Here is a 55,331-nt window from a genome sequence, read left to right on the forward strand (position 1 = left end):
GGCACACGGCGCGCCGGGGTAACTACCGAGACCGAATGCGCCCCTTGGCTCGGTGGAGCGGCCATGATCGCGGATGCTGACGACCACGCCTCCGAACCACCCGCGGCGAACCCGCACGCCCGTACCCTGCTGGTGGACGGGTTCGTGGTGGTCGAGGTCGTGGGCGAAATCGACCTGGCGACCGCGGAGTTCGTCCTGGAACACCTCGACGCGGCGACCGGACGGCCGAGCCCGGACGTGCTGGTGGATCTGCGCAATGTGGAGTTCATCGACTGCTCGGGGCTGCGTGTGCTGTGCCGGGGCGAGACACGGGCCAGGGAACGCGGCGGCCGGCTGCGCCTGGTCTCCGACGCGCCCCACATCCTCCGCCTGCTGCGCGGCGCGGGCCTGATGAAAAGGCTTCCGCCCCTCCCCGCACTCCCCGGGGAGGGGCGGACATGATCCAGGAAGTCGGCGGGCGGCCCCACTCCGCCCTGCCGACCCCTGGTACGAGATCGCCGGGTACCCCGCGACAAGGGACTCGCACTCCCCAGCTGCGGCCCGCTTCAGATGCGCGCCGGCACTCCGCGATCCCGGTCCATCAGAACGTGAAGACGCTGCTGAGATAGGAGTTCTTCACGCACGAGTTGGCGAAGGTCTGCTCGTAGGAGACGCGTTTGCCCTGCCAGACGCCGTCCACCGTCACCACGACCGGGTCGTACTGCTTGGTGCACAGCACGTCGTCTCTCGCCGTCAGGGCGCTGACGTCACCTTCGACGCCGCGTAGTTCGGCACAGGCCTGGACCGGCGCCGGATGGGTGCCGGTGGCCGTCGGGGCGCACGACAGGGTGACGGCGCGCAGCGGCGTCGCGGTGGCGGCACTGTCGCCGTGGCCGACGGTGAGCACCAGGGCCGAGGGGGCGTAGAGCGAGGCGGGGACGGGGGTCGGGTTGGCGAGGGCGGCGCCGGTGAGGGGTCCGCAGACGGCGGTGGCCGTGAGAGCGAGGGTCGCTGCCCAGCGCGCGGTGTTCCGCATTGTGTGCATCCTTCCGCTGGATTCGAGGGTGTGCCGGACGATTCCGGATGGGTGCCGGACCGGCGAGCGCGAGTCTGCCGAGTCCGCCGCGGAAAAACACCTCGACCCCACGCGTTTCAGTAACCTTCTGTATTCAATCAGTGGCGTGAAGTTACGGAATTCGAACGCGTAAACCCCGGAACTGAGCGGCGCTTGATCGCCCGATGCAGCCAACTGGCCGATTCCCGGCGCTTGGTTAATAGGCCTGAAACATTCCGGTTGAGCTCTCGGCTGACTCCTTCCCACCCCCTTGTGTTCATCGTCCGGGCGAGTAATGGTCATTACATGATTACGACAGAGCAGCAAGCGAAACTGCGCGGCTGGTTCGCAGGTCGGGTGCCCGAGGACCTCTTCGAGGAGCTGACCGAGCTCACGGTCGACCGCGAGGAGATCACCGTGATCGGCCGCATCCCCGAACCCCGGCTCACCGAGGGCGCCTCGGACGCCGAGCGGGAGGCCGCGGTACAGGGCCGCATCCAGGAGTTCCGGGAGCGCACCCGGGACGCGCGCGTGGAGGTGGCGCGCGAGGCCGAGCACCGCTTCCGGCGCAAGGTCTCCTGGGGCGTGGAGTGCGGCGGCGAGCGCGCCCTGTTCACCCACGTCGCCGCGCCCGTGATGACCCGGTTGCGCCAGCCCGAGCGCCAGGTCCTCGACACCCTGATGGCCGGTGGTGTCGCCCGCAGCCGCAGCGACGCCCTCGCCTGGTGCGTGCGCCTGGTCCAGCGGCACACCGACGACTGGCTCTCCGAACTGCGGGACTCTCTCGAACACGTCCAGCGGGTGCGGGCCCAGGGCCCGGACACCGAACCGGAGGACGCCGCACCGGAGGCCCCGACGGACGACGCCTGATGGAGCATTCGTACAGTTTCGGCGCACAAGATGGATGAACCGTCCTCTGGTGCGGGTCCCCTGCACCGCCGTACCGTCGGCGGACCCCGAGAGGACGGCCGCCACGTCCGCCGCACACCCCCGCGGCAGCGACCGGCCGCCCACCCCGCCGCGCCACGACGCGCTCCACCGAACCGCCCCCGCTGGAGCCTGACTTGTCCTCGCCGTCCGAGCTTCCCGACTCCCCCGCCATGCCACCCGCCCTCACCGAGGTCGAGTCGCACGGCGTCGAGCGCATCCCCGACGCGGACCGCAGCGCGACGCCGCTCGACCTGTTCCGGCTCGCCTTCGGCGGCGCCAACACCTTCTCCACGTGTGTACTCGGCGCGTTCCCGATCCTTTTCGGCCTCTCCTTCTGGCAGGGCCTCGCGGCCACGCTGCTCGGGGTCGTCGCGGGTGCGCTGATCCTGTGCCCGATGGCGGTGTTCGGCCCCGTCAACGGCACCAACAACGCCGTCTCCTCCTCCGCGCACCTGGGCGTGCACGGCCGGGTGGTCGGCTCGTTCCTGTCGCTGCTGACCGCGATCGCGTTCTTCTCCATCTCGGTGTGGAGCTCCGGCGACGCCCTGGTCGGCGGCGCGCACCGCCTCTTCGGACTGGAGCGCAGCACGCCGTCCTACGTCGTCGCGTACGCCCTGTTCGCCGTTCTGGTCCTCGCGGTGTGCGTGTACGGCTTCCGGTTCATGCTGTTCGTCAACAAGGTCGCGGTGGCCTCGGCGACCGTGCTGTTCCTGCTCGGCGCGATCGCCTTCGACGGTGACTTCGACCCCTCGTACGCGGGCGTCTTCACGGCCTCGGCGAACGCGGCGACGAAGTCCCTGTTCTGGCCGTCCTTCATCGGCGCGGCCCTGATCGTGCTGTCGAACCCGGTGTCGTTCGGGGCGTTCCTCGGCGACTGGTCGCGCTACATCCCGGCGAGCACCCCGCGCCGCCGTGTGGTCGGAGCGGCGTTCCTGTCCCAGATCGCGACGCTGGTGCCGTTCGTCTTCGGCCTGGCGACGGCGAGCATCATCGCGGCGCGGGCCCCGAAGTACGTCGACCCGGCGAGCCCCGACTTCGTGGGCGGGCTGCTGGCGATCTCCCCAGCCTGGTACTTCCTGCCGGTGTGTCTGCTCGCCCTGATCGGCGGCATGTCGACGGGTACGACCGCGCTGTACGGCACCGGCCTCGACTTCTCCTCGGTGTTCCCCCGGCTGTCGCGCGTGCAGGCCACGGTGCTGGTCGGTGTGCTGTCGATCGCGTTCATCTTCGTCGGCCGGTTCGGACTGGACCTCGTGCAGTCCATCTCGACCTTCGCCACGATGATCATCACCTGCACCACGCCGTGGATGGTGGTGATGATGCTGGGCTTCTTCACCCGGCGCGGCTGGTACGACCCGGACGCCCTCCAGGTCTTCAACCGCCGCCAGCGCGGCGGCCGTTACTGGTTCGCCCACGGCTGGAACTGGCGGGGCATGACCGCGTGGTGGGTGTCGGCGCTGCTGGGCGTGCTGTTCACCAACATCCCCGGCCAGTTCGTCGGCCCGCTGGGCGACCTGGCGGGCGGCGTCGACATCAGCCTGCCGCTGTCGCTGGTCGTGGCCGCGGTGCTGTACCTGACGCTGCTGCGGCTGTTCCCCGAGCCGCGGGCGGCGTACGGACCCGAGGGCGCACGGCTCGCCCGTACGGTCGAGGTCCCGGTGCCGCCGATCACCGGTCCGGGAGCCGCGGAAGAGACGATGTCGGACCCGTCCGCTACGTTGCGAGCATGACTGACTTCGTACTGGTGGCAGGTGCGTGGCTGGGCGCGTGGGCGTGGGACGAGGTGGCGGCGGAGCTGCGCGCCGTCGGGGACCAGGCCCGTCCCGTGACGCTTTCGGGGCTCGCCGAGAAGGAGGGGGTGCCCGCGGAGCTGCAGACGCACGTCCAGGACGTCGTCCACGAGGTCGAACGCCTCGATCTGCGGGACGTGGTGCTGGTCGGGCACAGCTATGCGGGCATCCCGGTCGGGCAGGCGGCCGAGCGGATCGGGAACCGGCTCGGGCACGTGGTGTACGTAGACGCCGGCGTGCCCTTCGACGGCGACTCCTTCCTGTCGGGCTGGCCCAGCGACCATGTGCGCCGGTCGATCGCCGAGAACCACGGGTTCTGGCCGCTGGAGGCCGAGGAGTTCGCGGGGCAGGAGCTCACCAACGAGCAGATCGCCCGCATCGCCTCCGGCGGTACCCCGCACCCCGGTGCCACGCTCACCGAACCCGCCGTCCTGAAGGGCTCGCCCGGCGACCTGCCCGCGACGTACATCAAGTGCCTGCTCGACGGTGACGAGCCGGCGCCCTCGGTGGCCGAACTCCTCGAAGGGGAGCGCTGGGAGCTGGTCGAGATGGACACGGGCCACTGGCCGATGTTCTCCCGTCCGCGTGAACTCGCCCGGATTCTGCACGAGTCCGGTTCCGGCCGCGGAGCATGATCCGCAGGTCCACCCCGGTGGACGGACCTGCACTTACTCGCCAGTATCGTCGGGGTGCAGCGCGTTCTCAGCGACGAGAGGCGGGACCACCCCATGGCCAAGCACTGGGCGGACTTCCAGTACGAGATCTATCTCAACGGGATGACGGGCGCCGTGCCGCGGCTGCCCACTGATCTGACCCGGCTGGAGGAGCTGACCGAGCGGCGGCTCGGTCCCGGGCCCGTCGGCTATGTCGCGGGCAGCGCGGGCGACGGCAGTACGGCTCGCGCGAACCGGGCCGCGCTCGAGCGGCGCCGGATCGTGCCGCGGATGCTGCGGGACGTGCACGAGCGGGACCTGTCGGTGGAGGTGCTGGGCCGCGCCCTGCCCGCGCCGCTGGCGCTGGCGCCCGTCGGCGTCCTGTCGATCATGCACCCGGAGGCCGAGCCGGCCGCCGCCCGGGCCGCCGCCGCGCAGGGAGTGCCGTACATCCTGTCCTCGGCGTCCAGCACGCCGATGGAGCAGGTCGCGGAGGCCATGGGGGACGGCGAGCGCTGGTTCCAGCTGTACTGGCCGAAGGACGTGGAGGTGGCCCGCAGTTTCCTCGCCCGCGCGAAGTCGGCCGGGTTCACCGCGCTGGTCGTCACCCTCGACACACCGCTGCTGTCCTGGCGCCCCCGCGACCTCGACCAGGCGTACCTCCCCTTCCTGCACGGGGTGGGCACCGCCAACTACTTCTCCGACCCGGCCTTCCGGGCGGGCCTCGCCAAGCCGGTGCACGAGGACCCGAACGCGGCCGTGATGCACTTCGTCGGCATGTTCGCCGACCCCGGCAAGAGCTGGCCGGACCTGGCGTTCCTGCGGGAGAACTGGGACGGCCCGATCGTCCTGAAGGGCATCCTGCACCCGGACGACGCCCGGCTCGCGGCCGACGCCGGGATGGACGGCGTGGTCGTCTCCAACCACGGCGGCCGCCAGGTGGCCGGTTCCGTCGCCGCAGCGGACGCACTGCCGAGGGTCGTGGAGGCGGTCGGCGACCGGCTCACCGTGCTGTTCGACAGCGGTGTCCGAACCGGCGACGACGTCTTCAAGGCCCTCGCGCTGGGCGCGCAGGCGGTGCTGCTCGGGCGGCCGTACGTGTACGGACTCGGGCTCGACGGGCAGCCGGGTGTCGAGCATGTGATCCGTTGCCTGCTCGCCGAGTTGGACCTCACGCTCGCCCTGTCCGGGCACGCCACCCCCGCCACGATCGGCCCCGCCGACCTCATCGAGGAATCCGCATGACCACCGACCCGAAGAACGTGCTCGCCGTCATCGCCCCGCACGTCGGCGGCCGCGCCGCCGGTGCCGGGCTCGCCACCCTCTTTCCCACCGAGGCGGACGTCACCGTCGTCGAGGCCGCCGAGGAGGACCCGGCGGCCCTGCGCAGGGCGCACGTGATCATCACCGCGCTCGCCCCCGTGAGCGCCGAACACCTCGCCGCCGCACCGGACTTGGCACTGGTGCAGTGCGCGAGTCACGGCTTCGACTACATCGACGTGGACGCCGCCCGCGCCCGCGGGGTGCAGGTGGCCAACATCGGCTCCAGCGGCGCCGAGTCGCAGAACGTGGCCGAGCAGACCTTCGCCCTCATGCTCGCACTGGCCAAGCAGCTGATCCCGGCGCACACCGCGCTCGTCGAGGCCGACTGGGCACTCCCCCGCCTCCAGCGCTCCCTGACCGAACTGTGCGGCAAGACCCTCGGCATCGTCGGGCTCGGCAACATCGGGCAGGAAGTCGCCCGCCGCGCGGTCGCGTTCGACATGAGCGTCGTCTACGCCGGCCGCCGCAGGCTGCCCGAGGAGACGGAGGCGCGGCTGGGCGGGGCCCGTCATGTCCCGCTGGACGAGCTGCTGCGCACGGCCGACTACGTCTCCCTGCACGCGCCGCTCACCGACGGGACCCGGAACCTGCTGGACGCCGGACGGCTCGCGCTGCTCAAGCCGACGGCGTTCGTCGTCAACACGGCGCGGGGCGCCCTCATCGACCAGGACGCCCTCGCGGACGCGCTGGAGAAGGGCGCCCTGGCCGGGGCGGGCATCGACGTCTTCGACCCCGAACCGCCCACCCCGGCCCTGCGGTTGCTCAGGGCCCCGAACGTGGTGCTCTCCCCGCACGTCGGCCGCGTGACCCGGGAGACGCTGATCCGCATCGCCCTGACCGCCGTACAGAACGTGACCGGATACCTCGCGGGCGGGGAGCCGAAGGACGTCGTGAACTGAGCGCGCTCACCGGAGGACTGAGCCCGGTCACGAGATCCGCTCCGCCAGCTCGGCGGGCCGTACCGCCGGAGTACGCGTCCCCGTGATCGACAGCGAGCCCGGGTCGGCCGACGTCGCGGCGTCGGCCAGCCAGCGCTGCGCCGGGGAGTGGTCGCGGACCTTGACGACGATGTCGGCGCCCGGTTCCGCGGCGGTGGAGGCGAGGGCGAGCTGCTCGTCCCAGCGGGGCAGCAACTCCCCCTGCACGGTGAGGTCGTAGCGCACGTCGTTGCCCCGTCCGCCCTTCTCGGCGGCGCACTTGCCGAGGACGACCACACCCGCGTCCACATGCGAGTCCAGGCACAGCGTGGCGTCCGCCGCGCTCCGGAGCAGCCCGTCGCCGTCGTACGACCACAGCTGGGTGGGGATGTCCGAGCACGTCGCCAGTTCGGCCGCGGCCCCGGCCCGCACCGTGCCCCTGATGTCGAGGCAGAGGCCGGCGCCGGCGTTGCGCAGCCTGGACTGCCCCGGAATCGCCGGGAGTTGCGCGGTCCCCGGTGACGACTGGGCGGTCGCACCCGGCGTCGAGCCGCCGCCCGCGCTGTTGGAGGCGGCCGGGTCGACACCGTCGTCGGACGAGAACAGGCCGGTCATGAACACCGTCACGAGCAGCGCCGCCGAGGCGACGCCCACTCCGGTGAGCAGCACCCGGGAGTTCCCCGGCATGCCCGAAGGCCGGCGGACGGCAAGGGGGATACGGGGCAGGACGCGCGATCGCCCGCCGCCGTGCCTCGAGGTGCCGCGCGTGCGCGTCTCCTGCCCGGCACGGCCGGGGCGGGAGTCGAGATAGCGGCGGGCGCCCCAGCCGAGTACGGCCTCGGCGAGGAGCACACCCAACCCGCCCTCGAAATGGCTCAGTTGTTCGGCGGCGAAACGGCAGTAGCGGCACTGCGTCAAGTGCTGCTGGACATCCGGCAGCAGGGCCCCGCCGCGGCGAATGGGAACGTCGAGGAGGCGGTTGTAGAAGCGGCAATCCTTGCTCGGCGCGAGTTCCCGATGGGCCTGCACGCAGCCTTCGCGGAATTTATCACGCGCCTGTTCGAGCGCGGCCGACGCCGTGTCGGTATCCATACCGAGCAGAGCGGCCGGAACGGCAATGGACTCCGCCTCGACCTCGACATGCCAGAGCAAACACCGGGAGAGTCCGGGAAGACCGAGGAATGAACGCTCGGCCAGCTTGCGATTTTCGGGGGTCAGGGACTTCGCCGACCGCATACCGCGGCCACCGGCGGGTTTCTGCAACTCCGGCAGAACACCGGATATTCGCTCCTCCGCGGACCACACACGAACCGTCTCCCGGACGGCCACCAGCAGCCGGGGGCGCACCGCGATCGCGGGTTCGCCCAGCGCCAGCCGGTCGAGGACCTGGTGAAAGGCGGCCGACGTCACCATGGAGGCGACCTCGGTCGTCGAGGCGAGGCAGATGGCCGCGTAGTCGCGGGCGGCCTGCCAGTGCCGCGCCATGAGCAGCGCGACGGTTTGAGCGACCTCGCCGTCGGGACGGCCCCTCAGCCGGGCGGCGAGGTTCTCGTCGGATTCTCCGGGAACCCCGCCGGGCGGCGGGTAAGGGGGGCGAGGTGGGTGGGGGGTGGGCACTGAGGGGATTCCTTCCCACGCGCAGGGGACACACAGGAGGGCGTGAATTCAGGTGAGTCCAATCGACCTGGTTTTCGATAGGGCGATCGGCACCCGGTCATTACACCCCCCGCACGGGTAGTTCACCCTTGCACAGGACACTCATGACCAACAAGGCACTCGGGCAACATCCGCATCTTTGAAAGATAGTCAGATACGGCGGCAACTCACTCCGGCCGCATGAGCTTTCCTCATTCCATGCGCCCCGTGTGAATCAGGCGCACGCGCCGGAGCACTGCGCACGCTCCCGGCGTGCGCCACCCCGTAGTGGACTGTGTACCGGCCCTTCTCGGAGGCCCTGCGCAGGACGGCGGCTCTCCTGCGCATCACGGGCCGCCGGCCTTGTTCCTCCCGCCCTCGGCCGGCGGCCCCGGGGGGCGGGTTGCACCGGCTCGGTCGGCGGCCCTCAGATCTGCCAGGAGCGCAGCCGGTCGGCGGCGCCGTAGACATCGGTCTTGGCGGCCATCAGATCGCGGGCCAGGTCGACCAGGGCGCCGTAGGGCGGGTCGATGCCGACGCCGCTGACGAACATGTAGGCCACGGCGGTCGCGCAGGCGAAGCGGGCGTTGGCCGACGGCAGGGGCCGCAGCAGGGCGAGGGTGTGCAGCAGGGCGGCGGCGCGCCAGGCGGGGTCGGAGTCCACGCCGAGGCGCGGCGGGTCGACCCGGTGGCGGGCGACGGCGGCGACCAGGGCGGAGAAGTCGTTGACGGTCGGCTGGTCCGGCAGCACCTCTTCATGGCGCTGCAGCAGCCAGGGCACGTCGATATGGATGACGGTTGTCATCGGTCAGGCGACCCGCCCCTCGCCGGTGTGCGCCGGTTCGTCGTCCGGGAAGGCGGCCGCGAACTCGTCGGCGTGGGAGGCGAAGAAACGGCGGAAGGCCTCCGCGCCTTCCTGCAGGGCGCGGTGCCGGGCTATGTCCGCGGCGGCGGCCTCGCGTACGAGCGCTTTCATCGACGTACCGCGTTCCTTGGCGATCTGCCGCAGGTCCTCAAGTTCACGATCGCTGAACTCGACATTCAAGGCTGGCATGCCTTCACCGTACCGCCGAGGTACTTACTCGTAAATATCCGCTGGTCAAGAACCTTTCTCACGGTACCCGGCGGCGCCGGTGGCGGCTGAGGACCATGTCCGATATCCGCCGGTTCCGGGACGGGTGGCGCAGCAGACTGAAGCCATGACGGCATACACGACGTACATGACGATCGACAGCCCGGTGGGCGAACTCCTTCTGGCGGGCGACGGCTCGGCACTGTCCTCGCTCTCCATGTCCGGGCAGCGCACCGCACCCGCCGCGCGTTCCGGCGGGCGGCGCGACGACGAGGCGTTCGGCGAGGCGCGCCGACAGCTCACCGCCTACTTCGAGGGCCGGCTCCCCCGCTTCGGCCTGGACCTCGCGCCCGAGGGGACGGAGTTCCAGCAGCGGGTATGGCGGGCGCTCGACGAGATCCCGTACGGCACCACGGCGACCTACGGCGAGCTCGCCGCGCGGCTGGACGTGCCGCGTGCCGAGATCCGGGCCGTGGGTGCCGCGATCGGCGCCAACCCACTGCTGATCGTCCGCCCCTGCCATCGGGTGGTCGGCGCCGACGGCTCCATGCGCGGGTACGCGGGCGGCGTGGAACGCAAGGTGCGGCTGCTGACGCACGAGGGTGCGCTGCAGCAGATGCTCGCGTGACGGGAGGAGACGACATGACGCTCACCCAAGGCCCAGGCGCGCAAGCGTGCCGAAGACACCGACTGGGCGGTCCTGGCCGCCGAGTTGGACGTGCACGGCAGCGCGCCGACGGGGCCGCTGCTGACGCCCGCCGAGTGCCGTGTCCTGGCCGCGCTGTACGAGAAGCCGGAGCTGTTCCGGACCACGGTCGACATGGCGCGGCACCGCTTCGGCTCCGGCGAGTACCGCTACTTCACCCACGATCTGCCGCCCGCGGTGTCCGCGCTGCGCGCCGCCCTCTACCCGCGCCTGCTGCCGGTCGCACGGGACTGGGCGGCCCGCCTCGGCCGCCCGGCGCCCTGGCCGGACTCCCTCACGGACTGGCTGGAGGCGTGCCACGCGGCCGGGCAGGATCGCTCGGCGCAGATCCTGCTGCGTTACGGCGAGGGCGACTGGAACGCCCTGCACCGTGACGTCTTCGGGGACATGCTCTTCCCGCTCCAGCTGGTCGTCGGTCTCGACGAGTACGGCGGCGACTACACCGGCGGCGAGTTCCTGATGGTCGAGCAGCGGCCCCGGGCCCAGTCCCGGGGCACGGCCACCGCGCTCCAGCAGGGCCACGGACTGGTCTTCACCACCCGGGACCGGCCGGTGCGCACCAAGCGCGGCTGGTCGGCCGGAGCGATGCGGCACGGCGTGAGCACCGTCCGCTCCGGCCGCCGGCACTCCCTGGGCATCGTCTTCCACGACGCGTCCTAGTGGTGCCGGACCGGCGCACTAGGCCTGCGCCCACAGCCCCCTGCGCCGGTAACTCGACTGCCAGAACAGGCGGTTGAGCACGCGGACGGGCGGGGGCAGGGCGCCGAGGAAGGCGCTGCGGTCCGCCGCCGGGGCCCCGTCGACGATCCACGGCACGAACAGAGCGGCGCCGCGCAGGCCCTGCGTCTCGCGCATCCGGCCGGTGAATCCGGCCCAGTCGGCGGGCGTCAGAGCTTCCTGCATCAGGGGCAGGGCACTGTCCTCCTCATGCTTGAGGTGGTCGTCGAGGGTGGCGCCCAAAGCCCGTACGAGATCGGGCAGTTCGGGCGCGCCGTCGGCCAGTGCGCTGTCGACCGCCGCGAGCAGCGGGTCGATACGGGAGTGCTCCGCCTCCATCTCGTCGAGCAGGGCGAGGTCACGGGGGCGTCCGGCGATGCGCTTCCGCAGGCGCGGCCACAGTTCGGCGTCCTCGGCGGTGTGATGGATGTGCAGCTGGTGCGTGAAGTTCTCCCAGCCGGCGCGGACCGCGGGCGAAACGGCCCGACCTGCGGCGACGGCGGCCGCCAGCCGCTCCAGGTCGCGCCGGAACGCGTCGTGGGAGGCGTACATCGGCGTGAAGTCGATGGTCTTCTGCTTACTGTCGGTCATCGCATGGCTTCTTCCAGTTCGGGTCTCTCACTCCCGTTCAAGAGGGCGGGACATCGGGCGACTGTGACGCGGGCGGGAATCGCTGAGACGTACGTCACATATCGGTCCTGTGATGTCACAATCCGGCCCCTCTGCGGCCTCCGAGTAGTAAGAGCGTCACTGGGGAGGCACACGTATGTCCGAAAGCTCTGTCGACGATGCGACCGACGTCTTCATGGACCATCGAGAGCTGCTGTTCGGTCTCGTCTACAACATGCTGGGCAGCGTCGCCGACACGGAGGACGTGCTGCAGGAGACCTGGCTGTCGTGGTCGGGCCGGGGCACCGACGGGGTCACCAACCCGCGCGCGTACCTGGTCCGCATCGCCGTCAACCACGCCCTGCAGCGCCGGTCCTCCCTCGCCCGGCGCCGAGAGACCTACGTCGGTCCGTGGCTGCCCGAGCCGCTGGTCGCCGACGACGCGGACGCCGGCGATCCGGCCCTGCGCACCGAGTCCGTGTCCCTGGCGATGCTGGTGGTCCTGGAGTCCCTGACTCCCCTCGAACGTGCGGTGTTCGTCCTGAACGAGGTGTTCGGGTACGCCCACACCGAGATCGCGGACATCATCGACCGCTCCCCCGCGGCCGTACGCCAGCTCGCGCACCGTGCGCGCGACCATGTGCACGCCCGGCGGCCGCGCTACCAGGCGCATCCGCGGGTGCGGCGGGAGGCGACCGAGCGGTTCGTGCAGGCCGCCCTCGGCGGGGACATCGCGGAGCTCATGGAGATCCTGGCGCCCGACGTCACGGTGTGGACGGACGGCGGCGGCAACCGCAAGCCCGCCGGGCTGCGTCCCGTGCACGGCCGCGACAAGGCGGTCCGCCTGATCACCGGGTACTCCAACAGGGACGGGGCCAGGCACCACGAACTCGACCTGCGCTACCGCCGCGTCAACGGCGACGACGCCGCCGTGCTGTTCGACGGCGACTCGCCGTACGCCGTCATGGTCATGGACCTCACGCCCGAGGGCGACCAGGTCTCCGGGATCTACATCGTCACCAACCCCGAAAAGCTCACGCATGTGCACAAGGAGGAGGAGTGACCGCCACCGGGGTGCCCGGCGAGGGCGAGCGGGTCGCCGACTGGCTCGACGGCCGCCTCGGCATCCACTCGCTCTCCAGGAAGTACCTGCGCAAGGTCTTCCCCGACCACTGGTCGTTCCTGCTGGGCGAGATATGCCTCTACAGCTTCGTGGTGCTGATCCTCACCGGCGTCTACCTCACCCTCTTCTTCCACCCGTCGATGAACGAGGTGACGTACCACGGCAGTTACGTCCCGCTCAACGGCGTTCGGATGTCCGAGGCGTACGCCTCCACGATCGACATCAGCTTCGACGTGCGTGGCGGGCTGCTGGTCCGGCAGCTTCACCACTGGGCGGCGCTGGTCTTCGTCGCGGCGATGGTCACGCACATGATGCGGCACTTCTTCACGGGCTCCTTCCGCAAGCCCCGTGAGATCAACTGGCTGTTCGGCTGGACGCTGCTGTTCCTGGGCCTGTTCGAGGGCCTCTTCGGCTACTCGCTCCCCGACGACCTGCTGTCGGGGACGGGCCTGCGCTTCGTCAACGGCGCCCTGCTGTCGGTCCCGATCGCCGGGACGTACCTCTCGATGTTCCTGTTCGGCGGGGAGTTCCCCGGCCATGACATCGTGGCCCGCTTCTACTCGCTGCACATCCTGCTGATCCCGGGCATCATGGCGGCGCTCGTCGTGACGCACATCCTGCTGGTCGTGTTCCACAAGCACACGCAGTTCGCGGGCCCGGGACGGACCGAACGCAACGTGATCGGCGCCCCGTTCATGCCCGTGTACCTGGCGAAGGCGGGCGGCTTCTTCTTCCTGGTCTTCGGCACCCTCTCGATCGTCGCCGCGGTGGCGTCGATCAACCCGGTCTGGGTTTACGGTCCCTTCCGCCCCGACCAGGTCTCCACCGGCGCGCAGCCCGACTGGTACCTGGGCTTCGCGGAAGGGCTGGTGCGCGTGATGCCGGGCTGGGAGGTCTCCGTGTGGGGCCACACCCTGCTGCTCGGCGTGCTGATCCCGGTCGTGGTCTTCCCGCTGCTTCTCGTGTTCATCGGGGCCTACCCGTTCCTGGAGGCGCGGGTGACCCGTGACCAACGCGAGCACCACATCCTGGACCGCCCGCGCAACCGTCCGGTCCGCACCGCGATCGGCACGGCCTGGATCAGTCTCTATCTGATCCTGCTGGCGGGCGGCGGCAACGACGTCGTGGCGACCCGGCTGCACCTGTCGATCAACACGGTCACCTGGCTGGTACGCGTCGCGGTGTTCGCCGTGCCGGCGCTCGTCTTCGTCGCCACCCGCCGGATCTGCCTGGGCCTCCAACTCCGGGATCAGGAGCTGGTGTTGCACGGCCGGGAGACCGGCGTGATCAAGCGGCTGCCGCACGGGGAGTACGTCGAGGTGCACCAGCCGCTCGATCAGGCCGAGCTGCACACCCTGACCGCGCACCGGCGGGAGCAGGGTGAACTCGTGGAGCGTGAGCCTCAGTCCTGATCCGCCACGAAGGACGCCATCCGGGCCAGGGCCGCGTTCCAGTTGATCGCGGTCTCGTTGGTCGACCAGGACTGGATGTCGTCGATGTAGCAGAACTGGCCGACGCAGCCCTGGAGTCTGCTCTGTGCGTAGGGGTCCTGGATGGACGAGTTCGGCCCGCCCGCGAGTGTTCCGCTCGGCGGGTTCGGGAGGTTCGGGTCGAGCTCGTGGGCGTACCAACGGCTGTGCTCGTTGTGCGAGTTGACCTCGCCGTAGCCGGTGACGTACGAGATGTTGAGCGCGTTGCGGCCGAGGATGTAGTCCATGCTCTGGACCGCGCCGTCACGGTACTTCGAGGAACCGGTGATGTCGTACGCCGTCGCCAGGACGACCGCGTTGTTGAGGACCTGGTGGCTGGAGCCCCAGTCGTAGACGTTGCCGTCGGGGGCGTAGGGCATGCCGTAGGGCTGCGACGTGAGAGTGGCGAGGTAGCGGTCCGCGCCCTCGACCACCGACCGGCGCACCTTGTCCCGTCCGGGCAGTCTGCTCGGCACGGTCGCGAGGTCCAGCCGTCCGGCGGCCGCCGTCCTGCCCCAGTCGAAGCCGAGCGGGCCGAAGATGTCGGCGGTGTTCACGGGTGAGGCGGCGAGGTAGTCCGCGAACTGCTTCTCCCCGGTGGTGAGATACAGCTCCGCGGCCGCCCAGTAGAACTCGTCCGTGGCGTTGGTGTCGTCGTAGGTACCGCCTCCGGTGCCGTCACCGGGAGAGGCGTACATCGCGGGATGGGCGAGCGCCGCCGACCAGGCCTTGCGGGCGGCGGTCAGGGCCTTGGACGCGAAGGCGCGGTCGTAGGGCCGGTACAGACGGGCCGCCTGGGCCGCCGTCGCCGCCAGGTTGAGGGTCGCCTGCGTGGAGGGCGGGTGCAGTTCGCGCTTCTGCGGGTCCTCGCTCGGCAGCAGGGGCAGACCGGTCCACTGCTCGTCGTGGATCTTGTGGTGGGCCATGCCGGCCAGCGGCTGCCCGTCGGGCACCTGCATCTTGAGCAGGAACTCCAGCTCCCAGCGGGCCTCGTCGAGGATGTCGGGCACCTTGTTGCCGCTCTCCGGAATGGCGAGGGTGCCGTCCCGCAGCTTCCCCGACTCGCCCGTGCGGGCCAGCCGTTCACGTTCGTACGTGCTCAGCAGCTCCCAGGTGGAGATGCCGCCGTTGACGACGTACTTGCCGTGGTCGCCCGCGTCGTACCAGCCGCCGGTGACGTCGAGCGTGTAGTCGCAGACGCCGGGCTGACAGGGGACGTTGGAATCTCCCTGGTTCGGCGCCACGTCGATGTGCCCGGCCGCCCGGCCGTACCCGGGTCGCAGGTCGTCCCGGATCGCGATGCCGCTGCGCTGTGTGTAGTAGTACTTCACCGAGTCGAGCCGCAGTTGCTCGTACGCGCCTGTGCCGATGTCGAAGGGCCTGCTCGTCTGGCCGTCGGCGACCAGCGTGAAGCCCTTGCCCGCCTTGCGGTAGGCGCCGAAGTCGATCGAGTGGACGTTCTGCCCGGAGGAGACGTCGACGCCGCGCGGCACGGTCCAGCCGTGCGCGACCGTCGCGCCGCCGGCGTTCTTCAGCCGCCAGGGCAGCTTTGCGGAGGCGTCGGTGACGAGCGTGGCGTTCTTCGGTCCCGAGGGCAGGTAGGCGACCTGGTTGACGCGCACCCGCGGCCCGGTGTCCGGCGTGTACACCTCGGGCGGCACGCCGCCCAGCAGCGACACGTCGTCCATGCACATCCGCCAGCCGTCCGCGCTGCCACCGGCCTGGAGGGCGACCTGCCCCTGGGTGGTGTCGACGGGCGAGGTGAAGGTGTACGAGTAGGTGTCGCCGGACACGCTCAGCTGCGGGCTCACCTCGAAGTAGGTGTCGTACGGCGCAACTTGGAGCCCCACGACGGCCCGCACCACATGGCCCTGGGGCGAGCCGGACGCTTTGAAGCTGAACCGGTAGGACTCCCCCTTCACCAGGGTGACGTCGTTCTGGCCGACGGCGGCGTCCCAGCGGTTGGCGGTGCCGCCCGGGACGTCCGCGCAGAGCTGTCCGTCAAAGAGACCTGCGGTGACGTTGGCGGTCGTCCACCAAGGGGCGGTGGTGGTGTCGAAAGTGCCGTTCTTCAGCTGCTCGACCTCGTCCGCCGCGGCCGGTCCGGCCGGCAGCGCGATGAGCGCCGCGCCCACCAGGGCGACGATGGTCAGCAGCGTGGTTCTGCGTCGTTTCACGTCTGGGCTCCTCGGGCGGAGGGGCGGGTGACGCTCGCCGAAAATGATGGGAGCGCTCCCAGAAGCGGACGCAGCACATGTTTGTTGGCGCCATGACAGCCGTCAACGGTCCGGACGGGACTGGTTTCCCGTCCGGACCGCGAGGGCTGGTCAGCCGCCGGGCGCCTCCAGCTTGCTGATGCGCACCGCCCCGGCGACCTCGCCCGGCTGGGCGCTGGTCAGCGTGAGGCGGAGCCGGGAGCCGCGCGCCGCGTCGAAGGTGACGACGGTCGGCGCGTCCGAGGCGGCGGCCCAGCCGACCGCCGCTCCGGTGACGGGCACGTACCGGCGGCCGTCCCAGACGGCCACCTCGAGGGACGCGGGCAGGCTGTGCGTCGCGTCCACGGTGAAGGAGACCTCCACCCGGTCGAAGCCGCGGGCCCGCCCGTAGTCCACCGAGACCCAGTCCTCCTTGCGGGCGCCGTTGAACGCGGGGAGCAGGGCCGTGGCCGACTTGGAGAAGGCGTTGGACCAGCCGGTGGCCGCGTCGCCGTCGAGCATCGCCGCGGGAAGCGTGTCCGAGCGGCCGGAGTAACTGGCGTCCGCGTACGGGTAGTTCGGGGCGGCCGGGTGGTCCGGCTTGAACACGGCGGCCGGGGTGGTCGCGGCCGAGCGGGCTTTGGTGGTGTGCACGGTCGCGGTGCCCGTCCGCAGCCCGTCCGCGCGGGCGGTCACCGTCAGGCTTCCGGTCTTCGTACCGGAGCGCACGATGGCGAGCGCCTTGCCGTGGAAGGCGGTACGGGTGGTGGCCTGGTAGCGCTCGGCGCTCTCCTCCCGGCCGTTGTCGAGGCCGGCGAGCGAGCCGCCCTTCACGTCGAACGTGATCAGGTGCTCGGCGTCGGGCACCACCACGCCGTGCGCGTCGACCACGTCCGCTGTCACGAAGACCAGCGAACGCCCGTCCGCGGCAAGGGATTTGCGGTCGGCGGTGAGGCGTACGGCATGCGCTTCGCCCGCCGTACGCAGCACGTCCGTGGCGACCGCCTTGCCGCCGCGCCGGGCCACCGCCTTCAACTCACCCGGCGCGAAGGGGACTTTCCAGATCAGGTGGAGCTTGCCCGCGCTGCCGTTCGGGCTGGTGTAACTCCCGGGGTAGGGGCCGGTGGTGAAGGTCTTGTCGTCGCCGGTGGCCTCCGTGGTCTCCAGATACGTACGGCCGTCGGTGGTCTTCTTGGTGTCGAAGCCGCGCGTGCCGAGGGACCTGCCGTTGAGGAACAGCTCGACGGTGTCGACGTTCGAGTACGCCCACACCTCGACCGTGTCGCCCGTCTCGTGGTTCCAGCTCATCGGCAGCAGATGGACCATGGGCTCGCCGGTCCACTGGCTCCGGAACAGGTGGTACATGTCCTTGGGGAAGCCGGCGGTGTCGACGGCACCGAAGAAGGACGCCTTCACCGGGAAGACGTTGTACGGCGTCGGCTCGCCGATGTAGTCGATGCCCGACCAGAGGAACTGGCCCGCGAACCACTTCCGGTCCCGGTCCTTCTTGTGCCCGTACTCCCCGCTCATGGTCCAGGACGCGAGATTGTTGTCGAACGAGGAGGTCGCCCGCCCGCCCGGGGTGTAGTTCTCCCCGGTGTTGAGGTGCTCGGGCTCCTGGTACGTCGAGCGTGTCGAGGTCTCCGAGGAGGACTCCGACTCGAAGAGGAACAGGTGCGGATAGGCCGCGTGCAGCGAGTCCACGGACTTGGCCGTGTTGTAGTTCAGGCCGAGCCCGTCGAGCTTGGCGAGCATCAGGTCGGCCGCGGAGCCCTTGGCGGGCACCGAGCGGTACTTGTCGGAGCCGATGACCAGGGGCCGGGTGTCGTCGGCGGCCCTGATCGCCCCGATGATGCGGTCGGCCATGGCGAGGCCCGCGGTGGAGGTGGAGTCGGGGATCTCGTTGCCGATGGACCACAGCACCACGGCGGGCGAGTTGCGGGCCGCGAGCACCATCTCGGTGGCGTCCTTCTCGCACCACTCGTCGAAGAAGCGGCCGTAGTCGTACTTCGTCTTGCCGGTCCGCCAGCAGTCGAAGGCCTCCACCATCATCACGATGCCCAGCTCCTCGCAGACCTGGATCATCTGCGGCGAGGGCGGGTTGTGCGAGGTGCGGAAGGCGTTGACGCCCATCGACTTCATGATGGTCATCTGCCGGCGCACGGCGTCGACACTGATAGCCGCGCCGAGCGCGCCCTGGTCGTGGTGCAGGTCGACGCCCTTGATCTTGCTGTGGGCGCCGTTGAGGTGGAAGCCCTCGTCCGGGTCGAAGCGGTAGGTGCGGATGCCGAAGGTGGTGCGGTAGGTGTCGACGGTCCTGCCGCCGACGCGCACCTCGGTCTCCAGGGTGTAGCGGTGCGGCGCCGCGAAGTCCCACAACTGCGGCTTGGGGACGGTGAGTTCGTGCGTCTCGGCCGTCTTGTCGGTGACACCGACCGTGCTCGCTGCACGGGCCACCGTCCGCCCGTCGGGGTCCTTGACCGTCGAGCGGATCTCGGCCTGGCTCACGGCGCCGGACTCGTTGACGATCGAGGTCCGCACGTGGACGACGGCCCGCTCCGCGCTGATGTCCGGCGTGGTGACGTACGTGCCCCAGCGTTCGACGTGCACCGGCTCGGTGACGACGAGACGCGCCTCGCGGTAGATCCCGCTGCCCGAGTACCAGCGGCTGCTGGGCAGTTGGTTCTGCACCTTGACCGCGATGACGTTCTCGGTGCGGCCGTCGGTGTGCAGCAGGTCGGTGACGTCGAAGGCGAACCCCGTGTAGCCGTAGGGGTGCCGGCCGGCCTGGGTGCCGTTGCAGTAGACGTAGGAGTCCATGTAGACGCCGTCGAACTCCACCGAGATCCGCTTGCCGGCGAAGGACGGCGGCAGGGTGAAGGCGAGGCGGTACCAGCCGAGCCCGCCGGGCAGGAAGCCGGTGCCGCTGGTCGTGCCGTGCTCGGTGGTCGGGGTCTGCTCGATGCTCCAGTCGTGGGGCACCGCGACCTCGCGCCAGGCCGAGTCGTCGTAGCCGGGGTCGGCCGCCTGGGCGTAGGCGCCGGTGGGGTCGGTGATCCCGTCGGTATTGACCAGCGCGAAACGCCAGCCGTCACGCAGGGCCACGGTGCGGCGGCCGGATCCGCCCGCGACGGCCTCGGCGGCCCGTGCCACGGGACTGCCGATCAGTGCTCCCGCCGCCGGCGCGGCGGTGGAGGCGATCAGGACCGATCTTCGCGTCACTGTCATAGAGCTCCCCCCTCATCAGGGCCCAGAAGTACTCACAATTGATCGAGAACAAACAGATTCTTTCGCCGGGTCACACGCGGCCGTCAAGGGTGCGGTGCGGTACTCCTGCCCCGTGGGCCACAACGTCCCGGTATGCGCTTTCTACCGGCCCACCGGATGGCCCGGGGTCACCGACCCGCGAACGCGCCGACGGACTAGGCTGGAACTCAAGTGACGCGCTTGTTCACTGTGAGTGTGCGCAATGGAGTGGCGACGATGAGTCCGGTCAACCCGTTCGACGATGCCGCGACGGCACGCGTGGTCGTCGACGGGGGAGGCACGCTCGTCGGGTGGAACGCCGGCGCGGAACGTCTGCTGGGCTGGACGGCCGCCGACGTCGTGGGCCGGCCCGCCGCCGAGTTCCTGGTCGGCGAGCCCACGGGCGCGGTCTTCGACCTCGAAGCGTCCCGCTGGCACGGCCTCGTCACCCTGCGCCACCGGGACGGCGGCTCCGTCTCCGTGTGGCTGCTGGCCCATCGCACCGAGCCCGAGGACGGCGGACCCGCCGAATGGCTGGTGGTCAGTCCCCTGGAAGGCGATCAGCGGCGCCCGGCCGACGATCCGCTGGAGCATGCGGGGCTGCTCCAGTCGCCCTGCGCCGTCGCGATCTGTGACGACCGGCTCCGGCTGCACCGGATGAACGACGTCATGGCCGAGGTGCTGGGACTGCCGGAGGAGCATGTGCGCGGGCTGCGGCTGCCCGAGGTGAGCGGCAGGCCGCACGGCACCGACATCGAGCGCCATCTGCGCCGCGTCCTGGCCACCGGCCAGGGCCACGACGTGCAGACGTACGTGCCGATCAGCCTCGACGGCCGGGTGAACGTCTGGCTGGCCCGCATGTCCCCGATCACCGACGCGGCCGGCAAGGTCCGGGGCGTGTGCGTGGCCGCCCACGACTTCTCCGAGCAGTACCAGGCCCGCGAGCGCCTTCAGCTCGTCAACGAGGCGAGCGTCCGTATCGGCACCACCCTCGACGTCATCCGGACCGCCGAGGAACTGGCGGAGCTCTGTGTGCCCGCCCTCGCCGACTTCGTCAGCGTCGATCTGCTGGACCCGCAGGACCCCGGCGGCGAGCCGTTCGCCGGAGCGCCCATCGCACCGGTCACGCTGCGCCGCACCGCGCACCTCTCCATCAATCCCGGCACACCCGAGGCCGTGGTCGAGATCGGGCACGTGGACCGCTACCCGACCCCCTCACCGCAGGCCGATCCGCTGCTGGCGGGCCACTCCATCGTGGCGACGACCGAGGCCGACGACCTGGGGCAGTGGCTCAACTGGGACCCCCGGCGCCTGGACCGGATCAAGGAGTACGGCATCCACTCGACGATGTCCGTGCCGATCCGGGCCCGCGGCCTGACGCTCGGTGTCGCGGTGCTGTGCCGGTTCCGGCGCCAGGACGGGTTCACGCCCGACGACGTGCTGCTGGCCGAGGAGGTGACGGCGCGCGCCGCCGTCTGCATCGACAACGCCCGGCGCTACTCCCGGGAGCGGGAGACCGCCCTCGCGCTGCAGCGCAGCCTGCTGCCCCGCTCACTGCCGACCACGGCCGCGGTGGACGCCGCCTCCCGCTATCTGCCGGCGGCCCGCGCAGGGGTCGGCGGCGACTGGTTCGACGTGATCCCGCTGTCCGGGATGCGGGTCGCCATGGTCGTCGGGGACGTCGTCGGGCACGGCATCCAGGCCTCGGCCACCATGGGCCGGCTGCGCACCGCCGTACGCACCCTCGCCGACATCGACCTGGCCCCCGACGAGCTCCTGACCCACCTCGACGACCTGGTCGTCAGGCTGTCCGCCGAGGCCGGGCACGAGGGCAGCCCCGGCGAGGTCGGCGCCACCTGCCTCTACGCCGTCTACGACCCGGTCTCGCGGCGCTGCACGATGGCCCGGGCCGGGCATCCGCCGCCGGTCGCGGTCCCGCCGGGCGGTACGCCGCGGCAGGTCGACCTGCCGGCCGGACCGCCGCTCGGTCTCGGCGGGTTGCCCTTCGAGTCCACCGAGCTCGAGCTGCGCGAGGGCAGCGTGCTGGCGTTCTACACGGACGGGCTGATCGAGTCCCGGGAACGGGACGTGGACGCCGGCCACCGGATGCTGTGCGAGGCCCTGTCGACACACTCGGACTCCCTGGACGAGACCTGCGACCGTGTCCTGCACCGGCTGCTGCCGACCGGCGGCGCCCCCGACGACGTGGCGCTGCTCCTCGCGCGCACCCGGGGGCTGCCCTCCTCGCAGGTCTCCACCTGGCACATCCCCGCCGACCCGGCGCTCGTCGCCCCCATCCGCAAGCAGGTCGTCGAGCAGCTGGAGACCTGGGGGCTGCAGGAGGCCTCGTTCACGGCCGAGCTGGTGGTCAGCGAGCTGGTCACCAACGCGATCCGGTACGGCGCCCACCCCATCCGGCTGCGCCTGATCCACGACACGGCCACCCTGATCTGCGAGGTGTCGGACACCAGCCACACGGCACCGCACCTGCGCCGCGCCAAGACCTGGGACGAGGGCGGCCGCGGTCTGCTGCTGGTCGCCCAGCTCACCCAGCGCTGGGGCAGCCGGCACACGGCGGAGGGCAAGACGATCTGGTCGGAGATCGCGCTGGCGGACGAGGACTGAGACGCGCCCGCCCACCGGTTCGTCAGGACGCCTCGGTGAGCCAGGGCCTGACCTGCTTGCGCGCCTCGTGCAGCCTCGACTTGAACGTCCCCAGCGGGATGCCCGCCCGCTCGGCCGCCTCGGCGTAGTCCAGCTGGCAGATGTCGCGGTACACCAGCGGCTCCACCAGCTGCGGGTGCTCGCGCTCCAGCCGGTCCAGCGCGTCCAGCAGATCGAGCCGGGAGCCGGCGATGACGCTCGTCGTGCGCGGGTCGACGTGCCGCTCGGTGTCGATCGCCACCGGCTGCTCGGCCGCGCGCCGCTTGAGTTCGCGGTACTTCTGGCGGCAGCAGTTGGCGACGACGGTATAGAGCCAGGTGCTGAAGCGGCTGCGGCCCTGGAAGGTGGTGATCTTCCGGGCGACCTGGAGCAGGGCGTCCTGCGCCGCCTCCTCGGCGTCCTCGCGGCAGGGCAGGAAGCGGGCGCAGCGCCGCAGGACCTCGGGTCTGATCGCCTGCAGCAACTCGTCCAGGGCCGTCGCGTCGCCCGTCGCGGCGGCACGTGCCAGGTCCTCGGTCGGTGCGACCAGGGGCTCTCCTCGGAAACGATCCACGGCCAGGCATGATAGTCGTATGCATTCCGTCGAGCGCATCGGGCGCTACCGCCTCGAACGACGCCTCGGCACGGGCGCGTTCGGCACGGTCTGGCTCGCGCACGACGACGAGCTCGAAGCACCGGTGGCGGTCAAGGTCCTCGCCGACAACTGGTCGCACCGGCTCGACGTCCGTGAGCGGTTCCTGGCCGAGGCGCGGATGCTGCGCCGGGCCAATTCGGACCGGATAGTGAAGGTCTACGACATCGGTGAACTGCCCGACGGCAGGCCCTACTTCGTGATGGAGTACGCCGACGGCGGCACCCTCGGCGACCTGGTGGCCGGCGGTCCGCTGCCCGTGTCCGAGGCGCTGCGCCTGACCGCGCTGGCCGCCCGGGGCGCGGCCGCTCTGCACGCGGCGGGCATCGTGCACCGGGACATCAAGCCGAGCAATGTGCTGCTGTGCTCTCCCGACGATCCTGCCGGCGTGTCGCGGGTGCTGCTCGCCGACCTCGGGCTGGCCAAGAGTCTGGCGCAGGCCTCGGGTCTGACCCAGGCGGCCGGCTCGGCGGGGTACCGGCCGCCCGAGCAGGCCGAGCCGGGCGCGGGCATCGACGCCCGCGCCGATGTCTACAGCCTGGGCGCGGTCGGCTATCACCTGGTCACCGGCGCCGTTCCGGGCGAGCCCGGCAAGGTGGTGCGGCCCGACCGGCTGCGCCAGGATGTGGCCCCCGCGGTCCGGCGGGCGCTGATGCGGGCGCTGGCTCCCGACCGCAGGCGCCGCTGGCCCGACGCCGAGTCCTTCGCCCAGGAGCTGGAGCGCCTCGTCGCCTCCGGCCACCGGCCGCGCAGGCGCCGTACGGTCGCCGCTCTGACCGCCGCCGTGGCCGCCGTCGCCGCCATCGGTGTGACGGCCTCGCTGGTGAATCGGCAGTCCCCGGCGACGGATCTGCGGGTCGCGGACACGACCGGCCGGGTCGTCGCCGAGGTGCCGGACGGCTGGGGCCGCCAGCTGCGCGACTCCGGGTGGGACCCGAAGGCGCTCGGCCTGCCCTCCGGACACGAGCCGGGGCTCGCCGTCGCGGACCGCCTGACCGAGTGGCAGGACCTGGGGGCCGAGGTGAACGGCGTCTTCGTGGGCCTGAGCGAGCAGGGCGACCTCACCGCCGCGGTGACCGCCCTCACCCACCCCACCTGCCACTACGACGGCAGCCGCGGCTACGACAGCGCGTCCTTGCGGGGCCGGGTGCGCACCTGGTCCGGCTGCCCGGGAGGCGGTTCGGTGGCGGAGGCCGCGCTCGCCCCGGCGCACGGCGGCGCGCAGACTCGGGTGTACGTGCAGATCCGCCAGAGTGGCCGGGCCTCGGCCACCGACCGTGTCCTCGGCTCCGTACGCATCGGAAGCTGACCGAAACCACACGGCCGGGTGAGAACTTTTCCGACCGGCAACGCATCGGAGATGTATGACGGGGCACAGAGCGCCGTACGCACATGCCAGGACGTATGCGTGGAATCTCCGGGAGTGTTGAGGAACATGACCATGAAGTCCTTCTCGGTCCACCGGGCGGCGCTGGCCGCGAGCGCGGTCGCCGTGCTCGGCCTGCTGACGGCCTGCGGCAACGACGACGGCACCTCGGCGAGCTCACCGCAGACCCTTTCCGGTACGGCCGCGCCCGCGACCGGGAGCCACGGCACCGACTCGGCGAGCCCGTCCGCCTCCGGGTCACACACCGCGGCCGGGAACACCACGACGACCACGGCCAGGCCCACCTCCACGGCCACCGCACCGGCCCAGGGCGCGTCCACGCCGGCCGGCACCTCCGGGGGCGGCCGCTGCCACACCTCCGAGCTGAAGGCGAGCGTCGGGCGGAACAACCCCGGTGCCGGGCAGGAGAACTTCCCGATCGTCCTGACCAACACCTCCTCCCGCACCTGCACGGTGCGGGGCTACCCGGGTGCCGCGTTCGTCGACGGGTCGGGCAAGCAGATTGGCCCCGACCCGCAGCGCTCCTCGGGCACGCCGGCGACGGTCTCACTGGCGCCGGGCAAGAGCGCCTGGGCCGGGCTGTCGTTCTCCAACCCCGAGGTCAGCGGTGCCCACGCGGCCACCCCGGTCTCGCTGCTGGTGACCCCGCCGGACGAGCGGGCCAGCCTCACCGTGACGTGGCAGGGCGGCCAGGTGCCCGTCTCCGGCAACGCCTCCTCGGTGCGTCTGACGGTGTTCGCCCTCGGCACCGGCGCCTGAACGGCGGGGGCTGGACGGGCTTACCGACCTGGACCTGATTTCATGGACGCACCCCGCGCTGAACCACCCGGAAGGTCCCGGCGCAGAACCGCCTGAAGGACCCCGCCCTGAACACCGCGCTCGCCGAGACCCTGTCCGTCGTCCTGCTCGTCGCCGTTCTGGCCTTCGCCGTGGTGCGCCCGAGGGGCCTGCCCGAGGCCGTGCTGGCGATCCCGGCCGCCGGGGCGGTGATCGCGACCGGGGCGATCTCCCTCGGCCATGCGCGGGCCGAGGCCGCGAGCCTCGGCCCCGTCGTCGGCTTCCTGGCGGCGGTGCTGGTGCTGGCGCACTTCTGCGACGTCGAGGGGCTCTTCCAGGCGTGCGGGGCCTGGATGGCGCGGCGGGCGGCGGGGTCCCCCGGGCGGCTGCTGGCGGCCGTCTTCGTGCTGGCCTCGGTGATCACCGCCGTGCTCAGCCTGGACGCCACGGTGGTGTTGCTGACGCCGGTGGTGCTGGCCACCGCGGCGCGGGCGGGGGTGCGGGCGAGGCCGCATCTGTACGCGTGCGCCCACCTGTCCAACACGGCCTCGCTGCTGCTGCCCGTCTCCAATCTGACGAACCTGCTGGCATTCGAGACGAGCGGGCTGAGCTTCACCCGGTTCGCGGCGCTGATGGCGCTGCCCTGGCTGGTCGCGATCGGTGCCGAGTACCTGGTCTTCCGGCGCTACTTCGCCACCGACCTGTCCCTCTCCGCGCACTCCCCCGCATCCGGTGAGGCGCCCGAGCTGCCCCTGTTCGCGCTGGTCACCGTCGGGTGCACGCTGGCGGGGTTCGTGGTGGCCTCGACGGTCGGCATCGAGCCGGCCTGGGTGGCCGCCGCGGGCGCGCTGGTGCTGGCGTGCCGTGCGCTCGTGCGGCGGCGGGCCACTCCCCTGTCGGTGGTGCGGGCGGCGCAGCCGGCGTTCCTGGCGTTCGTCCTCGCGCTCGGCATCGTGGTGCGGGCGGTGGTCGACAACGGACTCGCCGGCGCGCTCGGCCATGTACTGCCCGGCGGCTCGGGACTGCTCGCGCTGCTGGGCATCGCCGCCCTGGCGGCCGTACTGGCGAACCTGATCAACAACCTGCCCGCGGTGCTCGTCCTGCTGCCGCTCACCGCCGCGGCGGGACCCGGCGCGGTCCTGGCCGTGCTGCTCGGGGTGAACATCGGCCCGAACCTCACCTACGCGGGATCGCTGGCGACGCTGCTGTGGCGGCGCATCCTGCACCGGCACGACCAGGAGGTCCAGCTCGCGGAGTTCACCCGCCTCGGCCTGATCGCCACCCCGGCCGCGCTCGTGCCGGCCGTGGCGGCGCTGTGGCTGTCGCTCCAGATGGCCGGCTGAGCGTCGCGGTCAGCGGCGGCCGCCACCGCCGTGTCCGTAGTGGCCGCCGTCCCAGCCGCAGGAGTACGGGTCGTAGTAGCAGTACGGGTTCGTGGGGTACGAGCTCGTCGGCGTCGGCTGCGCGGTCGTCGGGGCCGCGGACGGCGTCGGTGTGGGGCTGGGCTTCTTCGACGCCTTCGGGGTGGGCTTGGCCGAGGGCGTCGGCGTGGGGCTGCCGTCGGCGTCCCAGTTGACCACCTGCATCTGGAGGTCGGCCTTCGAGGTGTCGAACACCCAGCGCTGGAGGTCGCCGCCGTCACGGTTCTTCGCGACCAGCGCACCCGAGCCGTCGGTGGCGGCGGGGGTGAGTGCCAGGTCCTGGTTCCAGCGCGGCACCAGGGTGCCCTGAAGGGTGAAGTCGTACCGGACGTTCTTGCCCTTCGGCTCGGAGGTGCCCGTGCACGGGACGAGGCGCACCGAGAAGCCGAGGTGGGAGTCGAGGCACAGACCGGGGTCCGTGACGCTGCGCAGGCGGCCGTCGGTCTCGTACGACCACTGCTGGACGTCGGCCGAGGAGCAGTCGGCGAGTTCGGTCTCCGCGCCCTGGACGAGCTTCTTGCCGACGACGGCGACGCACAGTCCGGAACCGAGGTTGTGCAGCCGGCCGCGCAGGGTGCCCTGGGCGCCCGTGCTGGTGCCGACCCAGGACGGATCGGCGGTCGGCGATCCCTTGCCGCGGGCGGGGGCCGGAGCGGGGCGGCCGCCGCCGGCCGTGGTGGTGCCGTCGGAGCCGAGGACGGACCACAGGACCAGCGGCAGGACGATCAGCCCGCTCACCGTCACGACGGCCAGGGCGAGGTTGCGGCGGCGGGCGGCGGCGCGGCGCCGGGCCGCCTTGTTGGCCGAGTGGCGGGAGGCGGCGCGGCCCCCGGGGTGCGGGGAGGTCCGGGGCGCGGGCGCGAAGGGCTCGCCCGGTATCGGCGGGGCGGGGACCTCCGAGGGAAGCGGACCGGGGTCCTCGGGCCAGGCGGTGCGGGACTCCAGGTAGGCCTGCGCGCCCCAGCCGAGCACCGCCTCGGCCAGCGCGAGGCCGAGGCCGTGGTTGAACTGGGCCAGCTGGTCGGCGGTGTGCAGGCAGTGCCGGCAGCGGGAGAGGTGGGCGCCGAGGTCGGGGTCGATGTCGCTGCCGCCGCGCCGGTACGTCACGTCGAGCATCCGCAGGAAGCGGCGGCACTCCTGCTCGGGGGCGAGTTCGCGGTGGACCTGGAGGCATTCCTCGCGCAGCCGCTCGCGGGCCCGCTCGAGTTCGACCCGCGCGTCCTCGACCTCGAGGCCCAGCAGTCCGGCCGGGACGTCCAGCGCTTCGGCCTCGACCTCGGTGTGCCACAGCAGGCAGCGGGCCGACTGGGGCAGCCGCTGGAAGGCTCCGGAGAGCAGGCGGCGGCCGGGTGACGGGAGCAGCAGGGCCGCGGCGCGCTCGCCGCCCGCGCACAGTTCGGGATTCAGGTGTTCCCGTCTGTGGTCGTTGTCCCATTCCGCCGCGATGCGGCGCACGGTGACGAGGAGTTGGGGCCGCCAGGCGGAGGTGGGTCCGTTCTGCCGCAGCGTTTCGCCGAAAAGCCGGGTGAATGCGGCAGTTGTGAGCATTCCCGCGGACGGGGCGCCGTCGGTGCACAGCCGGGCATAGGCGAATCCCGCTTCCCAGTGACGGTCGAGGAGTTCGCCGACGGGTTGCAGCGCGGGCGTGGTGCCCGTCCACTTCTTGAGCTCGGCGCTCAGTTGCTCGTCCGTCACGTCGAACCGGCGGTCGGACCTGGGGGAATTCGACAGGCCGGGGTGTTTCACGGCTGCATTCCTCTCGGGGGCATGCGGCATAAAGTCCATACCAACTGGTATAAGAACCCGGCGGAAATGTCCCTGGTCCGTGCGCCGACTGGGCACACTTTTGCACAGGTCAGGGACGCCTAACAAGAGATCACGCGGTTTTGTGCATTGCCTGCCCGCCGACGGCTATTGACGAATTGTCAATCGATCTGTTCGACGGTCGAAAAAGACAGAGCTACTCCGTCTCCGGCTCCAGCCATTGGCCTCCGGCACGGTAGGCGCCGGGCGGGACGCCGTACCGCTCGCGGAAGACCCGGTTGAAGTGGAACGGACTGGCGAACCCCGATGCCGCGGCCACTCGGTCCACCGACAGATCGGTGCTCTCCAGGAGCCGGGCGGCATGCCGCAGACGGGCCTCGCGCAGCGCCCGCATGGGAGACCGGCCGACCTGCCGGGTGAAGAGATGCGCGAACCGCGAGGGTGAGAGCGCGACGCTCGCGGCGAGCCCGTGCACGGTGTGCGGTGCTCCGGGGTCCGCGGCGATCAACTCCTCTGCGCGGCTCACCCGGACGTCGATGCCGGGCGGCGGCGACGGTGGGCGCGCGGCGGCGGCCGTGAGCAGGACGATCTCCTCCAGACAGGACAGGGCGAGCTCCCGTGCCGCGGTGCCGTGCGCCACGGCGACCCGGTCCTGCGGCGCGGTGACGGGCGGCGACCCGGTGCCCGTCCAGCGGGCATCGGCGAGCATCCGCCCGAACGCCGCCCCGACCCGGTCGTGCAGGGCGGCGGGGGTCGGTGTGACGGCGAACAGTCCGTCGCCGGTCTCGTACGGCTGCAGCCACGGCGCCCAGGACGGGCGGGCCTGGCAGTGCACCCACCAGAACTGCCAACGGCCTGCGCCCTGTTCGACCGCGTACTCGTGCCGCACCCCCGGTGCGAGCACCACCAGATCGCCGGCACCGGCCCGCGCCTCGGCGGCTCCCTGGCGCAGCCGGCCGCGCCCGCCCGTGGTCCAGGTGAACAGCCAGCTGTCGGCCCCGCGCGGCCTGGTGACGCCGTAGCCCTCGGGCTGTTCGTAGCGGCCGACCACGACCAGGCCGGGTGGTGGCGCAGCAGTCTCGGGCAATCCATCAGCATTCACGGGCATCCTCCTGAAGCGCCCCACGGCCTAGCGTTGACGAGCGTAGGACAGCCGACCGAGGAGTGGACGCATGACAGCCACGGACATGGGTGCCGCCGGTGCCCCCATCCTGTCCCAGGAGGGGCTCAGGCGGTTCGAGGAGGACGGCTTCACCATCGTGCGCGGGCTGTTCGGGCGCGACGAGATCCAGCGGCTCTGCGCGCACTTCGCGGACCTGCACGCGGCGGGTCCGGTGCCCGGGCACTTCCAGCCGCGTGCGTCGGCCGATCCGCTGGCGGCCTATCCGCGGGTGATGCACCCGCACGAGATCAGCGAGCCCTCGCGCCGCCTCCTGCTCGACGCCCGGCTCGGTGCGGTTCTGGAGGAACTGCTCGGCGAGGAGGTGCTGGCCGCGCAGAGCATGTTCTACTTCAAGCCGCCCGGCGCCCGGGGCCAGGCGCTGCACCAGGACAACTTCTATCTGCGGGTGGAGCCGGGCACGTGTGTGGCGGCCTGGGTGGCCTGCGACGTGATCGACCGGGACAACGGCGGTCTGGAGGTCGTCCCCAGTACGCACCGCATGGACGTGTTCTGCCCCGAGGAGGCGGACGCGGAGGTGTCCTTCGCGCGTGAGTACGTGCCCCCGCCGCCGGGCCTCGCCGCCGTGCCGGTCGACCTGGCGCCGGGGGACGTCCTGTTCTTCAACGGCAGCCTGGTGCACGGCTCGCAGCCCAACAGGACCGCCGGCCGCTTCCGCCGGTCTTTCATCGCCCACTACGTCGGCCGGTCCGCCGAGCGCATCGGCACGCACTACCGCACGCTGACCATGGACGGCGAGCGCGTGCTCCTGCCGGAGAGCGAGGGGGCGGGGCCGTGCGGCACGGAGTTCGCACCGCAGGGGCCCCACTGAGCGCTCCTTCAGGCCGCGGCCGAACCGTCAGCTGTGGCCGACGATCCCATGGGGCGCGTACGGCTCCTGGAGCTCCTCGAGTTCCTTCTCGCTCAGCTCCAGCTCGACCGCGGCGACCGCGTCCTCGATGTGGTGCGGCTTGGCGGCGCCGACGATCGGGGCCGCCACCGTGTCCTGGTGCAGCAGCCAGGCGAGGGCGACCCGGGCGCGCGGGACGCCTCGGTCGCCCGCGATGCGGGTGACGGCCTCGACGATGGTGCGGTCACTGTCCGGGTAGAGGCGGCTGCCGAAGTTGTCGTTGGCGCTGCGCTCCGTCACGGTGCCCCAGTCCCGGGTGAGCCGGCCGCGGGCGAGCGGGCTCCAGGGCAGGACGCCGACGCCCTGGTCGGCGCAGAGCGGCAGCATCTCGCGCTCCTCCTCGCGGTAGAGGAGGTTGTAGTGGTTCTGCATGGACACGAACTTGGTCCAGCCGTTGCGCTCGGCCGTGTACTGCATCTTGGAGAACTGCCAGGCGAACATCGAACTCGCCCCGATGTAGCGCACCTTGCCCGCCTTCACCAGGTCGTGCAGGGCCTCCATCGTCTCCTCGACCGGGGTGTGCGGGTCGAAGCGGTGGATCTGGTAGAGGTCGACGTAGTCGGTGCCGAGCCGGCTCAGGCTCTGGTCCATCTCGGACAGGATCGCCTTGCGGGACAGGCCCGCGCCGTTGGGCCCGGGCCGCATCCGGCCGTTCACCTTGGTGGCGAGGACGATCTCGTCGCGGCCGGCGAACTCGCGCAGCGCCTTGCCGACGATCTCCTCGCTGGTGCCGTCGGAGTAGACGTTCGCCGTGTCGAAGAAGTTGATCCCGGCCTCCAGTGCCTGCCGGATCAGCGGACGCGAGGCGTCCTCGTCGAGCGTCCACTCGTGCGGACCGCGGTCGGGCAGTCCGTAGGTCATACAGCCCAGACAGATCCGCGACACGTCGAGGCCCGTCGAACCGAGCTTCACATACTGCATCGTTGCTGCTCCTGCCTTCGGGATCGGGTATCAGTGGGGAGCGTACGACGTGATGTCCCGTGCGCCTCCGCTTTACCGTCCCCACTTGACGGCGGGCCGCACCGGGCGATTTCATCCAGGAGACGTGCCGCCGCGTGCAGCGGGGCACACAGAGGTGCGCCCAGCCGGTAGCGGACGAGCTCCAAGTCCGGCCCAAGTCGCCAGGACCGACCGGACACCCGGTCCGAGGCGGGGTCGTACCCGCGATTGATGGAGCGGACATGCCCGTCAAGGGTGTCTACCGCGTCGGAGGTCTCGGGACGACCGTCGGCGCATGCCTTCTTCTCGTCGCCGGACTGTCGGCGTGCGGTACTTCCCACAAGTCGTCGAGGTCGACGAGTGGTCCAGCGAAAGCATCCGAAACCTCCGGCGCCGAAGCAGCGGCCGCCGACCCGTCCCCGGCCACCGGGGTACGCCTGCCGCCCCGCCTCGCCGGCTTCGACTACCAGATCGGCGGCGCCTATCCCCCGCCGGCGGGCGTCCGCATCGTCAGCCGCGACCGTACGGCGCCGCCCGCGCCCGGCCTCTACAACGTCTGCTACGTCAACGCCTTCCAGGCCCAGCCCGACGAGCGCGGCTCCTGGCCCGCCGACCTGCTGCTGCGGGACGCGCGGGGCAAGATCGTCGTCGACGAGGACTGGGGCGAGGCGCTGCTCGACATCCGCACGCCGGCCAGGCGCGCACGCGTGGCGGCGCGGATCGGCAAGTGGATCGACGACTGCGCGGACAAGGGCTACGACGCCGTCGAGCCCGACAACTACGACAGCTACACCCGCTCCCGGCACCTGCTGACCGCGAACGACGCCACCGCGTTCGTCACGCTCCTGTCCCGGCGCGCCCACGCCCGGCACCTGGCGATCGGGCAGAAGAACACGGTCGAGCTGGCCGGGCTCAGGAAGCGGGCCGGGCTCGACTTCGCGGTGGCCGAGGAGTGCGCCGAGTTCGACGAGTGCGGGACGTACGCGAAGGCCTTCGACGACCGGGTGCTGGTGATCGAGTACTCGGACAGCGGGCTGCGCAAGGCGCTGGCGGGCTTCCGCGACCGTCTGAGCATCGTCCGCCGGGACGTGATGGTGTCGACGCCCGGCAGCAGCCACTACGTCCGCAAGGCCGGGTGAGCGCGATGACCGACGGCATGACGCGTCGCCGGCTGCTGCTCGGCGCGGCCTCCGCCGCCTCGGTCGCCGCCGTGAGCGGCTGCGACCGAGGCGGCTCCGACGGGGTGGGCGCCGACGGCAAGGTGACCGTGGAGCTGTGGCACGGGCAGGCGGACACGGCCCGCAAGGCGCTGGAGAAGCTGGTCGCCGACTTCAACCGCACGCATCCCACGATCCACGTCGACGCGGGCGGCGGCGGGGTCCTCTCCGACGCGATGCTGCAGAAGGTGACCGCGGCGCTCGCGGCCGGCTCCTACCCGGACGTCGCCTACATCTTCGGCTCCGACCTGGCCAGCGTGGCGCGCTCGCCGCGCGTGGTCGACCTGACCGACGCGATGCGCGACGGGCCGACGCCGTGGAGCTCGTACTGGAAGCCGGTGCGCGAGGCGGTGACCGTCAACGGCCAGGTGCGGGCGGCGCCCGCGGTGCTCGACTCGCTCGCGGTCGTCTACAACCGCAAGCTGTTCCGGCAGGCCGGTGTCGCTTTCCCGAAGGCCGGCTGGACCTGGGACGAGTTCACCGCCACCGCCAAGCAGTTGACCGACTCCGGCCGCGGCGTGTTCGGCACGGGCTGGCCGGGCGTCGGCGACGAGGACACCGTCTGGCGGCTGTGGCCGATGATCTGGGACCTCGGCGGAGAGGTCGTCGCGGCGGACGGCAAGCACATCGGCTTCGCGAAACAGGGCGTACGGGCGCTGGAGACGGTCGCACAACTCGCCCACGACAAAAGCGTGTACGTCGACATGAAGACCGGCAGCGAGCAGATGTACCAGGTCTTCCTCAGCAGCCGCATGGCCATGGTCCCCACCGGGCCCTGGCAGCTGCCGGACATCATCACCGCAGGCATCGACTACGACGTGGTGCCGCTGCCCTCCTACAGCGGGCGGGCCGTGACCATCTCGGGGCCGGACACCTGGACCGTGTTCGACAACGGCAGCGCCCGCTCCCGGGCCGCCCAGGAGTTCGTGCGCTGGATGATGCAGCCCGCGCAGGACGTGCGCTGGGACGCCTCGGCGGGCAGCCTGCCGCTGAGCACGGCGACGGCCGCCCGGCCGGAGTGGCGGCGGCACAGCGCCGACACCACCGGCCTCGCCGTCTTCACCGACGCCCTGCGCTCCGCCCGCGTCCGCCCCATCCACGCCGCGTACCCGCAGATCTCCCAGGCGCTCGGCGAGGCGGCCGTGTCCGTCCTGCTCGGCCGTGACTCCCCGGCCGACGCCGTGCACCGATGCGCCGAGAAGGCCGACGCGGCCCTGCTGATCCCCAGGTGACTTCCCCGGTACGGGAGACCGTCATGTCCACACTGCCCCGCGCCCTCACACTAGCCCCACAGGCACCCTCCGTCCCGGCCACCGACCGGCGGGCCGCCCGCCGTCGCGCCCGCCGCGAACGGGCCACCGCCTGGGCCTTCATCAGTCCGTCGGTCGTGGTGATCCTCGGCCTGAGCGTCGTGCCCGTCGTCTGGTCGCTGCTGCTGTCGTTCCGCGCGGACGACCTCGTCACGCCCGGCCGCTGGGTGGGTCTCGACAACTACCGCGCCCTCGTCCAGGACCCCAACTTCCGTACGGCGGTGGGCAACACGCTGCTGTACTCCGCCCTCTACGTCCCCCTCAGCCTGGTCGGCGGGCTCGCCCTCGCGCTGGCGCTCAACCGCCGTCTGCGCCTCATCGGCTTCTACCGCACCCTGGTGTTCATCCCGTTCGTGGTGTCGGCGACGGCCCAGGGCGTGCTGTTCTCCTTCATCCTCGACCCGGACTTCGGCGTCGCCAACGCGCTGCTGCACCATCTCGGCGTCTCCAAGCAGGGCTTCCTCTCCGACCCCGGCCAGGCGCTGTACCTGCTGGTCCTGATCTCCCTGTGGAACGGCGTCGGGTTCTGCGTCGTGGTGTATCTGGCGGCGCTTCAGGACGTGCCGCCCGAACTGGTGGAGTCGGCGCGGCTCGACGGCGCGAACCGCCGCCAGGTCCTGTGGAACGTCACCTTGCCCACGCTCAGGCCGGTCATCGTGTTCCTGCTCCTGTGGCAACTCATCACCGCCCTGCAGGTGTTCGACCTGATCTACGTCACGACCAAGGGCGGGCCGCTCGACTCCACGACCGTCGTCGTCTACTTCGTCTGGCAGCAGGCCTTCCAGCTCTTCACGGCCGGATACGGGGCGGCCTCCGCGTACGTCCTCGCTGCGGCGCTGCTGCTGGCGGGCGGCGCGCTGCATCTCGTGCGACGCCGGCAGGACCGTACGGAAGGAGTCGGCCGATGAACGCGCGCCGTACGACCCTCGCCTGGCATCTGCTGCTCGCGCCACTCGCGCTGGCCTTCGCGCTGCCGCTGGTGTGGCTGCTGCTGAGTTCGGTGATGTCGGACGCGGAGATCAACCGCTTCCCGCCCGCGCTGTGGCCCGACGGCATCCATCTGGGCGGGTACCGGTATGTGCTCGGCAACGCGATGTTCCCGCGCTGGTTCCTCAACTCCCTGATCGTGTCCACGGTCGCGGTCGCCTCGAACCTGTTGTTCGGCGCTCTCGGCGGGTACGCGTTCGCACGGATGCGGTTCGGCGGGTCGCGGCTGATGCTCGGGCTGATGCTGGCGACGATGGTGGTGCCGTTCCAGCTGACGATGATCCCGACGTTCCTGGTGATGAAGTGGCTCGGACTGATCGACACGCTGGGCGCGCTGATCGTGCCGTCGCTGGTGACGCCCTTCGCGGTGTTCCTGTTCCGGCAGTTCTTCCTCTCGCTGCCGCGCGAGATGGAGGAGGCCGCCTGGATCGACGGGTGTTCACGGCTGCGCGTGCTGTTCTCGATCGTGCTGCCGCTGGCCCGGCCGGCGCTCGCCACGGTCGCCGTCCTGACCTTTCTCACCGCCTGGAACGACCTGTCGTGGCCGCTGATCGCCATCAACCACGACACGCAGTACACGCTCCAGCTGGGCCTGACCACCTTCCAGGGCCAGCACCACACCAAGTGGTCCGCGGTGATGGCGGGCAACGTGATCACGGTGCTGCCCGTGCTGATCGCGTTCCTGCTCGCCCAGAAGACGTTCGTCCAGTCGCTCACGTCGAGCGGGATCAAGGGGTGACCGAAGTGTCGTACGACCTGCTGGTGATCGGGGACGTCAACCCCGACGTGGTGCTCGGCCCGGTCGGCGGGCTCGAGTTCGGCCAGCGCGAACAGCTCGTGGAGCACGGCCGGCTGGTGCTGGGCGGCTCCGCGGCGATCATGGCGTGCGGGGCGGCCCGCCTGGGACTGCGGGTCGCCTTCGCGGGGCGGGTGGGCCACGACACGGCGGGCGCATTCGTACGGCAGGCCCTCGCGGCGCGCGGCGTGGACGTCGGCCATCTGGTCGTGGACCCCCAACTGCCCACCCCGCTCACGGCGATCGTGACCACGAACGACGGCGACCGTGCGATCCTCACCTCGTCCGGCTGTCTGGCCGCGACGGGACCGCAGGACGTGCCGGCCGAACTGCTCGCCGGGGCGCGGCACGTGCACGCGGCCTCCTTCTTCCTGATGCCACTCCTCGCCCGATCGCTGGGCGACGTCTTCGCCGAGGCCCGCGCACACGGGGCGACCACCTCCCTCGACACCAACGACGACCCCGCCGCCCGCTGGGACCGCGCCCTCCTGGACCCGGTCCTGAAGGTCACGGACGTACTGCTGCCGAACGCCGCCGAGGCCCGGGCGCTGTCGGGTGCTGCCCGACTCGCCGACGCCGCACAGTCGTTGACGCGGTATGGCCCGACGGTCGTCGTCAAGGACGGCGCGGACGGTGCCCTCGCCTGCGCCGGCGGGGAACTGCTGCGCGTCGGCGCGGTGCCCGTCGAGCCGGTCGACGCGGTGGGCGCCGGGGACAGTTTCGACGCCGGTTTCGTCGCGGCGCGGCTGCGCGGACTGGACCTGCGCGCGTCCGTCGGGGTCGCCGTCGCGTGCGGCTCCCTGTCGACCCGCGACCACGGCGGTACGGCGGCACAGCCGACGTGGGACGAGGCATGTGCCGTCGCCGACCTGAAGGGGAACGAATGAAGATCGCCTTCGTGGGGGCGGGCAGCGTGGTGTTCACGCAGGGCCTGCTGGCGGACCTGCTCGCCTTCCCCGAACTCGCCCACGCCCGCATCGCGTTGCACGACATCGACCCCGAACGGCTGGCGACCGCAGAGGGCGCCGCGCGGCACATCGCGCAGGTGCGTGGGGCGAAGCCGGTGGTCTCCGCCCACCTGGACCGGCGGGCGGCGCTGGCGGACGCCGACTTCGTCGTCAACATCATCCAGGTCGGCATGGACGCGGCCACCCGCACCGACTTCGCGATTCCGGCCCGCTACGGCCTGCGACAGACGATCGGCGACACGCTCGGCATCGGCGGCATCTTCCGGGCGCTGCGCACGTTCCCCGTCCTCAAGGGCATCGCCGAGGACATGGCCGAACTCTGCCCCGACGCACAGCTGTTGAACTACACCAACCCGATGGCGATGAACGTCCTTCATCTGAGCCGGATCGCCCCGCGGCTCAAGGTCACCGGCCTGTGCCACTCGGTGTACTGGACGATGCACGACCTGTCCGCCCTGGTGGACGTGCCCTTCGAGGAGGTCGGCTATCTGGCCGCGGGCGTCAACCACCAGGCGTGGGTACTGCGTTTCGAGCGCAAGGGGCAGAACCTGTATCCCCTCCTGGACGAGGCGATCGCCCGCGACCCCGGTCTGCTGCGCCGGGTCCGCGTGGACATGTACCGCAGGCTGGGCCACTACCCCACCGAGACGAGCGAGCACTCCTCCGAGTACGTGCCCTGGTATCTGCACCACGACAGCGAGATCGAGCGGCTCCGGCTGCCGGTCGGCGCGTATCTGGAGATCATCGAGGAGAACGCGGCGAGCTACGAGCACACCCGCGAGGCCCTCGCGGCGGGCCGCCCACTGCCGGTGGAGGGCACGCTGGAGTACGCCCCGCAGATCATCCACAGCACGGTGACGGGCACGCCGCGCACGGTCTACGGCAACGTCCCCAACCGCGGCCTGATCGACAACCTGCCGGCCGACTCGGTGGTCGAAGTGCCGTGCCTGGTCGACGCGTCGGGTGTCCAGCCGACCCGCATAGGGGCCCTGCCCCCGCAGTGCGCGGCGCTCAACCGCGCCTATGTCTCCGTCACCGACCTGGTGGTCCGGGCCGCCATCGACGGCGACCCGCGCCACATCCGGCACGCCGCGATGGCCGACCCGGCGACGGCGGCGGCGCTGCCGGTGGAGCGGATCTGGGACCTGTGCGACGACCTCGTACGGGCCCATGGAGAGCTGCTGCAGACGGAGTTGCGGGCTGAGCTGGGGCACTGACGGGCGGGTGACCAGGCCCGGGGGCGCTGCCCACGCGCCTTCCGCGATGACTTCCGGCGAGTCGGGGAGTCTGTAGTGCACCACGGACCGCTGGACGGGAGCACCTCATGGGCAAAGTGATCACCTCGGCGTCGATGTCGCTCGACGGATTCATCTCCGGACCGGCCGAGACGGGCTTCGAGCACCTCTTCGCCTGGCATCGCAACGGAGAGGTGGAGGTCCCGTCCACCGATCCGCGCTGGTCCTTCCGTGTCTCCCCGGCCAGCGCCCGGCACCTGCGCGAGCAGTTGGACGGCTTCGGAGCGCTGGTCGTCGGCCGCCACCTGTTCGACGTCACTCAGGGCTGGGGCGGCAACCATCCGTTCGGGGTGCCGGTCTTCGTCGTGACCCACCGGGCCCCCACGGACTGGGACCACCCGGACGCCCCGTTCACGTTCGTCACCGACGGCCTGGACAGTGCGGTACGCCAGGCCAGGGAGGCTGCGGGCGAGCGGGCCGTCGGGGTGGCCGCGGGTGATCTGGCCCGCCAGGCCCTGGACGCCGGGCTGCTGGACGAGATCCATGTCGATCTCGTGCCGGTGCTCCTGGGCGGTGGCACCCGGCTCGTCGGAGACCTCGCCAAGGCCCCGGTCCCGCTCTCGGCACCGCGGATCGTCGAGAGCGCCGGGGTCACCCACCTCTACTTCACGGTCGGCGGCAGGTCCTGAAGGGAGAGGGCGCGTCAGCCGCGGGCCAGCAGGTCCAGCGCCCGCTCCCAGCCGAACTCCGTTCGTGAGCCGTCCTGTTCGGGCTCGCCCGAGTACGGCTCACCGAACCGGACGCCCATCCCGCGCAGGCGTATCAGGCTGTCCTGGTAGGCGGGGTGGACGGCCAACGCGTCGGCCACGCACGGGAGTACGGCGACCGGGACGCCCAGGCCGGGGCTCTCGCACAGGGTCGCCACGGCCAGGGTGTCGGCCAGGCCCGCCGCCCATTTGTTGATCGTGTTGAAGGTGGCGGGCGCGACCACGACGGCGTCCGGCGACGGAAAGGGCCGTGGATCGCCGGGAGTTCGCCAGGCGGAGCGGATGGTGCGGCCGGTCCGCGCCTCCACGCCGGCGGTGTCGAAGAAGCCGTTCATGGCGACCGGTGTCGCGATGACCCCGACCTCCCAGCCCCGCGCCTGCGCGGCGGTGATCAGCCTGCCGACGTCGGCGGCGATGCCGGCGGCGCAGACGACGACGTAGAGGAAGGGTTTCCCGGCCTGTTCGGTCATCCGGGAACCCTACTCAAGGGGACGCCTATTGAAGGGGGAAGGACCGCCCGCGCTCGGCTTCGGGCCGCGGCCCGTGGATGCGGCGTTCCTTCTCCTCGATCGGTACGTCGTTGATGCTGGCCTCGCGGCGGGTCATCAGGCCGTGCTCGTCGAACTCCCAGAGTTCGTTGCCGTAGGAGCGGTACCACTGCCCGTCGGCGTCGTGGCACTCGTACTGGAAGCGGACGGCGATGCGGTTGCCGTCGAAGGCCCACAGGTCCTTGCGCAGCGCGTAGTCCAGCTCACGCTCCCACTTGGCGGTGAGGAACTCGACGATCTGGTCGCGGCCGGTGACGAAGGCGCCGCGGTTGCGCCACACCGAGTTCTCGGAGTAGGCGAGCGACACCTTGTGCGGGTCGCGGGTGTTCCAGGCGCCCTCGGCGGCCTGCACCTTCTGCGCGGCCGTTTCTCGGGTGAACGGGGGCAGGGGCGGACGGTCGGCCATGAATTCCTCCTCGACGGGCGGGCAAGCAGCGGAGAACGAGCGTTCTCCAGCCGGCTGCTACCGTAGGAGAACGCACGTTCTCGCGTCAAGGAGAGGTTGTACGCCGCATGGCCGTCATGGACAGCGCAGTCGCCCGTGAGCAGGCGCTGGACGCCGCCGAGGAGTTGTTCTACGGGCGGGGCATCCAGTCCGTCGGCATGGACGACATCCGGGGCGCGTCAGGCGTCTCGCTCAAGCGGCTGTACCAGCTGTTCCCCGCGAAGGAGCAGCTGGTCGAGGCATATCTGGAACGACGCGACGCGCGCTGGCGCACCCGTCTCGCCGACTTCGTACAGCGGCGCGAGGACCCCGAGGAGCGGATCCTCGCCGTCTTCGACTGGCTGGAGCAGTGGTTCGGCGAGGACGGCTTCCGCGGGTGCGCCTGGATAAACTCCTACGGCGAACTGGGCGCCACCTCGGAGCGTGTGACGGCCCAAGTGCGGTCCCACAAGCGGGCGTTCCGCGCCTACGTCGCCCAGCTCGTGGCGGACGCGGGCCTCTCCGGCACCCTGACCGGTCACCTGTTCCTGCTGGCCGAGGGCGCCATGGTCACCGCGGGCATAGCCCGGGGCACGGAGCCGGCACGGGAGGCCCGGGAGGCGGCGCGGGTCCTGCTGCGGGCCGGGTGAGCCGCGACGGCCGAGGTCCGCCCCGGGCGCCCCTCGGCATCGCCCGGCTCTGCCGCGGGTGCCGCCTCGGCCCCTGTCCGGCTCCGCGCCAGCCCGTCCGGGCCTGAGCGCCCGGACGAGGCTTCAGCCCTCTGACACCGCGATCGCACCCACCGGGCAGGCTCGCGCGGCCTCCCGGATCATCGGGTCGCCGCCGCCGTCCTCGTGGCCCGGTACCAGCGTGCTGAAGCCGTCGTCGTCCTGGGTGAAGACGTTCGGGGCGGACAGGGCGCACTGACCCGCGCCGATACAGGTGTCCTTGTCGATGTCGATGTGCATGACGTGCAGCCTCTTACCAGGTCACGGGGAGTTCCAGCATCCCCTGGATCGTGTCGCCGGGCTTGAAGGGGATCTCGTCCGCCGGGGCGGCGAGGCGCAGCGTCGGCAGCCGGTCGAAGAGGGTGTGCAGGGCGATCTCCAGCTCGGCGCGGGCCAGGTTCTGGCCCAGGCACTGGTGGATGCCGAACCCGAACGCCACGTGGTGACGGGCGGACCGGTGCCAGTCTAGGGTGTCGGGCGCGGGGTAGACGTCCTCGTCGCGGTTGATGACCGAGGTCGCGAAGACCACGCCGTCGCCCGCCCGGATCGTCGTTCCGCCGGCGTCGATGTCCTCCGTCGCCCTGCGCAGCAGCCCGTCGGCGATCGACAGCATGCGCATCAGCTCCTCGACCGCGGACGGCAGCAGCTCCGGATCGCGGCGCAACTCGGCCAGCCGCTCCGGGTGCTGGAGGAGGGTGAACGTGCCCAGGGAGATCATGTTGGCGGTCGTCTCGTGTCCCGCGACCAGCAGGATGGTCGCGAAGGCGATGACGTCCTGGCGGTCCAGCTCCCCGTCGCGCAGCTGCCGGTGGACGAGTTCGTCCAGTACCCCGTCGCCCGGCACGGCCTGTTTCTGTTTGCGGTCGATCAACTCCTCGAAGTACGCGTCCAGTTGGCGCCGCGCCTCCTCGACGTCCGCGACCTTGGGCCCGCGCAGCAGGCGCCGCGACTGTCCCTCGAAGAACTCGTGGTCGGCGTAGGGCACGCCGAGCAGGGCGCAGATCACCATCGACGGCACCGGCAGCGCGAAGGCGCTCACCAGCTCGGCGGGCGGCCCCTGCGCGATCATCGTGTCGAGCAGCTTGTCCACGATCTGCTGGATCTGCGGGCGCAGTTCGACGGCGCGCCGCAGGGTGAAGCTGGGCACCATCATGCGCCGCTGGACGCGGTGCTTCGGGTCGTCGACGCCGAGCAGCGCCAGCCTCCGCTCCTTGACCGCGGCGAACCGCTCGGTGGGCGCGGGGAATTCGGGGTGGGTACGGTCGGTCGACAGCCGCTGATCGGCGAGCAGGTCGCGGGCGAGCGCGTGACCCGTCACCAGCCAGGCGGAACGGCCGTCGTAGAGCGTGACCCGGCTCAGCGGGCGGGTGGCACGCAGGGGCTCGTATGCGGTGGGGGGCTGGTAGGGGCAGGACCGGTCCTGGGGGAAGGCCACAGGTTCCGTTTCCGGCATGGAAGACCTCGCAGACGAAGAGTGCGTCGTGCAGATCTTCATTAGATGCCCGAGGCATCTATGGGGCGACGAGAAGTTCGGCCAGATCGGTGGTGGGGGCATTCTGGCCGGGGATGCTCGCACAGGTGTCGGACCGGCACCCGCGCCGCGCCGGGTATCGCCCCGGGAGCATGGAGGCGCCGCCGTAGAGTGGCGTGATCAAGCCGCCGGGCCTGCAGATGGTGGTGGCCCGATACGGACCACCGGTGTGGATGAATCGCGGGCACACAGGTGTTGAAGCATGCTGCCAGCCAGCAAGAACTCGACGATGGGACGGAAGTCATGCCTCTCGAGGGCGAGTACGAACCCAGCCCGGAGCAGTGGGTGCGCGACCAGGTGGAGCTGTACGAGAGCTCCGGCGGCACGAAGGGCACGACCCTGATGGACACCGGCCTGCCCGTGATCGTGCTCACGAGCCGCGGTGCCAGGAGCGGCAAGATCCGCAAGACGCCGCTGATGCGCGTCGAGCACGACGGGCGGTACGCCGTGGTCGCCTCCCAGGGCGGCGCTCCCAAGCACCCCACCTGGTACCACAACCTCAAGGGTGATCCCCGTGTGGAGCTGCAGGACGGGCCGTCGAAGTGGGAGATGAGGGCCCGTGAGATCACCGGCGCGGAGAAGGACCAGTGGTGGGAGCGTGCGGTGGCGGCGTATCCGCCGTATGCCGACTACCAGAAGAAGACCGACCGGCAGATCCCGGTCTTCGTCCTCGAACCGGCCGAGTAGCGAAGAACCGGCCGGCTAGCGAAAAAATCTTCGTCCGCGTGTGCATGAACCCGGTGCCCCGGGGCACGCGTGCGTCAGGCCCCGCCGCGTTCCCCCGTCGCGGCGGGGCTTTCCCGTGCCTCCTCGGCCGGCCGGTCGGTGATGTCGAGGAAGATCTGGTCCGCCTCGGACACGTCCCTGGCCAGGGACCGCTTGATCCGTACGGCGACTTCCTCGACCTGTTCGCTGTCCAGTCCCGGCACCAGGTCCACCCGGGCTGCGACCAGCGCCGTGTCGAGACCGGTCTTCATCGTGAACAGCGCCTCCACGCTGTCGATCTCGGGCTGCTCGGCCAGCAGGGAGCGGATCCGGTTTGACGTCGCGGGGTCCGTGGACTCCCCGATCAGCTGGTCGCGCGCCTCGCGGCCCAGGCGGTAGGCGACGAAGACCAGCAGCGCGCCGATCCCGAACGAGGCCGACGCCTCGTACGCCACCTGTCCCGTGACCATGTGCAGCACCATGCCGATGGCGGCCAGTGTCACACCGAGCACCGCCGTGCCGTCCTCGGCGACCACCGTGCGCAGCGCGGGGTCACGCATGCCCTCCTTGCCGCCCTGCCGGCGCACCTGGTGCAGGGCCCGCAGCAGCGAGGCGCCCTCGGCGAGGAAGGCGACGCCGAGCACGATCAGGCCCGCCACATAGCCGCTGAGTTTCTCGTCGGCGCCGTTCTTGAGGGCCTCGGCGCCCTGGAAGACGGAGAAGCAGCCGCCCATGACGAAGATCCCGACGGCCGCGAGGAGCGACCAGAAGAACCGTTCCTTGCCGTAACCGAAGGGATGCTGCTCGTCGGCCGGGCGCCGGCTGCGGCGCAGTGCGGCCAGCAGGAAGACTTCGTTGAGGCTGTCGGCCACGGAGTGCGCAGCCTCCGACAGCAGCGCGGGCGAGCCGGCGATCAGTCCGCCGACGGCCTTGGCCGCCGCGATCAGCAGGTTCGCCGTGAGTGCCACCAGCACGGTGATGCGTGTCCTGCGGTCCGTCTTGGAGCTCTTGGAGTTCTTGGGCTTCTTGGAGTTCGAGGATGTCCCGCTCACCTTCGCCGAATGCCCCTGTGCTGCAGGATCACACCGTGCGGGCGGCGGAAATCGGGGAACGCGTAGCTCACGGAGCCACACGACGCAGGGAGGAATCATGGGAGGCGCGGCCAGCAGGTCGTACGGCCACGACTCGTTCAGGCGGTCCAGGAGCCACTTCGCGGACCGGGTCACGGCGGACGGCCGGGACGGGTGGCCGGTGGAGGCGGGGCGTTACCGGCTGGTCGTCAGCCGTGCCTGTCCGTGGGCGAGCCGGGCCCTGGTCTCGCGCCGGCTGCTCGGCCTGGAGGACGCCCTGTCCCTCGCCGTCGCCGACCCGATCCAGGACGACCGCAGCTGGCGCTTCACCCTGGACCCGGACGGCCGCGACCCGGTCCTCGGCATCCGTTTCCTGAGCGAGGCCTACGACCGGCGGGAGACCGGCTACCCGGGCGGGGTGAGCGTGCCCGCGCTCGTCGACATCCCCAGCGGCAAGCTGGTCACCAACGACTATCAGCAGCTCACCCTCGACCTCGCCACCGAGTGGACCGCCCTGCACCGCGACGGGGCTCCCGACCTGTACCCGCAGGACCGGCGCGACGAGATCGACGCGGTGATGGCGGAGGTCTACGAGGACGTCAACAACGGTGTGTACCGGGCGGGTTTCGCCACCGACCAGAAGGAGTACGAGGACGCCTGCACGGGTGTCTTCCAGCGGCTGGAGCTGCTGACGCGACGACTGGAGGGACAGCGTTATCTTGTCGGCGACACGATCACCGAGGCGGACGTCCGGCTGTTCACCACCTTGGTCCGCTTCGACGCCGTCTATCACGGCCACTTCAAGTGCAACCGCTGGAAGCTGACGGAGAATCCGATCCTGTGGGCGTACATCCGCGATCTCTACCAGACGCCCGGGTTCGGTGACACCGTCGACTTCGATCACATCAAACGGCACTACTACCAGGTCCACACCGGCATCAACCCGACCGGGATCGTCCCCGTCGGACCGGAACTGTCCGGCTGGCTCGCGCCCCATTTCCGGGAGGAGCTGGGCGGGAGTCCGTTCGGCGACGGGACACCACCGGGGCCCGTGCCCGCGGGCGAGGAAATTCCGGCCGAGGGGCGGCCCTGACGATGGAGGAGAAAGACGTGGCGAAGTCGAAGAAGAAGAAAATGAAGCTGCCTCTGGCCTACAAGCCGCTGGGGTTCGTCATGGGCTGGACCAGCGGAGCCCTCGCCGGGATCGTCTTCCGCAAGACGTGGATGGCGCTGCGGCACGAGGAGGACGCACCCGACGCCCTGGACCAGGACCGCGGCTGGGGTGAGATCCTGCTCGCGGCGGCGGTCCAGGGCGCGCTGTTCGCCGTGGTGCGCAGTGCGGTGGACCGCACGGGCGCGAAGGCCATCGAGCGCTCGACGGGCGTCTGGCCGGCCGCCGACCAGGGCGGCCGGGACTGACGCCCGCCTGACTCCTCAGCCCTGCTTGGGCGCCCTCGGCGTGGCACGGAGCAGGGCGAAGGAGTGGCCGGCCGGGTCGGCGTACCCGCGCTGCTCGAACGGCCCGGCCGCGTCCTTCGTCTCCAGCGGGCGCCCGCCGAGCTCCACCACCTTGCGCTCCGCCGCGTCCAGGTCCGCCACGACGAAGTCGAGGTGGGCCTGGAGGGAGTTCTCGGGGCGCGGCCAGCTCGGCGGGGTCGCGTTCACGTCGCGGCGGAAGGCCATCCGGATGCCGTCGGCACCCCTGATCTCCACGCGGTTCGCGCTCGCGTCCGTCTCCTCGGCCTCCAGCAGTTCCATGTAGAACACCGCGAGCTTCTCGGGCTCGGCGCAGTCGAGCACCACGAAGCCCGCTTCCACCAGTGGCATGTCTCCTCCGTACGGTTCGGGCGCGGGGCGTCGTGCTCCGCCGCTCAGTACCTTCGCGGATATCCCGGTCCGGCCGTTTCAGTCGCCTACCGGGCCCTCCGCGTCCACGCCCTCAGGACCGGCGGCCGCCGTCAGTGCCCTCCTTCGATCTCCGCAAGCCGCGCCGCCGCCGCGCTCAACAGCAGGTCCAGGGCGGCCGGGTAGGAACTGCGGTTCATGTCGGCCACGAGATGGCGCGCCGTCGCCGCGATGTGCGGGTGGGTCTCGGCGGGCAGCCGGGCGTACGTGGCCCGCCACACGGCCGTCTCCGCCTCCCGGGCCGCCTTCGGCAGGGCGACGCTCGCCGAGTCGAGGGCGCCGAACGCGAGGGACTGGTCGACGAAGGCGTGATAGACGCGCACCGCCTCGGCGTCGGGGAAGCCGGCGTCGCGCAGCACGCCGAGGATGGTCTCCACGGCCTGGATCTCGTACCCGCGCCCGGTCACCCGGTAGGAGCTCAGGACGGCCGCTCGGGGATGCGCCAGGGCGCCCGCGTGCATGCGCAGGCCGAGGTCGCGCAGGTCGGCGCGCCAGTCGCCGGAGGGCCGCCAGGTGCGCAGCGTACGGCCGATCAGCTCGTCGGTGACGGCGAGCATCAGGTCGTCGGTGTGCCGGAAGTAGCGGTAGAGGGAGCTGGGGTCGGCGCCGAGGGCGCGGCCGAGGCGGCGCACCGACAGGGCGTCCGCGCCGTGCTCCTCGATCAGGCGCAGCGCGGTGGCGACGATCAGCTCCTCGGAGAGGACGACGCCCTGCTTGGTGGGGCGTCTGCGCCGCCGGGCATCGGGCGGGACGACGCGCTCGCTCATGGTCTGCCTCCCTGGGGCCGGTGGTCCGTCACCTTATGACAACACTGTTGACCTGTTAAGTCCCCGGGCAGTTTCATGTGCGGTCACCGGGGCCGACCAGGCCCCCCGGTGCGAGCGGAGAACCGGCCATGTCCGATCAGCCCTTCGGTGCACAACCACCAGCGCGGCCCGCGCTGCGCAAATCCCTCGGTGTGCTGGACGGCATCGCCATCGCCGCGTCCAGTACGGCCGCGACCACCAGCATCGGCATCGGTCTGGGCGTGACGGCCGGCGTGGTCGGCCTGCATCTGCCGGCCATCATGCTGCTGGCGTTCCTGCCGGTCCTCGGCATCGCGGGCGCCTTCTCCCGGCTGAACAGGGTGGAGCCGAACGCGGGCAACGGCTATGTCTGGGTGGGCCGTTCGCTCAGCCCGTGGCTGGGCTTCATGGTCGGCTGGGTGAACATCGTGGCGACGCTGGCGTTCCTCGCGTACACGACCGCGGTCACCGGTTCGGCGCTGATACAGCTCGCCGGGGAGGCCGGGCTGCACCGGCTGGGCGGCCTCGCCCTGGACCCGGGCTCGACGGCGCAGACCACGGCGGTCGGCATCCTTGTCCTCGTCGCGGTCACGCTGACGGCCGTCACCGGTATCAGGACCGCGGCACGGCTGCAGACATGGCTGCTGATCTTCGAGTACGTCGTGCTGCTCGGGTTCTGCGGCTACGGCATCGTCACCGGCCCGCACGCCTTCAGCCTGAGCTGGTTCGACCCGTTCGCGATCCCGTCGGCATCCGCGCTCGCGCAGGGGCTGCTGCTGTCGGTGTTCTGCTACTGGGGCTTCGAGGCCGCGTTCAGCGTCAACGAGGAGGTGCGCGATCCGCGGGACGCCTCCCGCGCCGGGCTGATCACACTGGTGACCATGCTGACGCTGTTCCTGATCGGCTCGGTCGCCTTCCAACGGGTGTTGTCCGAGAAGGAGTTGGCCGGACACGGCGCCCAGGGACTGGCGTTCTTCGGAGACCGGCTCGCCGCCCAGCCGATGGCGGCGCTCCCCCTCGTGGCGCTGATGTTCTCGGCCGTCGCCTCGCTTCAGGCCGGGGTCATCCCGACGGCCCGCGGGATGTTCGCGATGAGCCGGGACCGCACCCTGGGCCCCATCTGGTCCCGGGTCAGCCGCCGCTACGGCACCCCCGCCGCCGGGACGCTGCTGATCGGCGCGCTGGCGACGGTGATCGCGGCTCTCGCCCTGGTGATCCCGCGGCTCGCGGACATGATCATGGCGACGGTGAGCGCCGTGGGCATCGTGGTCGCCCTCTCCTACGCGCTCACGGCGCTCGCGGCTGCCGTCCGCTTCCGCCCGCTGCTGCGCGAGAACCCGCGGGAGGGTGTGCGGGCCGTGGTGCTGCCCACGCTCAGCGCCCTGGCACTGCTCGGCCTCGGCGGCTATCTCGGCTGGTCCTTCTACACCTCGACCGACCACCTCGAACTCCGTGCGGACAACGGCTGGTTCCTGCTACTCACTCCCCTGGCGATGATCGCCTCGGGCTTCGTGGCCGCGGCCTGGGCCAAGTGGGTGCGCAGGTCGCCGTACTTCCGCACGGGAGACGGCACCGACGCCGACGCACCGCAGTTGCTCCCGACCGCTCCGTAGGAACGTCCGGCGCTCAACGGCACCTTCCCCCACCTCACCAGGAAAAGGAACATGCGCGCAGATCTCCTCTTCACCGGCGGCCCGGTCCTCACCCCCGAGGGCCGCACCGCAACCGCCGTGGCCGTCATCGGCGACCGCATCACCGCCGTCGGGCACGACGAGGTCCACGAGCTCGCCGGGCCGCGGACCCAAGTGGTCGACCTGGCCGGGCGGTTGCTGCTGCCGGGCTTCCAGGACGCGCACGTCCATCCCGTCCCGGCCGGCCTGGAACTGTCCCAGTGCGATCTGACCGGGACCCGGACAGCCGGGGAGACGGTCGCCGCCGTCCGCGCGTATGCCGAGGCGCATCCCGAACGGGAGTGGATCCTGGGCGGTGGCTGGTCCATGGAGGCGTTCGAGGGCGGTACGCCGACGAAGGAGCTCCTGGACGCGGCCGTGCCCGGCCGGCCGGTCTACCTGCCCAACCGCGACCACCACGGCGCCTGGGCCAACAGCCGGGCCCTGGAGCTGGCGGGCATCGACCGCCACACTCCGGATCCGGCAGACGGGCGGATCGAGCGCAACGCGGCGGGCGAGCCGAGCGGCACGCTGCAGGAGGGTGCGATGCAGCTGGTCGGGCGGCTGACTCCGCCGGCCGGCGCGTCGGACCGGCTGGCGGCGCTGTTGCACGCGCAGCGGCATCTGCACGCCCTCGGCATCACGGCCTGGCAGGACGCGCTCGTCGGGGACTTCCTCGGCATGGAAGACCCGGCCGGCGCCTATCTGGCGGCCGCACGCGACGGCTCGCTGACCGCGCGGGTCCGCGGGGCGCTGTGGTGGGACCGGGAGCGCGGGTCCGAGCAGATCCCCGAACTCGCCGAGAAGCGGGACGCGTTGAGTTACGGGCGGTTCCGCGCGGGCACAGTGAAGCTGATGCTGGACGGGGTCGCCGAGAACGGCACGGCGGCACTGCTCGACCCGTACCTGGACCGATGCGGCTGCGCCACCGCCAACCACGGCAAGAGCTTCATCGACCCGGGTCAACTGCCCAAGTACGTCACCGAGTTGGACGCCCTCGGCTTCCAGTGCCACTTCCACGCGCTGGGCGACCGCGCCGTACGGGACGCGCTGGACGCGATCGAGGCCGCACGGGCGGCGAACGGGCCTAGCGGCACCCGGCCGCATCTGGCGCACCTTCAGGTCGTGCACCCCGAGGACGTGCCGCGGTTCGCACCGCTCGGTGCCACGGCGAACATCCAGCCCCTGTGGGCCGCGCACGAACCGCAGATGGACGAGCTGACCATTCCCTTCCTGGGGTCCGAACGGGCCGCGTGGCAGTACCCGTTCGGCGCGCTGCTGCGCTCGGGGGCCCGGCTCGCGGCGGGCAGCGACTGGCCGGTCAGCAGCCCCGATCCGCTTCAGGGCATCCATGTCGCGGTCAACCGCCTGGCACCCGACGGCGACGGCGTCCCGGTGTTCCTGCCCGGCGAACGGCTGTCCCTCACCGATGCGTTGACCGCGTACACCGCGGGATCGGCGTATGTGAACCACCTCGACGACACCGGCCGGATTCAGGTCGGCGCACTGGCCGACCTGGTGGTCCTGGACCGCGACCCGTTCGACGGGCCGACCGCGGAGATCGCGGAGACGGGTGTGGCCCTGACGTACGTGGGAGGGAAGGCGGTGTACGCAGCACAAGAGGCGTGAGCAGTAACGGACGTCACGGTGAGGTCACGCGTAGATCTTCCACACCGCACTTGTCCCTCGATGACAACGACAGGACCCATGCCTGTCCGCCGCTGATAAGCCCTGACGGATTACGGACGGGTAAAGTCGCGGCCGTGCCGAAGAGAGTTGCTGTGCCGGTCGATGAGCCGGGCAGTGCGTTCAACGCGCTGCCGGCGGACCTGCACCACCACCTCAGACCGTTCTTCGCCGACATCACCGAGGAGGTCGTCGAGGCGATCAGGACCGAGATCCCCGAGTACGCGCGTCCCGCCGACGACACCTATATGCAGGGGGTGCACCGGGGCGTGGACCATGCGCTGCAGGGCTTCCTGGAGCGCATGGCGAAGCCGGACACGGACTGGGAGCCGGTGAAGGCGACGTACCGGCGCATCGGGCGCGGTGAGGCGGAGGAAGGCCGCAGCCTCGACTCGTTCCAGTCGGCGCTGCGGCTGGGCGCGCGGATGACGTGGCGGCGGGTGAACGCGCTGGTGGACGCCGACCTGCTGCCGCGCAATGTGCTGGCGGCCTTCGGCGAGGCCCTGTTCCTGCACCTGGACGAGATGGCCGCCGCGACGACCGCCGGGTTCACGGAGGCGCGGCTGCACGCGGCCGGTGAACTGCAGCAGCGGCGTACGCGGTTGATCGATCTGCTCACCGCGGATCCCCCGGCCTCGGTGGAGGCGATCGCGGAACTCGCGCGCAGCGCGCGTTGGCCGGTGCCGCGGGCGGTCGCGGTCGTCGCGCTCGACCACTGCCCGAAGGCGGGCTCGCACCCGATCGTGGCGCCCGAGCTGCTCGCCCGTTTCGACGTCCGGCCGGCCGTGCTGGTGGTGCCGGACCCCGAGGGGCCCGGCCGGGTGCGGGCCATGGCGGGGGCGCTGCAAGGGCTGCGGGCGGCGATGGGCCCGACCGTGGCGCTTCAGGACGGCGCGCGGTCGCTGCGCTGGGCGTCCGAGGCGCTGGATCTGATGCGTCGCGGCGTCCTCGCCGAGACCGGAATGGTGCGCTGCCAGGAGCACTTGACCACGCTGCTGCTGCTCCGCGACGACGCATTGATCGACGCGATGGCCGAGCACCGGCTGCGGCCGCTGGAGCGAGTGCGCCCGCCACAGCGCGAACGCCTCGCGGAGACCCTGCTCAGCTGGCTGCAGTGCGGGCGCAACGCCAGCGAGGTGGCCGTCCGCCTGGCCGTGCACCCCCAGACGGTGCGCTACCGCATGCGCCAGCTGGACGAGCTGTTCGGTGCCCAACTGCACGACCACACGGCCCAGTTCGAGATGCAGCTGGCTCTGCGCGCACTGGAGCTGCGCCGGAGCGTGGGCTCCGCTCAGGGTCCGGCCGCGAACAGCGGCTAGCGCGCGGCCGCCTGGAACGTGCGCCGGTACGCCTGCGGCGACACTCCGATCGCCGCGTGCAGATGCTGCCGCAGCGAGGCGCCCGTCGCGAAGCCGACATGGCCGGCGATCTGATCGACGGGCAGGTCGCTGGACTCCAGCAGGTGCCGCGCCCGGGCCACGCGCTGCTGGACGAGCCAGCGGCCGGGGCTGAGACCGACCTCCTCGTTGAAGCGGCGGGCGAAGGTGCGCAGGCTCATCCTGGCGTGGCCGGCCAGCTCGGCCAGCGAGAGCGGCTCGTCCAGGCGCTCCAGGGCCCACGCCCGGGTGGCGGCGGTGCTCGCGGCCCCGCTCTGCGGGACCGGCTGCTCGATGTACTGCGCCTGGCCGCCGTCCCTGAAGGGCGGTACGACACAGCGGCGGGCCACCGCGTTGGCCAGCTCGCTGCCGTGGTCGGTGCGCACGATGTGCAAGCAGACGTCGACGCCGGAGGCGGCACCGGCCGAGGTGAGGATGCGTCCGTCGTGGACGAAGAGGACGTCGGGGTCCACCTCGACGTGCGGGTAGCGCCGCCGGAAGTGGTCGGTCACCTGCCAGTGCGTGGTGGCCCTGCGGCCCTCAAGCAGGCCCGCCGCCGCCAGGACGAAGGCGGCCGTGCAGATGGAGACGATGCGCGCGTCCGGCCGGATCCGGGCGAGCGCGGCGGCGACGTTTGGGGGCAGCTCGGCGGGGATACGTGAGGGCGTCATGGAGGCGACCACCACCGTGTCGGCCGTGTCCAGGATCTCCGGCCCGTGCTCGACGCCGATCGTGAAGTCGGCGCAGCTGCGCACCGGTTGGCCGTCCACGGAGCACGTCAGCACCTCGTACCGGCCGTCGGCCGCGCCGAAGATCCGGCTGGGGATGCCGAGCTCGAAGGGATAGACGCCGTCCAGGGCCAGTACGACGACCCGTTCCACCTGTCGTTCACCGCTCATGTCGTTCACCGCTCATGGCACGATCTTATCGAAGGTTGGCAATCGTGCCATTTTCTTGCCGGGCGGGCCACGGCAGGCTGGTTCACCATGAGCACTGTGAACACCATGCGAGCCATCAGCCAGGACGTCCTCGGCGGTCCCGAGGTCCTGAAGGAAGTGGAGCTGCCCCGCCCCGAGCCGCGCACCAACGAGGTACTGGTCCGGGTCCGCGCCGCCGGCGTCAACCCGACCGACTGGAAGCACCGCGCGACCGGCGGTTTCCTGGGCGAGCCGCCCTTCGTCCTGGGCTGGGACGTCTCGGGCGTGGTCGAGGCGACCGGCATCGGCGTCGCCCGCTTCCAGCCCGGCGACGAGGTCTACGGCATGCTGTCGTACCCCTTCGGCCACGGCTCGCACGCCGAGTACGTGACCGCCCCGGCGCGCTGGTTCGCGCACAAGCCGGCCTCCCTCGACCACACGCGGGCGGGCGCGTTGCCGCTGGTCTCGCTGACCGCGTGGCAGGCCCTGGTCGAGTACGCCGACGTACGGCCGGGACAGCGGGTGCTGGTGCACGCGGCGGCGGGCGGGGTCGGCCATGTGGCCGTGCAGATCGCCAAGGCGCGCGGCGCGTACGTGATCGGCACCGCGAGCGCGGGCAAGCACGAGTTCCTGCGCGGGCTCGGTGTGGACGAGGCGGTCGACTACCGGGAGGCGGACTTCGCCGAGGCCGTCAAGGACGTCGACGTGGTCCTGGACACGATGGGCGGCGACACGGCCCTGCGCTCGCTGCGGGTGCTGCGTCCGGGCGGGATCGTCGTCTCGATCATTCCCATCGGTTCCGACGAGTTCCCCGACGAGGCCGAGCGGCTCGGCGTCCGGGCGGTGCGGATGCTCGTCGACGCCTCCCACAGCGACCTGGACGCGATCACGGAGCTGGTGGAGGCGGGGAAGCTGCGCCCCGAGATCGCCGGCACCTTCCCGCTGGCCCAGGCCGCCGAGGCACACCGGCTCGGCGAGACCGGCCGCACCTCCGGCAAGCTGGTCCTGCGGATGGACTGAGCCGGAAGGCTCAGAACGTGAGCACGGGCTTGATCGCCTTGCCCGCCCGCATGTCCCGCACCGCCTGGTCGATCTCCGTGAACGGATAGCTACTGATCAGGCGGTGCAGCGGGAGCCGCCCCTCCTTCACCAGACGGACCAGGGCCGGGATGAACGTCTGTGTCTCGGCGTCGCCGAGGGTCAGGCCGACGATCCGCTTACCGGCCAGCAACCCGTTGACGTCCAGGGCGACTTCGGTGCCGAACGGCGGGGCGCCGACCACCACCAGGGTGCCGCGCGCGGCGAGCGCGTCGACGCCCTGGCGCAGCACGGCGGCGCTGCCGGTGGTCTCCACGACGCCGTCGGCGCCCTGACCGCGGGTGATCTCCGCGAGTGCTTCGCCGAGGTCCGCGTCGGCACTGTTGACGGTGTGGGTGGCGCCCAACTCCCGTGCCAGCGAAAGGCGTTCACCCACTCTGTCCACGGCGACGACGCGCGTCGCAGGAGTGAGCGCGGCGGCCATCACGGCGGACAGGCCGACGGCTCCGGCGCCGAGGACGACGACGGTACTGCCCGTGGCCGGCCTCAGCACGTTCCAGACGGCGCCCACTCCGGTCTGTACGCCGCAGCCGAGCGGAGCGAGCGACTCCAGCGGCACGTCCGCGTCGACCTTGACGAGGCTGCGCTCGTCCGCCAACGCCCGCTCGGCGAAGGAGGACTGGCCGAAGAAGTGGCCGCCGAGCGGGGCCCCGTCGCGGTGGACGGTGCTGGTGCCGTCGGCGCGCCGGCCGCCGAGCAGGTTCAGCGGCAGCCAGGTCGCGCAGTAGGCGGGGTGGCCGCCCTGGCAGTTGCGGCACGCGCCGCAGGAGGTGAAGGACAGCACGACGTGGTCGCCCGGGGCCACGCCGGTCACCGCCGGGCCGACGGCCTCGACCACGCCGGCGCCTTCGTGTCCGAGCACGCCGGGCAGCGGGAAGGGCAGGCCGCCGCTCGCGACGGTGAGGTCGGTGTGGCACAGCCCGGTGGCCACCATGCGGACCACGGCCTCGTGCGGTCCTGGCGCGTCGAGCTCGACGTCGGCGAGGGTGAACGGCGCGCCGCCGGACTCGACGACCGCGGCGCGGGTGATGCGGGACATCGCATGAACTCCCTTGTTTCTACGGCGGTTTCGTCGGGCTCAGGCGAGTGAGACGACGACGGACTTGACCTTGGTGTACGCGGCGAGCGACTCGGGGCCGTACTCGCGGCCGAAGCCGGAGTCCTTGACGCCGCCGAAGGGCACCGCCGGGTCGAGCAGCGCCCAGTCGTTGATCCAGACGATGCCCGCCTGGAGCCGGCCGGCGACGCGGTGGGCGCGGGCGAGGTTCTGCGTCTGGATGCCCGAAGCCAGGCCGTACGGCGTCGAGTTGGCGAGTTCGACCGCCTCGTCCTCGGTGTCGAAGGACTGCACCGTGAGGACCGGGCCGAAGATCTCCTCCTGGACGACGCGGGAGTCGTTCGGCAGGCCGGCGACGACCGTGGGCCGGTAGTAGTAGCCGCCGCCGAGGTCGAGCCGTTCGCCGCCGCAGACGATCCGGCCGCCTTCCTTGCGGGCGAGGTCGACGTACTCCTCGACCTTTTTCAGGTGCCGCTCCCCCGCCATCGGTCCGACGACGGTCTCGGGCCGCCGGGGGTCGCCGACCGGGACGCCTGGCACCGCGTCGGCGAGGATGCCGAGCAGGGTGTCGTGGACCGGGCGGGCGACGAGCAGGCGCGGACCGCCCATGCAGAACTGGCCGGTGTTGAAGACGAACGCCTTGATGATCGCGCCGACGGCGCTCTCCAGGTCGGCGTCCTCGAAGACGAGGTGGGCGGCGTTGCCGCCGAGTTCCATCGTGACGGGCTTGAGCGCCTCACCGGCCACCCGCGCCACATGGCGGCCGGTCGCGGTGGAGCCGGTGAAGGCGATCTTGTCGATGCCGCGGTGGCGCAGCAGCGCCTCGCCCGCCACCGGGCCGGTGCCGGTGACCACGTTGACCACCCCGTCCGGCACACCCGCCTGCTGGAACAGCCTGGCCATGTAAAGGGCGCTGAGCGGGGTCTCGTCGGCGGGCTTGTGAACCACGGTGTTGCCGGCGGCGAGCGCGGGGCCGATCTTCGAACCGGCAAGGATCAGAGGGAAGTTGAAGGGCGTGATCGCGGCGACCACGCCGAGCGGCTCGCGCTTGGTGTAGGCGAGGGCGTTCATGGGGGTGTCGCGGACGGAGCCGTCGAGCGAATGGGCGAGGGCGGCGAAGTGCTCGTAGTCGTCGGCCGCGTTGGTCACGTCGACGGCGTGGCACAGCGAGAGGGGCTTGCCGACGTCCAGGCTCTCCAGCCGGGCCAGCTCGTCGGCGTTCTCGCGGATGAGCTCGGCGACGCGGTGCAGGACGCGGCCGCGCTCGCGGCCGCTGAGGCCGGACCAGGCGCCGTCGTCGAAGGCCGCGCGTGCGGTCCGCACCGCCGCGTCCACGTCGGCGGCGCCCGCCTCGGCGACGGTGGTGACGACCGTGCCCCGGGACGGGTCGACCACCTCGGTGCGCGCTCCGTCGGCGGCCTCGCGCCACTGTCCCCCGACGAAGAGCCGGCCGGGTTCGGTCTCGAAGGTGGTCATCGCCG

The 55,331-nt window shown here is 71.4% G+C and carries 51 protein-coding genes; 30 read left to right on the plus strand and 21 right to left on the minus strand.

The genetic code is table 11. The annotated features are described in order from the left end of the window. Positions 1-63 precede the first annotated feature (63 nt). Positions 64-441 carry an STAS domain-containing protein gene (locus tag ACGFYN_RS37805; protein ID WP_393870501.1) on the plus strand — a complete coding sequence of 126 codons (378 nt, stop codon included), beginning with the start codon at positions 64-66 and terminating at the stop codon, positions 439-441. A 139-nt stretch (positions 442-580) separates the two neighbouring features. On the opposite strand, the gene ACGFYN_RS37810 is transcribed toward ACGFYN_RS37805, so the two are convergent. After that, positions 581-1,015 (minus strand): protease inhibitor, encoded by a 435-nt coding sequence (locus ACGFYN_RS37810; protein ID WP_393870502.1) that lies wholly within the window; start codon positions 1,013-1,015, stop codon positions 581-583. 324 nt (positions 1,016-1,339) lie between these two features. Between ACGFYN_RS37810 and ACGFYN_RS37815 the strand changes: the two genes are divergently transcribed. From ACGFYN_RS37815 to ACGFYN_RS37835, 5 genes are all read left to right on the plus strand, one after another. Continuing rightward, complete coding sequence (locus ACGFYN_RS37815; RefSeq protein ID WP_393870503.1) at positions 1,340-1,903, plus strand: hypothetical protein; 564 nt, start codon at positions 1,340-1,342, stop codon at positions 1,901-1,903. 230 nt (positions 1,904-2,133) lie between these two features. Then, positions 2,134-3,693 carry a purine-cytosine permease family protein gene (locus ACGFYN_RS37820; RefSeq protein WP_393870561.1) on the plus strand — a complete coding sequence of 520 codons (1,560 nt, stop codon included), beginning with the start codon at positions 2,134-2,136 and terminating at the stop codon, positions 3,691-3,693. Next, positions 3,690-4,388, plus strand: coding sequence for an alpha/beta fold hydrolase (locus ACGFYN_RS37825; RefSeq protein WP_393870504.1), 699 nt, complete (start codon positions 3,690-3,692; stop codon positions 4,386-4,388). The genes ACGFYN_RS37820 and ACGFYN_RS37825 overlap by 4 nt, the downstream gene beginning before the upstream one ends. A gap of 93 nt (positions 4,389-4,481) precedes the next feature. Next, positions 4,482-5,651 (plus strand): lactate 2-monooxygenase, encoded by a 1,170-nt coding sequence (locus ACGFYN_RS37830; RefSeq protein ID WP_393870562.1) that lies wholly within the window; start codon positions 4,482-4,484, stop codon positions 5,649-5,651. Continuing rightward, a complete protein-coding gene (locus ACGFYN_RS37835; RefSeq protein ID WP_393870505.1) occupies positions 5,648-6,628 on the plus strand; it encodes a 2-hydroxyacid dehydrogenase in 981 nt (326 codons plus the stop codon). The genes ACGFYN_RS37830 and ACGFYN_RS37835 overlap by 4 nt, the downstream gene beginning before the upstream one ends. 27 nt (positions 6,629-6,655) lie before the next feature. Here the strand turns inward: ACGFYN_RS37835 and ACGFYN_RS37840 are convergent, their stop codons facing one another. The 3 genes from ACGFYN_RS37840 to ACGFYN_RS37850 form a co-directional block, all read right to left on the minus strand. Continuing rightward, the gene (locus ACGFYN_RS37840; protein ID WP_393870506.1) at positions 6,656-8,263 is read right to left on the minus strand and encodes an RICIN domain-containing protein; all 1,608 of its coding nucleotides are present in this window, start codon (positions 8,261-8,263) and stop codon (positions 6,656-6,658) included. Positions 8,264-8,708: 445 nt separating this feature from the next. Then, complete coding sequence (locus tag ACGFYN_RS37845) at positions 8,709-9,086, minus strand: toxin Doc (RefSeq protein WP_393870507.1); 378 nt, start codon at positions 9,084-9,086, stop codon at positions 8,709-8,711. 3 nt (positions 9,087-9,089) lie between these two features. After that, positions 9,090-9,335, minus strand: a complete 246-nt coding sequence (locus ACGFYN_RS37850; RefSeq protein ID WP_275771916.1) for a hypothetical protein — start codon at positions 9,333-9,335, stop codon at positions 9,090-9,092. 145 nt (positions 9,336-9,480) lie between these two features. Here ACGFYN_RS37850 and ACGFYN_RS37855 point away from each other — a divergent pair, with 145 nt between their 5' ends. Together ACGFYN_RS37855 and ACGFYN_RS37860 are read left to right on the plus strand one after the other, a co-directional pair. Next, entirely contained in the window at positions 9,481-9,981 is a 501-nt protein-coding gene (locus ACGFYN_RS37855; RefSeq protein WP_393870508.1) for a methylated-DNA--[protein]-cysteine S-methyltransferase, read from the plus strand. 72 nt (positions 9,982-10,053) lie between these two features. Continuing rightward, on the plus strand, positions 10,054-10,719 hold the full coding sequence (locus ACGFYN_RS37860; protein WP_393870563.1) for a 2OG-Fe(II) oxygenase: 666 nt from the start codon (positions 10,054-10,056) through the stop codon (positions 10,717-10,719). An 18-nt stretch (positions 10,720-10,737) separates the two neighbouring features. On the opposite strand, the gene ACGFYN_RS37865 is transcribed toward ACGFYN_RS37860, so the two are convergent. Next, positions 10,738-11,367, minus strand: coding sequence for a hemerythrin domain-containing protein (locus ACGFYN_RS37865; protein WP_393870509.1), 630 nt, complete (start codon positions 11,365-11,367; stop codon positions 10,738-10,740). A 175-nt stretch (positions 11,368-11,542) separates the two neighbouring features. Between ACGFYN_RS37865 and sigJ the strand changes: the two genes are divergently transcribed. Then, the gene (sigJ, locus tag ACGFYN_RS37870; RefSeq protein WP_393870510.1) at positions 11,543-12,448 is read left to right on the plus strand and encodes an RNA polymerase sigma factor SigJ; all 906 of its coding nucleotides are present in this window, start codon (positions 11,543-11,545) and stop codon (positions 12,446-12,448) included. Then, entirely contained in the window at positions 12,445-13,920 is a 1,476-nt protein-coding gene (locus ACGFYN_RS37875; RefSeq protein WP_393870511.1) for a cytochrome bc complex cytochrome b subunit, read from the plus strand. The genes sigJ and ACGFYN_RS37875 overlap by 4 nt, the downstream gene beginning before the upstream one ends. Here the strand turns inward: ACGFYN_RS37875 and ACGFYN_RS37880 are convergent. Both ACGFYN_RS37880 and ACGFYN_RS37885 read right to left on the minus strand, forming a co-directional pair. Continuing rightward, on the minus strand, positions 13,911-16,154 hold the full coding sequence (locus ACGFYN_RS37880) for a glycoside hydrolase family 9 protein (RefSeq protein ID WP_393870512.1): 2,244 nt from the start codon (positions 16,152-16,154) through the stop codon (positions 13,911-13,913). The genes ACGFYN_RS37875 and ACGFYN_RS37880 overlap by 10 nt on opposite strands. A 150-nt stretch (positions 16,155-16,304) precedes the next feature. Continuing rightward, positions 16,305-19,400: a glycoside hydrolase family 2 TIM barrel-domain containing protein gene (locus ACGFYN_RS37885; RefSeq protein ID WP_393870513.1), complete on the minus strand. Its 3,096-nt coding sequence runs from the start codon at positions 19,398-19,400 to the stop codon at positions 16,305-16,307. 255 nt (positions 19,401-19,655) lie between these two features. Here ACGFYN_RS37885 and ACGFYN_RS37890 point away from each other — a divergent pair, with 255 nt between their 5' ends. Continuing rightward, positions 19,656-22,043, plus strand: a complete 2,388-nt coding sequence (locus tag ACGFYN_RS37890; protein WP_393870514.1) for a SpoIIE family protein phosphatase — start codon at positions 19,656-19,658, stop codon at positions 22,041-22,043. Between the two features lie 22 nt (positions 22,044-22,065). Here the strand turns inward: ACGFYN_RS37890 and ACGFYN_RS37895 are convergent, their stop codons facing one another. Then, positions 22,066-22,635: an RNA polymerase sigma factor gene (locus ACGFYN_RS37895; RefSeq protein WP_393870515.1), complete on the minus strand. Its 570-nt coding sequence runs from the start codon at positions 22,633-22,635 to the stop codon at positions 22,066-22,068. 19 nt (positions 22,636-22,654) lie between these two features. Between ACGFYN_RS37895 and ACGFYN_RS37900 the strand changes: the two genes are divergently transcribed. The 3 genes from ACGFYN_RS37900 (at position 22,655) to ACGFYN_RS37910 (ending at position 26,220) form a co-directional block, all read left to right on the plus strand. Then, the gene (locus ACGFYN_RS37900) at positions 22,655-24,022 is read left to right on the plus strand and encodes a serine/threonine-protein kinase (RefSeq protein ID WP_393870516.1); all 1,368 of its coding nucleotides are present in this window, start codon (positions 22,655-22,657) and stop codon (positions 24,020-24,022) included. Positions 24,023-24,148: 126 nt separating this feature from the next. Then, on the plus strand, positions 24,149-24,859 hold the full coding sequence (locus ACGFYN_RS37905; RefSeq protein WP_393870517.1) for a DUF4232 domain-containing protein: 711 nt from the start codon (positions 24,149-24,151) through the stop codon (positions 24,857-24,859). Positions 24,860-24,966: 107 nt separating this feature from the next. Further along, entirely contained in the window at positions 24,967-26,220 is a 1,254-nt protein-coding gene (locus tag ACGFYN_RS37910; protein WP_393870564.1) for an SLC13 family permease, read from the plus strand. A 9-nt stretch (positions 26,221-26,229) separates the two neighbouring features. On the opposite strand, the gene ACGFYN_RS37915 is transcribed toward ACGFYN_RS37910, so the two are convergent. Continuing rightward, positions 26,230-28,044 (minus strand): ricin-type beta-trefoil lectin domain protein, encoded by a 1,815-nt coding sequence (locus ACGFYN_RS37915; protein WP_393870518.1) that lies wholly within the window; start codon positions 28,042-28,044, stop codon positions 26,230-26,232. 214 nt (positions 28,045-28,258) lie between these two features. After that, a complete protein-coding gene (locus ACGFYN_RS37920) occupies positions 28,259-29,170 on the minus strand; it encodes a helix-turn-helix domain-containing protein (protein WP_393870519.1) in 912 nt (303 codons plus the stop codon). A 64-nt stretch (positions 29,171-29,234) separates the two neighbouring features. On the opposite strand from ACGFYN_RS37920, the gene ACGFYN_RS37925 reads away from it, so the two are divergent. Beyond that, positions 29,235-30,053 carry a phytanoyl-CoA dioxygenase family protein gene (locus ACGFYN_RS37925; protein ID WP_393870520.1) on the plus strand — a complete coding sequence of 273 codons (819 nt, stop codon included), beginning with the start codon at positions 29,235-29,237 and terminating at the stop codon, positions 30,051-30,053. Positions 30,054-30,080: 27 nt separating this feature from the next. On the opposite strand, the gene ACGFYN_RS37930 is transcribed toward ACGFYN_RS37925, so the two are convergent. Beyond that, complete coding sequence (locus tag ACGFYN_RS37930) at positions 30,081-31,052, minus strand: aldo/keto reductase (protein WP_393870521.1); 972 nt, start codon at positions 31,050-31,052, stop codon at positions 30,081-30,083. Positions 31,053-31,312: 260 nt separating this feature from the next. On the opposite strand from ACGFYN_RS37930, the gene ACGFYN_RS37935 reads away from it, so the two are divergent. The 7 genes from ACGFYN_RS37935 to ACGFYN_RS37965 all read left to right on the plus strand — a co-directional run bounded on the left by ACGFYN_RS37935 (position 31,313) and on the right by ACGFYN_RS37965 (position 38,272). Then, positions 31,313-32,209: an endo alpha-1,4 polygalactosaminidase gene (locus ACGFYN_RS37935; protein ID WP_393870522.1), complete on the plus strand. Its 897-nt coding sequence runs from the start codon at positions 31,313-31,315 to the stop codon at positions 32,207-32,209. A 5-nt stretch (positions 32,210-32,214) separates the two neighbouring features. Continuing rightward, the gene (locus tag ACGFYN_RS37940) at positions 32,215-33,519 is read left to right on the plus strand and encodes an ABC transporter substrate-binding protein (RefSeq protein WP_393870523.1); all 1,305 of its coding nucleotides are present in this window, start codon (positions 32,215-32,217) and stop codon (positions 33,517-33,519) included. A 23-nt stretch (positions 33,520-33,542) separates the two neighbouring features. Continuing rightward, positions 33,543-34,505 carry a carbohydrate ABC transporter permease gene (locus tag ACGFYN_RS37945; protein ID WP_393870524.1) on the plus strand — a complete coding sequence of 321 codons (963 nt, stop codon included), beginning with the start codon at positions 33,543-33,545 and terminating at the stop codon, positions 34,503-34,505. Continuing rightward, positions 34,502-35,323 (plus strand): carbohydrate ABC transporter permease, encoded by an 822-nt coding sequence (locus tag ACGFYN_RS37950; protein ID WP_393870525.1) that lies wholly within the window; start codon positions 34,502-34,504, stop codon positions 35,321-35,323. Before ACGFYN_RS37945 ends, ACGFYN_RS37950 begins: the two co-directional genes overlap by 4 nt. Continuing rightward, positions 35,320-36,267: a carbohydrate kinase family protein gene (locus ACGFYN_RS37955; RefSeq protein ID WP_393870526.1), complete on the plus strand. Its 948-nt coding sequence runs from the start codon at positions 35,320-35,322 to the stop codon at positions 36,265-36,267. Before ACGFYN_RS37950 ends, ACGFYN_RS37955 begins: the two co-directional genes overlap by 4 nt. Beyond that, the gene (locus tag ACGFYN_RS37960; protein ID WP_393870527.1) at positions 36,264-37,565 is read left to right on the plus strand and encodes an alpha-glucosidase/alpha-galactosidase; all 1,302 of its coding nucleotides are present in this window, start codon (positions 36,264-36,266) and stop codon (positions 37,563-37,565) included. Before ACGFYN_RS37955 ends, ACGFYN_RS37960 begins: the two co-directional genes overlap by 4 nt. Positions 37,566-37,672: 107 nt before the next feature. Next, positions 37,673-38,272: a dihydrofolate reductase family protein gene (locus ACGFYN_RS37965; RefSeq protein ID WP_393870528.1), complete on the plus strand. Its 600-nt coding sequence runs from the start codon at positions 37,673-37,675 to the stop codon at positions 38,270-38,272. Between the two features lie 14 nt (positions 38,273-38,286). Here ACGFYN_RS37965 and ACGFYN_RS37970 read toward each other — a convergent pair whose 3' ends face one another. Together ACGFYN_RS37970 and ACGFYN_RS37975 are read right to left on the minus strand one after the other, a co-directional pair. Further along, positions 38,287-38,820 (minus strand): flavoprotein, encoded by a 534-nt coding sequence (locus tag ACGFYN_RS37970; RefSeq protein WP_393870529.1) that lies wholly within the window; start codon positions 38,818-38,820, stop codon positions 38,287-38,289. Between the two features lie 25 nt (positions 38,821-38,845). Continuing rightward, a complete protein-coding gene (locus ACGFYN_RS37975; RefSeq protein ID WP_393870530.1) occupies positions 38,846-39,304 on the minus strand; it encodes a nuclear transport factor 2 family protein in 459 nt (152 codons plus the stop codon). 116 nt (positions 39,305-39,420) lie between these two features. Between ACGFYN_RS37975 and ACGFYN_RS37980 the strand changes: the two genes are divergently transcribed. Next, complete coding sequence (locus tag ACGFYN_RS37980) at positions 39,421-39,972, plus strand: TetR/AcrR family transcriptional regulator (RefSeq protein ID WP_393870565.1); 552 nt, start codon at positions 39,421-39,423, stop codon at positions 39,970-39,972. A 123-nt stretch (positions 39,973-40,095) separates the two neighbouring features. Here ACGFYN_RS37980 and ACGFYN_RS37985 read toward each other — a convergent pair whose 3' ends face one another. After that, entirely contained in the window at positions 40,096-40,290 is a 195-nt protein-coding gene (locus tag ACGFYN_RS37985) for a ferredoxin (protein WP_393870531.1), read from the minus strand. Between the two features lie 13 nt (positions 40,291-40,303). After that, a complete protein-coding gene (locus ACGFYN_RS37990) occupies positions 40,304-41,503 on the minus strand; it encodes a cytochrome P450 (RefSeq protein WP_393870532.1) in 1,200 nt (399 codons plus the stop codon). Positions 41,504-41,824: 321 nt separating this feature from the next. Here ACGFYN_RS37990 and ACGFYN_RS37995 point away from each other — a divergent pair, with 321 nt between their 5' ends. Beyond that, the gene (locus tag ACGFYN_RS37995) at positions 41,825-42,268 is read left to right on the plus strand and encodes a nitroreductase family deazaflavin-dependent oxidoreductase (protein WP_393870533.1); all 444 of its coding nucleotides are present in this window, start codon (positions 41,825-41,827) and stop codon (positions 42,266-42,268) included. A 74-nt stretch (positions 42,269-42,342) separates the two neighbouring features. Here ACGFYN_RS37995 and ACGFYN_RS38000 read toward each other — a convergent pair whose 3' ends face one another. After that, the gene (locus tag ACGFYN_RS38000; protein WP_393870534.1) at positions 42,343-43,437 is read right to left on the minus strand and encodes a cation diffusion facilitator family transporter; all 1,095 of its coding nucleotides are present in this window, start codon (positions 43,435-43,437) and stop codon (positions 42,343-42,345) included. On the opposite strand from ACGFYN_RS38000, the gene ACGFYN_RS38005 reads away from it, so the two are divergent. Continuing rightward, entirely contained in the window at positions 43,436-44,449 is a 1,014-nt protein-coding gene (locus ACGFYN_RS38005) for a glutathione S-transferase family protein (protein ID WP_393870535.1), read from the plus strand. The two genes, ACGFYN_RS38000 and ACGFYN_RS38005, sit on opposite strands and share 2 nt — an antisense overlap. Before the next feature lie 2 nt (positions 44,450-44,451). Then, positions 44,452-44,775: a DUF4235 domain-containing protein gene (locus ACGFYN_RS38010; RefSeq protein ID WP_393870536.1), complete on the plus strand. Its 324-nt coding sequence runs from the start codon at positions 44,452-44,454 to the stop codon at positions 44,773-44,775. 15 nt (positions 44,776-44,790) lie between these two features. Here the strand turns inward: ACGFYN_RS38010 and ACGFYN_RS38015 are convergent, their stop codons facing one another. Then, positions 44,791-45,183 carry a VOC family protein gene (locus tag ACGFYN_RS38015; protein ID WP_393870537.1) on the minus strand — a complete coding sequence of 131 codons (393 nt, stop codon included), beginning with the start codon at positions 45,181-45,183 and terminating at the stop codon, positions 44,791-44,793. Positions 45,184-45,314: 131 nt separating this feature from the next. Continuing rightward, entirely contained in the window at positions 45,315-46,028 is a 714-nt protein-coding gene (locus tag ACGFYN_RS38020) for a TetR/AcrR family transcriptional regulator (RefSeq protein ID WP_393870538.1), read from the minus strand. Between the two features lie 128 nt (positions 46,029-46,156). Here ACGFYN_RS38020 and ACGFYN_RS38025 point away from each other — a divergent pair, with 128 nt between their 5' ends. The 3 genes from ACGFYN_RS38025 to ACGFYN_RS38035 all read left to right on the plus strand — a co-directional run bounded on the left by ACGFYN_RS38025 (position 46,157) and on the right by ACGFYN_RS38035 (position 50,721). Continuing rightward, positions 46,157-47,659 (plus strand): APC family permease, encoded by a 1,503-nt coding sequence (locus ACGFYN_RS38025; protein WP_393870539.1) that lies wholly within the window; start codon positions 46,157-46,159, stop codon positions 47,657-47,659. Positions 47,660-47,710: 51 nt separating this feature from the next. Then, positions 47,711-49,345, plus strand: coding sequence for an amidohydrolase (locus ACGFYN_RS38030; protein WP_393870540.1), 1,635 nt, complete (start codon positions 47,711-47,713; stop codon positions 49,343-49,345). A 134-nt stretch (positions 49,346-49,479) separates the two neighbouring features. Then, complete coding sequence (locus ACGFYN_RS38035) at positions 49,480-50,721, plus strand: PucR family transcriptional regulator (RefSeq protein ID WP_393870541.1); 1,242 nt, start codon at positions 49,480-49,482, stop codon at positions 50,719-50,721. On the opposite strand, the gene ACGFYN_RS38040 is transcribed toward ACGFYN_RS38035, so the two are convergent. Beyond that, positions 50,718-51,677 carry a GlxA family transcriptional regulator gene (locus tag ACGFYN_RS38040; RefSeq protein ID WP_393870542.1) on the minus strand — a complete coding sequence of 320 codons (960 nt, stop codon included), beginning with the start codon at positions 51,675-51,677 and terminating at the stop codon, positions 50,718-50,720. The two genes, ACGFYN_RS38035 and ACGFYN_RS38040, sit on opposite strands and share 4 nt — an antisense overlap. A gap of 87 nt (positions 51,678-51,764) precedes the next feature. Between ACGFYN_RS38040 and ACGFYN_RS38045 the strand changes: the two genes are divergently transcribed. Then, entirely contained in the window at positions 51,765-52,715 is a 951-nt protein-coding gene (locus tag ACGFYN_RS38045; protein ID WP_393870543.1) for an NADP-dependent oxidoreductase, read from the plus strand. A 10-nt stretch (positions 52,716-52,725) separates the two neighbouring features. Here the strand turns inward: ACGFYN_RS38045 and ACGFYN_RS38050 are convergent, their stop codons facing one another. Continuing rightward, positions 52,726-53,832: an NAD(P)-dependent alcohol dehydrogenase gene (locus ACGFYN_RS38050; protein ID WP_393870544.1), complete on the minus strand. Its 1,107-nt coding sequence runs from the start codon at positions 53,830-53,832 to the stop codon at positions 52,726-52,728. A 39-nt stretch (positions 53,833-53,871) separates the two neighbouring features. Next, positions 53,872-55,326 carry an aldehyde dehydrogenase family protein gene (locus ACGFYN_RS38055; RefSeq protein WP_393870545.1) on the minus strand — a complete coding sequence of 485 codons (1,455 nt, stop codon included), beginning with the start codon at positions 55,324-55,326 and terminating at the stop codon, positions 53,872-53,874. Between the last annotated feature and the right edge of the window lie 5 nt (positions 55,327-55,331).

The sequence above is a fragment of the Streptomyces sp. NPDC048419 genome (assembly GCF_043200415.1).
Lineage (GTDB): Bacteria > Actinomycetota > Actinomycetes > Streptomycetales > Streptomycetaceae > Streptomyces.

What these genes read in the sequence shown, in the direction of transcription:
- ACGFYN_RS37805 (WP_393870501.1), top strand. Translation starts at nt 64, where the DNA reads ATGATCGCGGATGCTGACGACCACGCCTCCGAACCACCCGCGGCGAAC.
- ACGFYN_RS37810 (WP_393870502.1), bottom strand. Translation starts at nt 1,015, where the DNA reads ATGCGGAACACCGCGCGCTGGGCAGCGACCCTCGCTCTCACGGCCACC.
- ACGFYN_RS37815 (WP_393870503.1), top strand. Translation starts at nt 1,340, where the DNA reads ATGATTACGACAGAGCAGCAAGCGAAACTGCGCGGCTGGTTCGCAGGT.
- ACGFYN_RS37820 (WP_393870561.1), top strand. Translation starts at nt 2,134, where the DNA reads ATGCCACCCGCCCTCACCGAGGTCGAGTCGCACGGCGTCGAGCGCATC.
- ACGFYN_RS37825 (WP_393870504.1), top strand. Translation starts at nt 3,690, where the DNA reads ATGACTGACTTCGTACTGGTGGCAGGTGCGTGGCTGGGCGCGTGGGCG.
- ACGFYN_RS37830 (WP_393870562.1), top strand. Translation starts at nt 4,482, where the DNA reads ATGGCCAAGCACTGGGCGGACTTCCAGTACGAGATCTATCTCAACGGG.
- ACGFYN_RS37835 (WP_393870505.1), top strand. Translation starts at nt 5,648, where the DNA reads ATGACCACCGACCCGAAGAACGTGCTCGCCGTCATCGCCCCGCACGTC.
- ACGFYN_RS37845 (WP_393870507.1), bottom strand. Translation starts at nt 9,086, where the DNA reads ATGACAACCGTCATCCATATCGACGTGCCCTGGCTGCTGCAGCGCCAT.
- ACGFYN_RS37850 (WP_275771916.1), bottom strand. Translation starts at nt 9,335, where the DNA reads ATGCCAGCCTTGAATGTCGAGTTCAGCGATCGTGAACTTGAGGACCTG.
- ACGFYN_RS37855 (WP_393870508.1), top strand. Translation starts at nt 9,481, where the DNA reads ATGACGGCATACACGACGTACATGACGATCGACAGCCCGGTGGGCGAA.
- ACGFYN_RS37865 (WP_393870509.1), bottom strand. Translation starts at nt 11,367, where the DNA reads ATGACCGACAGTAAGCAGAAGACCATCGACTTCACGCCGATGTACGCC.
- sigJ (WP_393870510.1), top strand. Translation starts at nt 11,543, where the DNA reads ATGTCCGAAAGCTCTGTCGACGATGCGACCGACGTCTTCATGGACCAT.
- ACGFYN_RS37885 (WP_393870513.1), bottom strand. Translation starts at nt 19,400, where the DNA reads ATGACAGTGACGCGAAGATCGGTCCTGATCGCCTCCACCGCCGCGCCG.
- ACGFYN_RS37890 (WP_393870514.1), top strand. Translation starts at nt 19,656, where the DNA reads ATGAGTCCGGTCAACCCGTTCGACGATGCCGCGACGGCACGCGTGGTC.
- ACGFYN_RS37900 (WP_393870516.1), top strand. Translation starts at nt 22,655, where the DNA reads ATGCATTCCGTCGAGCGCATCGGGCGCTACCGCCTCGAACGACGCCTC.
- ACGFYN_RS37905 (WP_393870517.1), top strand. Translation starts at nt 24,149, where the DNA reads ATGACCATGAAGTCCTTCTCGGTCCACCGGGCGGCGCTGGCCGCGAGC.
- ACGFYN_RS37920 (WP_393870519.1), bottom strand. Translation starts at nt 29,170, where the DNA reads ATGCCCGTGAATGCTGATGGATTGCCCGAGACTGCTGCGCCACCACCC.
- ACGFYN_RS37925 (WP_393870520.1), top strand. Translation starts at nt 29,235, where the DNA reads ATGACAGCCACGGACATGGGTGCCGCCGGTGCCCCCATCCTGTCCCAG.
- ACGFYN_RS37930 (WP_393870521.1), bottom strand. Translation starts at nt 31,052, where the DNA reads ATGCAGTATGTGAAGCTCGGTTCGACGGGCCTCGACGTGTCGCGGATC.
- ACGFYN_RS37935 (WP_393870522.1), top strand. Translation starts at nt 31,313, where the DNA reads ATGCCCGTCAAGGGTGTCTACCGCGTCGGAGGTCTCGGGACGACCGTC.
- ACGFYN_RS37940 (WP_393870523.1), top strand. Translation starts at nt 32,215, where the DNA reads ATGACCGACGGCATGACGCGTCGCCGGCTGCTGCTCGGCGCGGCCTCC.
- ACGFYN_RS37945 (WP_393870524.1), top strand. Translation starts at nt 33,543, where the DNA reads ATGTCCACACTGCCCCGCGCCCTCACACTAGCCCCACAGGCACCCTCC.
- ACGFYN_RS37950 (WP_393870525.1), top strand. Translation starts at nt 34,502, where the DNA reads ATGAACGCGCGCCGTACGACCCTCGCCTGGCATCTGCTGCTCGCGCCA.
- ACGFYN_RS37960 (WP_393870527.1), top strand. Translation starts at nt 36,264, where the DNA reads ATGAAGATCGCCTTCGTGGGGGCGGGCAGCGTGGTGTTCACGCAGGGC.
- ACGFYN_RS37965 (WP_393870528.1), top strand. Translation starts at nt 37,673, where the DNA reads ATGGGCAAAGTGATCACCTCGGCGTCGATGTCGCTCGACGGATTCATC.
- ACGFYN_RS37970 (WP_393870529.1), bottom strand. Translation starts at nt 38,820, where the DNA reads ATGACCGAACAGGCCGGGAAACCCTTCCTCTACGTCGTCGTCTGCGCC.
- ACGFYN_RS37975 (WP_393870530.1), bottom strand. Translation starts at nt 39,304, where the DNA reads ATGGCCGACCGTCCGCCCCTGCCCCCGTTCACCCGAGAAACGGCCGCG.
- ACGFYN_RS37980 (WP_393870565.1), top strand. Translation starts at nt 39,421, where the DNA reads ATGGACAGCGCAGTCGCCCGTGAGCAGGCGCTGGACGCCGCCGAGGAG.
- ACGFYN_RS37985 (WP_393870531.1), bottom strand. Translation starts at nt 40,290, where the DNA reads ATGCACATCGACATCGACAAGGACACCTGTATCGGCGCGGGTCAGTGC.
- ACGFYN_RS37990 (WP_393870532.1), bottom strand. Translation starts at nt 41,503, where the DNA reads ATGCCGGAAACGGAACCTGTGGCCTTCCCCCAGGACCGGTCCTGCCCC.
- ACGFYN_RS37995 (WP_393870533.1), top strand. Translation starts at nt 41,825, where the DNA reads ATGCCTCTCGAGGGCGAGTACGAACCCAGCCCGGAGCAGTGGGTGCGC.
- ACGFYN_RS38005 (WP_393870535.1), top strand. Translation starts at nt 43,436, where the DNA reads ATGGGAGGCGCGGCCAGCAGGTCGTACGGCCACGACTCGTTCAGGCGG.
- ACGFYN_RS38000 (WP_393870534.1), bottom strand. Translation starts at nt 43,437, where the DNA reads ATGATTCCTCCCTGCGTCGTGTGGCTCCGTGAGCTACGCGTTCCCCGA.
- ACGFYN_RS38010 (WP_393870536.1), top strand. Translation starts at nt 44,452, where the DNA reads ATGGAGGAGAAAGACGTGGCGAAGTCGAAGAAGAAGAAAATGAAGCTG.
- ACGFYN_RS38015 (WP_393870537.1), bottom strand. Translation starts at nt 45,183, where the DNA reads ATGCCACTGGTGGAAGCGGGCTTCGTGGTGCTCGACTGCGCCGAGCCC.
- ACGFYN_RS38020 (WP_393870538.1), bottom strand. Translation starts at nt 46,028, where the DNA reads ATGAGCGAGCGCGTCGTCCCGCCCGATGCCCGGCGGCGCAGACGCCCC.
- ACGFYN_RS38025 (WP_393870539.1), top strand. Translation starts at nt 46,157, where the DNA reads ATGTCCGATCAGCCCTTCGGTGCACAACCACCAGCGCGGCCCGCGCTG.
- ACGFYN_RS38030 (WP_393870540.1), top strand. Translation starts at nt 47,711, where the DNA reads ATGCGCGCAGATCTCCTCTTCACCGGCGGCCCGGTCCTCACCCCCGAG.
- ACGFYN_RS38040 (WP_393870542.1), bottom strand. Translation starts at nt 51,677, where the DNA reads ATGAGCGGTGAACGACAGGTGGAACGGGTCGTCGTACTGGCCCTGGAC.
- ACGFYN_RS38045 (WP_393870543.1), top strand. Translation starts at nt 51,765, where the DNA reads ATGAGCACTGTGAACACCATGCGAGCCATCAGCCAGGACGTCCTCGGC.
- ACGFYN_RS38050 (WP_393870544.1), bottom strand. Translation starts at nt 53,832, where the DNA reads ATGTCCCGCATCACCCGCGCCGCGGTCGTCGAGTCCGGCGGCGCGCCG.
- ACGFYN_RS38055 (WP_393870545.1), bottom strand. Translation starts at nt 55,326, where the DNA reads ATGACCACCTTCGAGACCGAACCCGGCCGGCTCTTCGTCGGGGGACAG.